The organism is Prevotella sp. HJM029, from assembly GCF_000599605.1.
In the GTDB taxonomy this organism is placed as follows: domain Bacteria; phylum Bacteroidota; class Bacteroidia; order Bacteroidales; family Bacteroidaceae; genus Prevotella.
On sequence record NZ_KK082667.1, the window covers coordinates 1 to 57,671 of the forward strand.

Below are 57,671 nucleotides of genomic sequence, written 5' to 3' on the forward strand. Positions count from 1 at the left end.
TCAACATCCTCATCCTCAACGAATTCTTCCGTGAATCTTTGGATAATGTTTGTCTTTAGATAATACGGATGCCTATCACGCCCATGCCAGCCCTCGAAGTATTTCACGCAGCGCACAGCACGTTCGAAGCGTGAAAGCGGTTGTCGTGGCTGTGCAGGCAAGGAAAGAGCTGTGAGTACAAGCAGACGCAAGCAAAATATTCGCCTAACGCCTGCCGCCAAAATGCCTCTCATCCTCTTTTGACGAAATACCCTGCCCGCCACTCTCGTCCTTTTTCGTGTCGTTGTTGAAACTAAGTTCCAGCTCCTGTGCCTGTCCGTCGGAACTCTCCACCGTTACCGTGAGTTTCTGCGCATCGGTAGTAGCGGAGGTGTAATAGAGGCGGAACACCTCGCGTTTAAGCGGATAACGGTCATTAGGCTTGAACACCGTGCCGTCATCCATGCACAGCACACCTGTACCATCATATTGGAAATACCTGATACTGTAGCGCGTGTCGGCAAACCGCCCCTGCCGCACGAGTATGCAGCGTATCTCCACGGTCTGCCCTTTTGTTATCCTGCCCGGTATGGGCATCGTCTCTAACTTGAATGGATATGCCGTTTGAATATCTAACTCGTTATCACAAGCAGATAGACAAAACCCTGCAAGGGTAAGCACTCCCATTACCCAAATCATATTAAAAATTTTCTTTCTCATTTGTTCGTTATTTTTTATCGTTATACATTCATTCCTGCCCGCCAAGAGAGCAGGTACTCATTCAAATCCTTATGGTCGGCATACAGAGAGGAACAGTCAACGACTTTATCCCCGAAGTTTACTCTCAACCTATCAAAAGTCCTTCGTCCCGCTTCGTCATTGTCGAGATAGCATTCAATCCTCTGATAATCGCTCAGCACTTGCAAAGCTTTCTCCAGGTTGGAAACGGAATTAAGCACAAGCCAATCCGAAGCGATAATACCGAGTTGTATGGCAGAGAGATAATCCATAAAGCCCTCAAAGATGGCACATGCGTCCGAGCCACCAGTTTTCAGTGAAATGTCCTTCGGCGGTATGCACCCCTTGAAGAAGCGGTTACGCAGTTCCATCCCTCCGCTCCTGTTGCGGAAACCGACAGCATAATATCGTTTGCCATGTACACGGTACCTCACCTCCTCGCAGTTGGGGATGGCAACATGAGCATCGATGCCCCGTTCTTCTATATAGTCCAGCAATTTGCTGTCCTGCAAGGAACACACCCAAATATCCTCAAAAGCGGGTTCTCTTTCTTTGTTCCTTTGTGGTCGCTCCATAACGGGAAGCGGACACGCACCGCTCTTTGCGATAAAAGCCGCCCGCAAAAGAAAATCCTCACTCCCGATGAATACTCCTGCCAAGTCGAAGATGTCGCCACCTTTGCCCGTTCCAAAGTCGAACCATACATTCTTGGTGGTGTCGACCTTGAAGGAGGGCGTCCGCTCCGTGCGGTACGGAGCGGAATACCACAAGACCTGTCCTCGCTGTTTAGCCGGACGAACCCCCATCGCGTTCAGGAAGTCCGCAATAGGGATTTCTCTCATTCGTCGTACGTCCATCGTCAGTCCATCATGATTTTCAGTCCGACACCGTACTGCGCATGGAAATGCCCCGTAGCACCTCCCCACAGACAGCGTTCCCTGCCGTAGAGCAGCAGCACCAATCTGTCCGTCAGATAGGTCTCCGCCTGTAAAGTAACGGCACCACCGTAAACAAAACCGTCTTTATTGCGTATCATAGAGCCGTCGAAGAGCAGTTTATTGCCGCCATTGACCGTCTCATAGCCTGCCAAGGCGGAAACACCCGCCGACAGGAAAAAGGTCTTGCTGCCGTCCGAAAGCACGTCACAGAAGAAACCGCCCTCTGCTATGAACTGCTCCACGGGAATGCGGCTCTCGCGATAGGGATGGTATCTGCGGAGATACTCCGCCCCGAACACCCATTGATTGCCGCCTTTGGTGTAAGTGGCAAGCGAAGCCCCGAACGAATAGCCCGCATTATTACTTGTAGAGTTGGCATAAAAACCATCCACCATGCCAGCCGTGAGGCGTATGCCTTTCATTCCGGGCAGACAGCGCTGGGCGTGCGCCTGCCCTGCAAAGAGGGCAAGCGACACGACAAAGAGGAAAAATGCAAGCTTTCTCATGTCATTTCACTTCAAGTTCGCTGATTTCCCTTGCACGCACAAGGTCTTCATTCTCGATGGTGAACGATTGATGCCTGCCGCCGTTCTTCTCGCACAGCTCCACGACAAGTTGCTTACCGTCGGGGATGGTGAACTTCGTCATGGCAAAGACCGTGCGCTCACTCTTGCCACCCGGCACGCAGGTAACATAGTTCTGTGCCCGCAGCGGAAGCACGACCTGCTCCTGCACGGCCGTGCGCTTGGCCACCTTCTTATCCACGATTTTCCACGTAATGTAATCCACGTCGAAAGGAATGTGGCTTTGGTTCCTGATTTCGGTATGGAAGTAAATCAGTCCGCCGTGCGTATAGATGCCCTTGAGCAGGTATTGCACGCCGAAACGCTTGCAGCCGATGTGCTTGACTGTTCGTCTGTCCTGCCTGTAAATGGACTTCATGATGAGCCGCACGAGCATCGGGCTCTCGCTGCCCAGTTCGTTAAGGTACACCTCCTGCGCATTGTTCGGACGGTTCGCACTCTCCCCGTCGTGAATGATGTCCGTCATCTCCACATTGAGCAGCAGCGGCTCGTCGGCATAGCGTACATTAAAAGTGTAGAAGCAGCCATCTTCGGTGATGACGCTCATGTTCGTCTCCCCCTGAAAACCCTTGACAGTGGATTTTACGCGGATGACATTCTCCGCTCCGTCCGCCTTACCGGCGATGAGGTCGGGCGAGCCGAGGTCTACGTAGCGCACTTCTGCGGGGAAGAGGATGTGCACCGTCTTTCCATAGGTCACTTCCAATCCGTGAGGCGGTATCATCCGCTCGAAGGTCAGCTGTCGCGTTAGTCCGTCATACGGTGCAGCGGCAGCAACGCTCACCGGTTTTACCTGTTTGATACCCTGTTGCTGTGCATTCGCACATGTTACGCCCATAAAGAGGGCGAGGACAAATAACATTTTCTTCATTTTACTGTTGGATTTAGTTGGTAATAAAAACATTGTCGATTAATCTTTCTTTTGAAAAAGCAACACGCGGTAGCCCGCCTTGAGATGCACCTTGACGGCACGCACCTTTTTGGCGAAGTACTGCGACGTGCCTTGCAGCAGCCCCTTGCCCACGTCAGCGGCGAGCTGCGCCCCCGCATCGGTGGAGATGTTCATGCTGCTACCCGCGGCGGTGCCCATGTTGGCGGCAATCTCCTTGGCGGCACTGCGCTCCATCGAATTGGGAATGAAGATGCCCTCCTGTCCATCGGTATCATAGACCGAGAGAGCGGTGGGGATGAGCGTACCGCCGTATTCGAGCGTCTCGATGACGATGGTGAGCCGTTCGCCCTGTATCTTGGCCGCGCCCGTTATAAGGGTGTTCTTCGGCAGGATACGTTCGCCCGTCGCCATCGGTTCAGAGAGCCGCAGGCGCACCGCCTGTCCGTCGCTGACGGTCTGGTTGCCATAGACGGTGGCGGCGATGGTGTTCTTCTCCGCCGCAGCCTGCACACCCACCGCCGTCTGAAAGCCGTAGTTACGCGCTTGGGAGTGGGCGGCGATGAAGGCTTCGTCCGTCATAGGCTGCCCGAGCGCAGAGACCACCTGCCGCACCACCCGCTTGACGGGTGTCACCACGGCTTTCCTGTGTACGCCTGCCGAGGTAGCCGCTTGCAGCGTGTCGCCCGTGGCAGCCTTGCCGAAAGGTGCAGAGCTGCCCGAAGCGGGCATGTACTTCGCCGCCAGCCGGTAGGACTTTTCCAAGAGCGCCTCCTGCTCGTCCATCGCGGAGGAACGGCTGCTTTGCGTATTCAGACGTTCTTCCAGTTCGTGCAGGCGGACTTTGAGTTCTTCCTTTTCCGAGTCCGGCCTCGGTTGCTCGCGCTCGTAAAAGCCGCCCAGCGTGGTGTTGAGGTCGCGGTAGGCACCCAGTGATGAGCGTACGGAGGAAGTGCCGCCCTGTGCGTTGTCCTGCGGGGAGGGTTGCCCGCCCGTGCCGAAATCATCGATGGCGGCATGGGCTGTACTCGTATTATCCGAGGAAAAGAGCGAGCCGAGGTCTTGCAGGTCTCGGTTGCGCTGTTGCTGCCGCTGCTCCATCTCTGCCGCCTCGTAGGCTTTCCGCTTGTCGGCGATGATGCCCGTACTGTCGGCGGCGGGCATCTCTATGTTGAAGCCCTTGCCTGCGTCTTCCTTTGCCTTATCCGCGGACGAGGGCGCGAAGATGAGCCACATCGAGCCGGCGAAGAGCAGCACCATGAGCGGATAGACGAGCAGTTTCATCCTCCGCTGCCGCTCGGCTTCGGTGAGCGGTCGTTTCTGTTTTTCTTTACTTGTCTGTGTCATTATCGTTTTTGTTTGAACGTTTGAATATGTTTGATTTCCATGCGCTCGCCGCCACCATGCAGCAGACCATAGACTGATTTGCCGACGGTATAGAGCGAGAGCAGGGCGAAGAGGACGAGCATCGTCAGGACGATGCGCCGCCGCGTCCGCTCGGACAGGTTGTCGTGGTAAGCCCGCAACCGCCGTAAAGCGCGTTTGCGGAAGTCGTAGACTTTCCACAATGCCCGCCATAGTGCCTTGCTGGTCTTTTTCCTTTTCATCGTTTCACGGTTTGAAGGTCCTTGTTTTCGAGAATATTAAAACCCTCGATAGTAAAGCCATTGGGATTGTCGTCCGAACGGGCAGCGTTCAGGAGGCGGCACTCCGTCTTGAGACTCCGTCGGGTGACGTTGCTCTGCCGGATGATGAGCTGTGTGGCATAGGTCACGGCGCGGTAGGGATAGATGTCGAAGCTGCACACCACGCTGTCCACCCGGAGCGTCTGGTTGATGCCGCCCGCGATGATGCGGTTGTAATAGCCCTTTTCAGCAAAGTCGGCATAGCAGTCGTAGGCACTCTTGTCTGCCAAGAGCAGGGCGCGGCGGACATTGTGTTCGATGGCGCTCTTGTCCGGCGAGAGGGTGAAGAAGAGTTCGTGGAAACGCCGCACATGCTCCCGCGCCTCGGCGGGGCGGTTCTGCGACAAGTCCTGCGAGAGGGCGAGCATCAGGCTCTTGCCCCCGTCCAATACGTAAATCTTCTCGCGCTGCCGCTCGGCAAACCGGTAGGAGCTCCACAGCGTGTAGCCCACGATGGCCGTGCACAGGCAGAGGAAGATGATGCCGAACAGGCGTATCTGCCTGAACGAGCTTTCGATGTTCTTTAGAGATTTGAATTCCATTGTTCTATTCGTTTCTTTCTTTTCTGTTTTACGATTTCATGCGCTGGTAAGCGGACTTGATGAGGTGTCCCGCACGCCCGGCGGCGTTGCCCGCCACGGCTCCCGCTGCACCTGCCGCCCGCTTGCCGGCAAGGCTCGCCATGTTGTTGATGCTGCGGTTGTAGCTGCCCATGCCGCCCGCCTGAATGATCCAGCCCGAGACGGTGGGGATGGTGAAGTAGCCCACGATGCCGATGACGAGGAAGACGATGTACACCCCGTTGCTCGCATCGATGGAGAAGGCAGGATTATTCTGCAACTCGGTGATGTCGTTCTGCAGCATCAGTATCTGTATTCTTGCCAGTATGGTGCTGAACAGATCCGATACGGGCAGCCAGAGGTACACCTGCACATAGCGGCAGACCCACTGCGTGAGCGTAGACTGAAAGCCGTCCCACACGGAGATGGCGAAGGCAATCGGCCCGAGTATCGCCAGCACGACGAGGAAGAACGTACGCAGGGTGTCGATGATGAGGGCGGCGGCCTCGAAGAGCAGCTCCATGATGCTGCGGAAGAAGTCGCGCACTTTCTTTTCGAGGTTGTAGGCACCGCGTTCGAGATACATCCCTGTCATCGTCGCCAAGTCGGCTGGCGAGAACCCCAGCTCCTCGATCTGCTTGTCGAACGCCTCATCGCTCACCAAGTAGGCGGTCTCGGGGTTGCGCGCCATCGCCTCGTATTCCAACTTGTCTTTCTGCTCGCGGTACTTCTTCATGTCGAAGGTCTGCTCCTGCAACATCCCGTTGGTGCCCTTGACGATGGGACTCATCACGCCGTTAAGCGTGCCGAGCACCACCGTAGGGAAGAACATGATGCACAGCCCGATGACAAAGGGGCGCAGCATCGGAAAGACGTCGATGGGCTCGGCACGGGCGAGCGACTGCCACACGCGGTAAGCCACGTAGAAGAGCGCACCCAGACCGGCGATGCCCTTCGCCACGCCCGCCATGTCGGCACACAACGGCATCATCTCCTCGTAGAGCGAACGGAGGATTTCGTGAAGGTTGTCGAAGTTCATGGCCTACCAGTATCTTTGGTTCGCATTGCCGTAGAGCGCCATCACACGGTCGAGGTCGTTCCTCTTCTTGGCGCGCAGGTAGCTCACGGAGATGTTCTTATTGGTGTAGTAATTCACGAGGTTGCGGTAGTTCTTCATCCGCATGTAACAGCGGTCTACCACGTCCATTCTGTCCTTGTCGGTCATCGAGAGCGTGGTGATGTTCACCACCTGCTTGAGTTCCTTGAGCACGTCGTTGCTCTCTTCGAGGAGCTTGGTGTAGCCGAAGGCGATGGCACTGAGCTCGGCGGGCGAAAAATTGCTGTCGTGCAGCATCCGGCGGTAGCTGTTCACGTAGACGTCGGTAATCTCGCCCACCATGAGAATGGTCTTGCGCACCTTCTGAGCGTCCTTGATAAGGTTGTTCACCGATTTGAGGGCGTCGTAGTATTTCTTACCCTGCTCGTAAATCTTCACGGTCTCCCGAAAGTTCTTGACCATGTTCTGCGCCGTGGTCGTGGTCTGTGCGATGTTCTTCCCGGCGTTGATGATGCTCTGCGCGATGTTGGAGGGGTCGATGACCGCCCACTGCGCGCTTGCCCTGCCCGCAAAGAGCAGGCAAAGGGCGATGATGGTAAATACTCTTGTTTTCATTTCTTTGTTGATGTTGATGTGAATACTAAATGTGCTGTCTCTTGACTAAGATAAGGATGTGTCAGTCTCGCATACGTGGACAAAGCAGCTTATACGCGTTTGTATAACCGGTTATACAGGCTTGTATAATTACTTATACAGACTTGTACAGCTCATTATACAGGTTTGTCTAATTATTTTTCCACGTTTGGCTAAACCGATATATCCAATGATATGTCCGACGGGATTAGCCGCTCCATGCCGCCCGCCTTCGCTCGGCCAGCTCCCGGATAGCTTTCTCGATATCGCCGCCGTACTGCTCCGCCAGTGCGCGCACTTCCACTTTCTCGGTCTCCTCGGTGGTGTAGGCGAGGTATTCCTCGGGACTTACCTCCGTGGCATAGACGGCACTCTGCACGCCGCCCAGCCCGATCCACACCTCCTTGTAGAGCCGCCCCGGGTGGTTGGCCATGTTGATGGAGAGAATCTGACCGCGTTCCTTGTCGGTGAGCCCCAAGAGCGCCTGTATCTGGTCGAACTTGTTCATGTACTTGCGCTGGTCGAGCAGTATCTTGCAGTCGGAGTTGTTGATGATGCTCTCCTTGACCACGGGCGAGGAGATGATGTCGTCCACCTCCTGCGTCACCACGATGGCCTCGCCGAAGTATTTTCTCACCGTCTTGTACATGTAGCGCAGGTATTCGGCCATGTTCGCCGAGGAGAGCGCTTTCCACGCCTCTTCTACGATGAGCTGCTTGCGCACGCCTTTGAGTCGCCGCATCTTGTTGATGAAAGCCTCCATGATGATGATGGTCACCACGGGGAAGAGTTCGCGGTTCTCCTTGATGCTGTCAATCTCGAAGACGATGAAACGCTTGGAGAGCAGGTCGATGTTCTCCGCCGAATTGAGCAGGAAGTCGTAACGTCCGCCGCGGTAGTACTGCCGGAGCGTGGTGAGGAAGTTGTCGATGTTGAAGTCGGACTTCTCCACCTTGATATCGCGTGCCTCCAGCTCCTGCCGGTAGGTACCTTTCATATACTCGTAAAAGGTGTTGAAGCAGGGCGTGACGCTCCTGTCGGCGCGTATCAGCTCCACATAGGCGGACACGGCGCTGCCCAGCTCGGCGGACTCGGTCTTGGAGACTTCCTGACTTTCGCTCTTCCACAGCGTAAGCAGCAGCGTCTTGATGCTGTCCTTCTTCTCCACGTCGAAGACGTAGTCGTCGGTGTAGAAGGGGTTGAACGAGATGGGCTTCTCTTCCGTGTAGGTGAAGTAGATGCCGTCCGTGCCGCCTGTCTTCCGCCGTATCATCTCGCAGAGCCCCTGATAGGAGTTGCCCGTGTCCACGAGCACCACGTGCGTGCCCTGCTCGTAGTACTGGCGCACGAGGTGGTTCATGAAGAATGACTTGCCGCTGCCCGAGGGACCGAGCACGAACTTGTTGCGGTTGGTGATGACGCCGCGCTTCATGGGCAGGTCGGAGATGTCCAGATGCAGGGGCTTGCCCGTGAGGCGGTCGACCATCTTGATTCCGAAGGGTGAGGGCGAGCTGCGGTAGTTGGTCTCCTCGGTGAAGAGGCACACCGCCTGTTCGGTGAACGTGTAAAAACTCTCCTCGGCGGGGAAGTCGGCGCCGTTGCCGGGCATGGCCGCCCAGAAGAGCGTCGGGCAGTCCACGGTGTTGTGGCGCGGCATGCACTCCATGCTCGCCAGCTGGCTGCCCGTGTCGTTCTTGATGTGCCTGAGCTCCTCCTCGTCGTCGCTCCACGCCATGACGTTGAAGTGCGCCCTGACGGAGGTCAGCCCGAAGGAGCGTGCCTCGTTGAGGTACTCCTCTATCCAATCCTGATTGATGGCGTTGCTGCGGCTGTAGCGCGAGAGCGACTGCATGTTCTTGGCGGATTTCTCGAACTTCTGCAAGTTCTCCTCGCTGTTGTCGAGGAAGAGGTACTGGTTGTAGATGTGGTTGCAGGGCAGCAGCAGTCCCACAGGTGCGGCGAACGACAGGCGGCAGTCGGAGCGGTCGGTGGAGAGCCGTTCGTAGCGGATGTCGGTGCCCACCTTGGCGGGCAGGTCGCCCGGCTCGGAGAGGGTGAAGAGGCACAGGCGGTTGTCGCCCACCCGCATCTCGCGCGGCGAGAGGTCGATGTCCTGCAGGCAGGTGTCGCCCTCGGGCAGCAGGGAGAGATACCGCTCGATGATGCCCGCCGTGTCGTCGGTGCCGACCAGCTCCTCGTCGGAGAGTCTCTTCAGCGTGATGAAGCCCGAGTCGTTCATGATGCGCTCGAACTGCTCCGTAGCTTCCAAGAACTTGCCTGCCGTCTCTTTGTCGACTTCTTTGGGCACGATGTGTCCGCGGCAGAGCGTGGAGAAGTTGCTCTCGCGGCGGTTGCGCTCCTTGGTCGTCTTGGTGAGATAGAGGTAGCAGCTGTGCTTGAGGTACGGACGTTCGTTGAAGTGCCGCTCGAAGCTGCGGGAAAGAAAACTCATGTCCTCCTTTTGCAGGTCGGGGCGGTAGCTTTCCTTAATGAACCAGTCCTGCTTGTGCACCACACAGAAGTCGGGCAGCACCTTGACGGCCTTACACCACGCGGCGTGTATCGCCTCGTACTCCTGTGCCGTGACGGTGTAGAGTTCGGGCAACATCACCGCGAAGCAGACCGTCAGGTCGGCATCTTTGGAGATGATGCATCCGCTCTCCACGGCAAGCAGGGGCAGCTTGTTTTCCACCGTGGTGGCTTTAAGAATGTTCCTCATTTTCGTCTTTCTTTTTAAGTTTCTTGTGTCTGATGATACGGGGAAGGGATTTGCGATGGAGCAGGTAGCGCGGACGCTGGCGGGCGGCACCGAGCTTCATGAGCCCGTGCGCACCGTACTTGCGGTTCAGGACGAACGTTCCCCACACCAAGACGGAGGCGGAGACGACCCCGAAGCCGATGCAGAACCACTGGTCGATGCCCGTCATGTAGAGGATGACGAACAGGACGAACAGCGTGAGCAGTCCCGCCGCGAAGATGAAAAGGTACTGTGCCTTCAGCCCCTTGAACTCGACCGATGCCCCGATCCCCTTGTTGATTGAAAACTCAGCCATCGTTCCTATTCCTTTCGTCGTTTAGAGGAAGAAGGAACGCAGGATGGTGGCAGCCACGATGAGGAAGATGCAGGCACCGAACCAAGAGGCGGCGGTCTTCGAGGTGTCCGGATCGCCGGACGAGAACTTCGAATAGACTTTCATTCCTCCGATAAGCCCCACGACGGCGCCGATGGCGTAGATAAGTTTCGTGGCGGGATCGAAGTACGAGGTCACCATGTTCGTGGCTTGGTTGATGCCCGAAAGGCCGTTGCCCTGCGCAAGGGCGGAAGCGGCAGTAAAAAGCAATACTGCCGAGAGAAATAGTTTTTGCTTGTTGTTCATAAAGCTTTGTTTGGTGACGGGCGTGCATGAAAAACGGTCATACGCTGCCCGTCGGGGTTGAATTGAAATTGTCTTACTTAACTTTCTTGTGGATATAGTGGCAACAGGTGCGCCTTATCCGTAGTCTTTTTCTTTCATTGTCGTTTCTTGTTAACGGGTTATACAAAATCGCGGATATCGAAGTCTTCGATGCGCGCGGGCAGGACGAGCGGTTTTGCCTCTGCGGCACGGGCAGTATAGAGGTCGATGACCTCGTTGACCCTGTCGGAGATGCCGGCGAAGCTATCGGTGAGCTTTTGAAAGAGTTCCGTCTCGGCGATGTCCTTGAAGGTCTTGCCGGCGTGGAGCTTTTCTGCTTCGTCCGCTTCGGACTTCCTCACGGACTTCACCGCCCTGTCGATGTCCTCGAAGCTCGTTCCCCTTGCCGCGGGCATTTCGGGCTCTCCGTCCTCTGCGTCTTCGTTTTCGTCTGCAACGTCATTTATCCTGATGTCGGTAAAGGTCTCGTCAAGGCGGTCGGCGGGGACTTGCCGGAAAGGCTTCTCGTCCGTTTCGTCGGCAAAGATAGTGTCTTCGATATCTACCGCCTCCGTTTTTTCCTGCGTGGCAGCTTGTGGCGCCGTAGTGGCAGCGAGTGGCGTCGTCCTTTCCTGTTGTGCGGGTACGGAGGCCTCCATTTTGAAACGGCTCTTACCCACGACATCAGCAACCTCGTCCTGCGCTTCGCGTTTCTTTTTTGTTTCTTCCTCTGAAGCCGTTTGCCCTTTGGAGGCAGACGGCCTGCTCAAAAGGTGATAGGCCAGCCAAGCGTTGTATGCCAGCAGGGCAATGATGAGAAAGGTCATCATAGCTCCATGTTCTTAAGCAGGGCTTCCTCATAGAGGGCTTTGAGTTCCTCGCCGTGTGTTCTGAAATGTTCTTCGAGCATATTGCACAGCAAATCAGAGATATTAACCCTGTTGCTGCATATAAGCTGTACGATTTTGAGCATCTTCTCATGATAGACGACCGGAATGTATACCTGTTTGCCGTCTCTTGCTGTGTAATGCGTCTTCTTCAAGAATGTTTCCCTGTAAAGGGAGAGGTTGTCTTTCTTTTCCATTGTCTTTTGTTTTTAGAATATTGAACTGTTGTTTTCATATAACTTTTTGATTTCTTCGCCGAAATGCTCGAAGTGGTAGGTCAGCACATTGTCTATATAGCTGAACAGTGACACCTCGTCCTTGGCGATGATGCGCAGGATACGCTGTATCCGTTCGTGGTACTCCTTGCGGATGTACACGGTCTTACCGATACGGGCAGGGATGTCCACTTCCTTGTGAAAGGCGGCAAGGTATTCCTGCTCCCTGTCTTTCGACCGTCTGCGGCGTGTCGGCATTTCCTCCGTCTTCTGTTCTTCTTCCTTGTCTGCTTCTTTTCCCATAGGCGCCTCATCTTCCGACTCTTCCTGCTTTTCACTTTCCACTCCGTTCGTCCTTGCTTCGGGTGGGATGCTCATGTCGTCCCGACGGAACGAGTTGATGATGAAATTGCTGTCGATGTCTTCCACTCTTGTCTTCTTTGCCATTGTCTTTATCTTTTGAGGTTTATAATGTCAAGTATTTCGTCTGCGAGCCTGTCCACATTGCTTCCCCGCAGCAGGCTCTTGTCCGTGGGGAATGTCGTGGAGCGGAACACCGCCTTTCGCTCGGATGCCATCTCCTTGCGGAACCGCTTGCTGTCGGGAAGTCGGGTGGAAAGGATGGGCAGGGCGAACTCCGCGCACACTTTTTCGTAGGCTTCATAGAGTTCCGTCTTTTCGCGCCCGTCCACCATGTTCCATATCAGGTAAATCCCCTTGATGGCGGATTTGCCCGTGACGACCATCTGCTCGTTGATGACGGTGGCAAATTTGATAGAGCTTTCCATCACCACACGGTCGGCGATGATGGGCGTGAAGATATAGTCCATCCGAGATACGGTATTGACGATCTCGGCATTGTTGATGGTACCGGGCAGGTCGAAGAAGATGACGTCCGGCATCTTGCCTCCCCTGCAAAGGCTCTCTGCGGAGGTGATGGCGTCCTCGGCGCGGCTGCAGACGATGGGATAGTATTTCTTTCCCAGCTGTCTGAGCAGGTCATACGCCTGTACCTTGTAATAGTCGTCCTTCATAATGGTGTCCATGTCGCGTTTGCGCATGTCATGGATGCTGTACTGGGGGAAGTCGCAGTCGATGACGGCGACGTCATATCCCTTTACGTAATGCAGGTAGCTCGCCACGAGTACCGTGAGCGTCGTCTTGCCTGCTCCGCCTTTCTGGGTGGAGAAAGCAACATACAGTGGTTTGTCTTTTTGTTTGTCCATTGTCTTCTTGGTTTTATGGATGATACATATATTGATACATTTGTTTATCGGTTTCTTCCGCTGGACGTTCCAACCACATTCTCGCCGTCCGTCGGTTGCGATCGCCTATTCTCCTTGCAGAGATACTGCCGGAGAAACGGACAATCAAGTGTCGGTTGCAACCAACCTATGGCCATTGGGGCATGAGTCTCTCTCAACCGACCAACCGGCAGATTGTCTGACGTCTTTTGGTTTGTCGGTGCAAATAAACAATAAAATGTCGGTACTTGTATCGTTTTTCAGCCACGTGGCAGCTTGTGGCGTCGTTGTGGCAGCTTTTGGCGTCATTCCTATCGGTTTTCGGGTGGATATTCTGCCTAATTTTGCACCCGAGCGACGAGCTCTGTCGGTCGGTGTTCTCCCTGACGGCTCTTGAAGGTAACTCTCTCATCCGTCCGAAGGCGGATGTTTGTGTCCTCAAAGACACAGCAAGATGTCCTTTGAGTAACTCAAAGGCTTTCGGGTAACTCCCGAAAGGTGCCCTCTCAACATAAGGAGAGGGAGGCATTTTCTCCGAAGTCGGAAATCCTTTGAAAGGCAGTTCTGCCCATATAGGGGAACAACCGGCACGGCGGCCGAGTCGCAAAACCACTTAATCCACAGAAATATGAAAAAAGAAAATGAAAACAGGGGCAGCTATGACAGCCCCAAGTGGGGCAAACACCCCAAGGAGACAAGGAAGACGCATTGCGTCATGGTGCGTTTCGATGACGAGGAATGGCTTAAATTTCTCTCCATGTACGACCAATCGGGTGTCTACGCCCGCGCGGTTTTCATCAAGGCCCGCGTCTTCTCGCAGCCTTTTCGCGTGATAAAAACAGACAAGACGCTGCTCGATTATTACACCAAGCTCTCGTCTTTTCATGCGCAATACCGCGCCGTGGGCAACAACTACAACCAAGTCGTCAAGGAACTGCGCGTACACTTTTCCGAGAAAAAGGCGATGGCACTGCTCTATAAATTGGAGAAATGTACGCAGGAATTGGTGCTCATCACGCAGCAAATCATTCGTCTCACCCAAACCTTCGAGCAGCAATGGTCGCAAAGATAAGCATCGGCAGCTCGCTCTACGGCGCACTTGCCTACAATGCGCAGAAGGTGAATGCGGACGAGGGAAAACTCCTTGCCACCAACAGAGTGTTCGATGGTGGGGACGGACAGATGGACTGCGCCCGGCTGCTGCGTGACTTTTGTAACTGCATGCCCGAAAACGTCAGGACACGCAACACGGTGATTCACGTCTCGCTCAATCCGCATCCCGACGATCGACTCACGGATATGGAGATGGCAAATATCGCGCAGGCGTATATGGAAAGGCTCGGCTACGGCAACCAGCCCTATGTAATTGTCAAGCACGAGGACATCAACCGCCACCATGTACACATCGTTTCGGTCAATGTCGATGAGAAAGGTAAACGCATCGACAAGGACTTTCTTTTCCGCAGGAGCGAACGCATACGCAAGGAACTCGAAAAGGAATTTAACCTGCATCCTGCCGAACGCAAACGGAATGAGATACGCGAAGCTGCCCATACGGTAAACATCGATAAAGGCGATGTAAAAAAGCAAATCGCAAGCGTGCTTCTTTCTCTCACCGCCCGTTACCGCTTTCAGTCGATGGGTGAATACCGTGCCCTGCTTTCGCTCTACAATATCCACGTGGAAGAGACGCGAGGAAAGGTAGGAAGACGGGAGTATCACGGGCTGGTCTACTCGGCAACGGACGATAAAGGCAACAAGGTGGGCAATCCTTTCAAGGCATCGCTCTTCGGCAAGTCCGCAGGCTATGCCGCCATCGAGAAACGTTTTTCTTTATCGAAGAAGCAGATAGCCGAAAAGAAATTCACAGAGCCTACCAAGCGGACGGTGCTCCAAGCACTTGGAAAGACTTATCACAAGGACAAATTTGTTAGCCTGCTCAAAGCCAAAGGTATTGACACGGTATTACGTCTTACCGACGAGGGTCGCATCTACGGAGCCACCTTCATCAACCACCGCACGGGTTGTGTGCTCAACGGCTCGCGTATGGGCAAGGAACTCTCCGCCAATGCCCTCCAAGAACACTTTACGCTGCCCTACACAAATGAAAAGCCGGTACCGTTTACCCTTCCTCCCGAAGAGACTGTGCAGGAACATTCTGTTGTCCAAGACGACAACGATTTCTCTTCCTCTGGTCTTGGACTTTTCAATCTTTCCGGGCAGGCTGTAAACGCCGAAGAGGAAGATTTTATCCGAAAGATGAAACGGCGCAAGAAACGAAAGGGCAAAGGGCGGACAATATAGGGAGACTGAACAAACGATGTAAGCAACGACATAATAAAAAACAATTAACAACGAAAATAGATTATGCAACAGGAAGACGATTTGAGGGCATTGGCGAAGATCATGGATTTTCTGCGTGCCGTGAGTATTATCTTGGTAGTTATCCACGTGTATTGGTATGGTTACGGAGCCATCCGCACGTGGGGGATTGGCATCGGTGTGGTAGACCGCATCCTGATGAACTTCCAACGGACAGTGGGACTCTTCTCCTCCATGCTTTATACAAAACTCTTTGCCGTGGTGCTCTTGGGGCTTTCGTGTTTAGGTACGAAAGGCGTGAAGGGCGAGAAGATAACATGGGAAAAGATATATGCCGCACTCGGCATGGGCGGTGTGCTGTTCTTTCTTAACGGATGGCTGCTCCATCTGCCGTTGCCTTTTACCATCGATGTGGGGCTTTATGTCGTTATGATTTCAGCGGGTTATGCCTGCCTGTTGATGGCAGGATTGTGGATGAGCCGGCTGTTGAAGCACAACCTGATAGACGATGTATTCAACACCGAGAACGAGAGTTTTATGCAGGAAACGCGGTATCTGGAGAATGAATATTCCGTTAATCTGCCCACACGCTTCTACTACAAGAAGAAATGGAACAACGGGTGGATCAATGTGGTGAACCCGTTCCGTGCCACCATCGTGCTGGGTACACCGGGCAGTGGAAAGTCTTATGCCGTGGTCAACTCGTTCATCAAGCAACAAATAGAAAAGGGGTATTCGATGTATGTCTATGACTTCAAGTTTCCCGACCTGTCGATGATAGCCTACAATCACCTCATCAACCACTTGGACGGGTATAAGGTGAAGCCTAAGTTCTATGTCATCAACTTCGACGACCCTCGACGGTCGCACCGCTGTAATCCCATCCATCCCGACTTCATGACGGACATTTCGGATGCCTACGAGAGTGCCTATACGATTATGCTCAACTTGAACAAGACGTGGGTACAGAAGCAGGGTGACTTCTTCGTGGAAAGCCCGATTATCCTCTTTGCCGCCATCATCTGGTATCTGCGCATTTATCAGGACGGGAAATACTGCACGTTCCCACATGCCATCGAACTGCTCAACCGGAAGTACGAGGATGTGTTTCCTATCCTCACGTCGTATCCCGAGTTGGAGAACTATCTTTCTCCCTTCATGGACGCGTGGCAGGGTGGAGCGATGGAGCAGCTAGCGGGACAGATTGCTTCGGCGAAGATACCGCTGTCGAGGATGATATCGCCGCAGTTGTATTGGGTGATGACGGGCGATGAGTTCACGCTCGACATTAATAATCCCGAAGAGCCGAAGATACTCTGCGTGGGCAACAATCCTGATCGACAGAACATCTATGGGGCTGCACTGGGTTTGTATAACTCGCGCATCGTGAAGCTTATCAACAAGAAAGGGATGCTCAAATCGTCGGTCATCATCGACGAGCTGCCCACGATTTATTTTAAGGGACTTGACAACCTCATTGCCACGGCGCGCAGCAACAAGGTAGCGGTGTGTCTAGGCTTTCAGGATTTTTCGCAGCTCACGCGCGACTACGGCGATAAGGAGGCGAAAGTCGTGATGAACACGGTAGGAAACATCTTTTCTGGACAGGTGGTGGGAGAGACGGCGAAGACGCTTTCGGAACGTTTCGGAAAAGTGTTGCAGAAGCGGCAGTCTATCTCCATCAACCGGCAAGACGTCTCGACCTCCATCAATACGCAGATGGATGCCCTCATACCACCGAGTAAGATTTCGGGACTGACGCAGGGAATGTTCGTCGGCTCGGTATCGGATAATTTCGACGAGCGTATCGAACAGAAGATTTTCCATGCCGAGATCGTCATCGATAACGCCCAAGTGGCTGCCGAGACGAAACGGTATAAGCCTATTCCCATCATCACCGACTTCACCGATGCCGAGGGTAACGACCGCATGCGGGAGAAGATACAGGAGAACTACAATCGTATCAAGGCGGAGGTGAAGCAGATTGTGAAAGATGAGCTGGAACGGATTAAGAATGACCCGGAGCTTGCGCATCTGGTGCAAAAAAAAGAATGAAGAAATAACTTGTCAAGTTCTCTTATACGTTAGCCAACAAGATTATGCAACATAATCTTGTTGGCTAACTTATATAAATCTATATATGGATAATGCGTTCTCTAAAAGCAAGTAAACCTTTTTCTGCTAATGATCCTATTATTTTACGCGAGTTCGGGATAAGGTCAGTATGCAAACAGTTCTAACTGCCTTGATTTTTCAACATAAATAGGTAGTGCCTCAGGTTTATTGTCAAAAAAAGCAATAGACTGTTAGGGCAGAACATAGGATCATAATGAAGTTGTGTATCGAGCGATGTCGCGAGTGTACGAGGTTAGCTTTATTCTTCAAGAGTTCATTGATGCACTCGATGATATAGCGTTTTCTTAACATTATCTTATCCCACATGGGCATCAACTTGTTCTTCATTTTAGCCTTTAGCCCATGAACGAGCCCAGAATACCTTGACTGAATAGGCTTTCGAAGAGTTCTTGCTTAATATATCCTCTGTCTGCAAAGATCTTTCCATAGAGCACCTTTGTAAATATATTCCACACCCTGCTATCCCTGTCATCCACGTTGGCTCTAGTAAGACAGAATGTGATTACTTCGCCTGAATCATTGCAAAGCAGATGAAGTTTAAAGCCATGACACCAGCCCATCGTTCCTTTTCCGTTCTTGGCGAACCCCGAAAAGACTTTATTGAAATACCTTCTTACGTTGTGGCATACGGGGATCATTGTGCTATCAACGAACGTTATCCCCGTGCACTCGCCGAAAGCATAGAGCTTCATGAAGAGCATCATTTTGCAGAATACACGAGTCATGAGCTCTACAAAGCGATTATAGGATACCGCATGAGGGAGAACTCTTTGTGGAAGCAGCCGCGGATACAATTCTGACGTGGGTTCGAATAAGAAATTCTCTTATAAAGATGTAGGGGTGAAATATTTTTTGTTGCGACCCATTCCTTTCCCTTTTCTTGCAGCAGTGTATAAGCTTTTTCTTAAAATTCTATTTAACACTGAGATAGAGTTTTACAAAGGTTATATGCCGCTTTTCGCCATAAAAGAATTCTCAAACATTTCCGTTTATAGAAAGTTAGCTCAAAAAGAAGGCTAAAATAAATACAAGAGGCAATATAATCCAAAATAAGATCACACTTTTTTTTTCTCTAATAAATTCTTTTCTATACTCATATATATCACTAAGAAAGTTTAACAAGCATAGCAAGACCAGAAGCAAAATAGCCAATATCCCATATTTTTTCATTTTTATAGGTATAAATATTATTGTAAAAAACCAAAATATCCCAGAAAATCCTTTTATATTCCCCATATTGTCGAATATTATTTTTTTTTCACAAAAAAGCAAATAAAAAAATGCTGAGGCTCTCTTTTTTATTCCCTTTCCTTTTTTTTTAAGGGGAAACACACAGATATAAGATAATATTTTACAAAGGATATATTCAATACCCAAAAAAAAGTATGAAATTATCTTCATAATTTAAAGCTACAATAGTATCAGTATATTTTAATTCTTCGTAAATCTCTTACAAAGCCCCCTTACACAAAAATTCTTCATAATTAGCAACTGAAAAAATATATAAGTAGGCTTTGCAGAGATTTTAATTACGCAAACTTTTATTTATTTTTTTTATTGTAAAGTTTTTTATAAGAATCCATAAATAAATAGCTTGAATAATTTGGAACTCCATAAATTGGGTCAGGTATTCCAAAATCAGGAGGGAGTCCTTTAGAAATATTCTCCACGGATTGTTTAGCTCTATTTTTAGATTCGTTCCAGCTTAATGAAATGTAAGTATCAACAAGACCATATTCCCAAGAGGCCATTCCTATAATATTTCGTGTTAATGAAAAACCATTGGAAAAGGATGGCTCTTCATACATTTGATAAGCAGACCAAGAGACATTGATAGCTCCTAACAAAGCACCAGCTTTACTTGCAAATTTTACTGATTCCTTTGCATAAGAAGCACCTATTCTTAAGCCTTGGACTCCCCTTACAAATTTACCATTTGCTTGTTTCTCTAAAACATTTAAACTATATACTTTATTACTAGAAGTCCGAAAATATCCTGTTCTAAATATTGATGATTCTGTATATCGTAGTCCCGCTATTGATGAAGTTATAGTTCCAGCTAAAGAAACACCATCAGAATAATGACTAAATTCCCCAAAACCTTTTACTTTCCAGTTATCTACACTTCCAAATTCTCTTGTCATTGTTCCACCTGTAGTATATGCTTTTGTCCCAGTTTCGTCTAAAGCAACAAACCATAAACCACTTTTTTTATCTTGATGGGCTTCTGCTCCATATGTTGCTGCTATATTTTTAGCTGTTTCTTCATCATACATCCCATTGGGATCTATAAGACTAACAGGATTATTATGACAGTAAACAAATCCTCCTATATTTGGATATTTTTCTGTTAGTGCATCCACTCCATACCAAATACTTGCAATAGGGTTCATATACCTTGCCCCATAATAGTATAGTCCAGTTTCTTGGTCAAGTTCCTTGCCGTTGAATTTATACGGCATATCCTCTGAGGATGTGTGCTCATCCACAAGCAGTTCACCGTATGGCAGGTAAGCATCGAACTGGGTGATGTTGGCTTTGGCGTCGGTAATATAAGATGTTGAGCCAAGGTGGTCGGAGTGATAGAAGAAGATGTCCTCGATGTTGGTAGTGTCCGTGGGGATATAGCCATAACCCGGTTGCGCATTGTCGGGGTCTTCGGGTGCTCCCCACTGGATGGGCGGCCCCGGAGGCGTACCTGGCGTAGTGTTGCGTTTCGGATGCTGCACCCAACCCTCGGGCACGGAGTGGTCACCCAACTCGCCGATAATGGTGTTGTAGCCCACGCCCGTATTCTCCGGGTCGGCATAGTTACCTTTCATCGTGGGCACCCCCGGCGGTGTGCCGAGCTTATTGTAATCATCAGTATTATTCATTTCATATGAATAACAGATTTTTGTCTGTCATACTTTTCTATGCCAGGTTGAATCCCGAAAAGCCCCAGCCATGTTTTTTCAAGCAATAACTTATTACCATTGTTATCACTTTGAAGAACATAGTAGTTAGGTATTATCTTTAATTTGAATCGTTCCACAGTTCTGTGTTTATTGTATCTTCCCTTTTCGGATAGCAAACCATGCAGATTATAATTATATAAAGAAACCATCTTACGCATATCCGAGATAAGATGTGCAGGGCTGATAAAATCAATATCTTCTATCAAAGTCAATCTATCACATCCGTATGCCGTTTTTATATAAAAATCCTTATACTTATATTCTCCATAATAGCAGCATCTGTACTCCAGAATCGTATCATTAAAGATAATCCTATCATAACTTCTTGCCGGGTTTTCTTCTCCACTTTTAGTAATAGGATTATTCTTTTTCCATAAATCCATGTCCTCATGGTTATACCATACACCGTCTCGCCTTATATATCGAAAGACATGTGACGTATCATCAGAAACCACAACTTCGAATTTATCCTTTGAAGACCTGACATAAACGAAGGGAGAATGGACGGGAACACCTTCGCCTCTCATCTTGAATTCGTTGAATGTCTGATAACGCTTGAAAGAGCTTAATTGTATATCTGCTCTTTTTTCCTCAAGAACTTCTTTTCTTTCCATTGAAGAATTTATTATATCTTTTTTATTCGTATTGCATAAACAAACTGATAGCAATGCAGGAATAAGCAATAAAGTCTTTATTTTCATCATCTAGCCATAACCATTTTGTTTTATACTTATAACTTTACCCGTTGTTATATTTATAATCATTTCCCAATAAGAGCTACCTCCGTCTACTATCATTATCAGATCTTCGGATAATTCTTTTATTGATGTAATAGTATCTTTACTGATAAAATTGATATGAACCAATATTTGTTTATTCCCATCTATGTAGCCGACATATTGTCTGTAGTATTTATGTAATCTAACCTTTCTTAGTTTAACTTTATGAGAACTACAAGGCGTTATCAAATAAGGAATATTCTTAAGCAAGATTTCTTCTGCACGATAGATATCCGTATCACTTAATGTATAACGGTTAGATGCAGGAGGAAAACCTTCAAGATAAAACTCCTTTGGAAAAGAATACCCTTCGTATTTTCTTCCTTTTATATGCGTTACATTTTGTGAGTATACTCCGTAAGTAAGCAATAAGCATAGAATTGATAAAACGAATTTCATAATGAAAATTGGAAATATACATAACTAAAAATATACAGAATAAACCATTCTATGGATAATTTATGGGCGTATTTTGAGGAGATAATAATCTTGGACCAATAGGTTTTGGGGTTCCTGTTGATATATCATAGCCGTAATAAGCCCGTAATGGAATATTAGCCTGACTTCTAATCAGATTCTCTCGGTATACTGCACGCCATTCCGATTTATTTAATCCATTATAAGTTGCAGAATATACTGCTCCTGTTTGTTCATTAGTATAATTACTAGAATAATGAAGAAGTCCTCGGTTTGCATCACTTCCATGTGCCATTTCATGCCCTAATCCAATGAATGAAGGACGACTAATTTGCCCATTTATATTTAATCCACTGGTTCTATTACGGGTATTCCAATAAATAATTCCTCCTGAGCCATTAGACCCTAAAGTATTACCTGTTATCGCTTGAACTTCAGCCAAATTTGCACCTGCTTTTACTGGAGAATTCGCTTTGAATTGATTAGAACTACCACTCCTAATAGTAAACATGTTGTTTGAATTCTGTAATTCCGTAATGATAGAGGCTCCCTCTTCCGTCTCATTGAGTTCGCCTAATGCATTTACTACGGATGCTAAATAACCTTTCACTTTTCCTGTATATGAACTACCATCTGGATTATACAATTTGCCATCTTCATATGTTAACCTTTTAGTTCCACCTAAACCTAAAAAACCAGTTTTATATGCAATAGTGATACTATCACCTTGTAAATCAACTGCAATGATTGGGTTATTTGCACAGTAAGAATATGGACTGATTTCTGGATATTTCTCCATTAACGGGTCTACACCCAACCACATGGAGATTTTGGGGTCCATGTATCTGGCTCCGTAATAATACAGTCCCGTTTCTTCGTCCAACTCCTTGCCATTAAACTTATACGGCATATCTTCTGATGAAGAGTGCTCGTCTACCAATAGTTCGCCGTAAGGCAGGTAGGCATCGAACTGGGTGATGTTGGCCTTGGCATCAGTGATGTAAGACGTACTGCCGAGGTGGTCACTATGATAGAAGAAGATTTCCTCGGTGTTGGTGGTGTCTGTGGGGATATAACCATAGCCCGGCTGCGCATTATCCGGGTCTTCGGGTGCTCCCCACTGGATGGGCGGTCCGGGAGGCGTACCTGGCGTAGTGTTGCGCTTCGGATGCTGCACCCAACCCTCGGGCACGGAGTGGTCGCCCAAATCACCGATAATCTCGTTATAACCACGACCGGTGTTGTCGGGATCTGCCGTGGCTCCTTTCATTGTTGGTACACCAGGCGGTGTACCGAGCGACTTGTAATACTCCTCACGTTGTTTCTCTATCTGCATCATGCGAGCAGCATAGTCTTTCTGACCTGCCGTAACGTTGTTGCCGCTGATGCCATAGACATTGCTGAACTTGCCTACACCGAGTTTACTTGCTACACGTTTATCGCCAATGAAGTAATGCTTGGTGAAGCGGTTCTTTGTCACAGTGATCATCGGAGCAGGATAAATCGTGTAATCCTCCGTCTCGTGGAACGTGATTCCCTGTGGCGCACCATTGATATATACCCCTTCCAAATCGCCGTGGCTCTTGATGATACGCTCGCCGGCAGCATTGTAGGTGTATCGGCAAGTCTTGCCATTATCTGACAATACCATCAGTCGGTTATCCTCATCCCAATACATTCTCCGTTCGGTACCAAGACTGTCATTCTCCACGAGTGTGGGATTACCGTTGGCATCATAGGTGTAATGCTCATGCCCTATCTGTGTAGGAGCGGTGGGATGATTGCTGTCTTCGTACTTATACGTGAAGTCGTAAGACTGCGCCGTCTTTGTAGAGTCCACTTTCTGCACCTTGGTAAGTGGCTCGCTCATGCGCCCAAAAGTCATCTGCATGCTGTAACTTGCCTGCTTGGCCTTACCACTGGCATATACCAAACGGTTTAAATCGTCGTAAGCATAGCTGTGCTTGAATGTGCCGCCAAGCTTTTTATCGCCATTAGTATTGCCCCGTGTAGGGTCTACGGCATTGGTGATTCCCAAGATATTATCCACCGCATCATACTGATATTTGTTGTGCATGATGGATGTTCCCGCCGCCGTGAGGTTCATCTCTTGCAAGCGTTCACGGCGTTTGTCGTAGGTGTAGGTAGTCTCTGTGCCGTTTCCTAACTTGGTGTAGACGGTGTGCCCATCTTTGTCATAGCCCACCTTTTCAACGATGGTTTCTTCTTTTCCCTGTTTATTGGATTTGACGCTCTCTATCTGTCCTGCGGCATTATAGGCATAGGTCACGACTTCTCCGTCGGGATAAGTCATGGTGCGCACGCGGTTCCAACTGTCGTAGGTGGCACCATAGACATAGGTGCGTACATCGGCGGTGCTGACCATCACCGACCGAACCGTCTTCACCACTTCGCCTTGGTTGCCGTAGTAATAGGCTTCACCACCCGAAGCGTCTTCCACGAGCACAAGTCTTCCAGCACGGTTATACTTCTCGCCCGGTTTGCCATAGGTGTAGGTAACGCGGTTGAAAAGGTTCTTGGGGTAGAGCACTTCGCTTAACCGTTCGTAGTCATAGGTGTAAGTGATGGGTGCATCCGCTGAAATCCTCTTTTTAAGTTCCGCGGTTAGCTTCGTTAAGAGATTTCCTGCCGCATCGTAAGTGTAGCTCACTTCGCCTGCATCGGGATGGTTTACCTTGAGCTTGTGTCCCAAGAGGTCATATTCATACGTGGTGGTCTTGTCATTGGGATGATGCACTGTGGTTATCTGTCCCACGGCATCGTAATCGTACTTCACTATGATATTGTCGCCCGATATGTGCTGAATCGTCTCACGATTACGGCCTTTTGAGTCAGTAATTTGCACCATATTTCTGCCCAAGGCATCGGTGATAGTTGTTTCGAGCATGTCCTCCCCCTCGTGCATTGCGATTTGATAGGCCTTCGTTGTAGTTGCGCCATCGGGCAAAGTCACCTTGGTCGTGCGGTCGTAGGCATCATATTCGGTGGTTGCCTGTGGGTCGCCAGTAGTAGAACTATATGAAGTGATGCTACCATAAGGCTCCGTGGTGGGATAGAACGCCTTGATGGTACGCCCGAAGGCATCGACAACGGCGCGTCCGCTGACAATAGACACTTTTTGATTGCTGCCGCCTGTCCATACAACACCTGTCTGTTTAGTCTGCACGGCGCGCATGAGACTGTCGGCGAAAGTATAAGTTTCGATGTCGCCCTCGGGGGAGTAATGCAGAGTTCGGGCGTAACGCTCTGCCGGATGATATTCGAATTTCAGCGTATAGGGTCTGCCCGACTCCAATTCCTTGGGGGCAAGGATGGTTGATGGGCGCCCCATGCCGTCATAGGCATAGCGCATCTTGTTGCCGTTAAGGTCGGAAGTCTCCACGGGCACTGCCCACTTGTAGTCGTAGACGGTGGAAGAGGTGTAACCATAGGCGTCTTTTACGTTCGTAACGAGCATGTGTAGCACATTGTCATAAGTGTAGTCATAGCGCATGCGCTGTCCCTTATGGTTCTCAGGCTTGGTGAGACTTGCAAGATTACCATAGGCATCGTAGGTCATATCGTAGACCGACGGCTTTGTGCTGTTATGCATCGTGATGCAGGTGATGTCGCCATTGCCGTCCACCTTGGTACTGCGTTCGCGATAAGTAGTGCTTGCCGCATCTTTAACGGTGATGTGTTTGGGGACGGCAACGATATACTTATCCGTTAATTGATGATATTCGATGTCTGCATCGAGCTCGTAGCCTGTGGCATTCTCTTTATATGCAGAGAGATTGCCGTAAGCATCATATGTGTTTTCCACACGCGTGCTCAGACTGTCTCCGCTTTGCTCATCATAGTTGCTTTGCACCAAAGCGGCAAGAGCCGGGAAGATAACGCTTGGGTCGGCTTGTTTCTTTAAGTCATATTTATAGATGGAACCCTGTAATTTCTTGCCGTCCGCATCATACAGATACTCATCGGTAACGAGGTTGTGCGTGTAATAGCCTCGGTTCAGCGCAAAGGTCTGAACGGAATAGCGGTAGAGCTTATCGCCGTCTTCCGTGTTCAGTTGGTTGGTACGGACAGTTCGGAAACCGTAGAAATCACGTTCTTTTCTATCGCGATAGCCTCCTGTATATTCAAAAGTATTCTTGATTCTTGTAGCACCGTTTTCCTTGTAACCTCCTGTTGTTTCCACACTCGACATCACCCATTTGCGACCGGGCAGGTTAAAACTCGGCTTAGTCTGTTCATATTCGATATGGATATTTCCACCGAAAGGCAGGGTAACGGACTTTAACAAATTGGTTCGTCCGGTGATATTACGTCTAACTTTGACTTTATTCTCTCCATCGCTGTAAACAAGATCAGGCAACCCATCGCCATCCATATCCAATAAGGCAGTGGTCGTACGGCTGATACTTTCGCTGTGAGCACCTTGAGAACTTGGCGTAATATTGATAACGAAGCCGAATGGAAGCGGAATTCTGATGGTATATGCCGTGCTGGCATAGAGTGCTACCGAAGACCCGAAAGTACTTAATATCTCTGAGTGTTTTTGCAAATTTTGTTGTTCGAAGAAACCATTACCCATATTTAAGGTAACCTTCAAATCTCCTAACATATTCTGTTCTATAAGATCGGGTAATCCGTCGCCATTGATATCCTTAAATGTCGTCTTGGAAGAAGTTAAGCTTGCCGTTCCGTTCTGTCCGCCTGAGATGCTGAATGTACCAAGTACGGGTATACAGATACCTAATCCGCTACCGTAGTTATTATTCCAGCTTTCTTCCATTTTTTCTGTACCGGAAGCTATTGCTTCTGTAAAGCCATAACCGAGGTTATAACGTACCTGTCCCTTCATAAGCATGTCGGGCAATCCGTCTCCATTGAGGTCCTCCCAGTTACGGACAGCTCCTGACGCTCCACTGGAAAAGTTGCCACTGGCACCACAGGATTTTTCGGAAACATTTCCACTGAAGCTGGCATTACCAGCATCAATCTTTGTCCGAGGATTTATTGCTAATGCTTCTCGTGCTTTTGTTACGGCATTTTTGGCAGTTCTTAATTCTTCATTAAACTTATCGAGTTTGTATGCCTTGGGGTCCATACTAAGACCTGCATTACTCCCTTCATTGCTTGCTTCTCCATAAAATTTATTGTTTTCTACATGGTATCGGATATTTTCACCCAATGTGCCGATAGGTTTGGTTAACTGTACCTTTACCTTACCATTGTTTTCATTGAGCCAGTCGGGATAGCTGTCTCCGTTCATATCCATTGCGGAAACGATGGTATAAGAATCTTGAGTAGAGTTGCTTTTATTGACGCCGAGGCTAATTCCCCATGAGAAGCCGGCACTAAAGGTTTTACCCCAACCTTTCGACTTAGAGACCAAGACAGGGGCAGGTAGTCCGTCGCCATCTGTATTGTACTTGATGGAGTCAATAACAATCTCATCTACCCCAAGGCGGGACGGACGAAGCATTGAGGCACCGACATAAGTACTGTCCGTTGCACTGCGGTACCACTTATAAAGCGGCAAGTATCCCATCGTAAAGAACTTTTGCTTGCTGATGTCAAGCGTATTCTTTTCAACGGCTTCTGTATTTATTTTTCCATTTTTGATGTATTCATTACCCTCTGAGACTTTCATGTCTTCGACATGAATGGCTTCGTCCTTCTTATTACCGTTCCATCCGAATTGTCCCCAGCCTTTATAAAGAAGTCCGTAATCGAGCCGGTTGAAACTCGAATAAACAGAAGCCGGCAGGGTAGCGAGTTTTACCCGAATGGTATCGCTCGGGTGCATCTTGCCATCTGCACCGAGTGTCATGACGATAGAATCACGATATAGGTGAAGTCGGGCAACAGTGGCATCTTTCAATTCGTTGATGACGGAATAAGTAACTTGTAATTTTCCGTTGAGCAGTTTCGATATAAGCTGCGGCTTTTTAACGGGAATCGTATCGGTCTGTATCTTATTGCTGTTTGCTAACTTGAGTGTTCGTTTGTAAATGAGCGAGCCATCATCTCCTTTTACAGTCAGATAAACGGAGGCTTCTCCCGTATCTTTATCGGACATACGATTAACTTGAAAATCGGGAACAAGGAATAGCTCCTTGCTCCATATCGAATCGGGAGTGGTGGTGATATGAACAAGTGTATCGGCTTTCGCTACGATATTCTTATTATACATCAGATGCTTCGGTGCAAGGGTATAATTAACCGTATCTCTATGGAAAACGGGTGCCCAGCTGATGTGCTTCCAATTGATCGGACTGGTGGTCTTAATCACAAAATCTACCGTTGCACTATCTGCAACGACAGAGTTATAGCTTCCACTAAAATTACCATTGGAGATGATTGTATCCGCAGGCAGGAATAAGCTGTCTATCTGTGTTTCTCTACCTGTTTTATCTGTCTTTATGACTGCAAGAAGCACATCGTCGCTTGTCTTTTGCTTGTTATAAATTCCATCGTAGGTAACAGTTCCATTGATATCCAATGCTGCCGTGGATGATTCACCGCCGATATAGTCTTGTGAACTTTTATAATGTTTTAAGTCTTCACCTGCATAGGTGTCGGCAGCTATCGAGGTATAGACGATCGCAGGGTCCCATTTGACGGCATCGCCGATACCCGAATAAATGGCATTGACACGGAAAAGCAGGTAATCACCCTGATTGACTGTAACTGTTTGAGTCGGAACAGCAAGCGTTCCCGACTGTAAATGGTCATGGTGCCATAAGACGGTATTATTATGTTGTATCGACAAGCCTACACCATCACCGGCAGAAGACAGTTTTTGGGTAGTGCCTGTTACTTGTACTGTACCGGAATAAGGTGCACGCCATAGACGAACGGCATCGTTCATCGGGAATGCCCTTTCCAACGAATCCCGTATGGCATCGTAGTCCGGAATAAAGGTTTCGTCGATGGCTGCGGCATGTCCGACAATCGGATTACCGGTATTGGTACTTTTATTGTCAAACACGACATTCAGCCCATCACTATGATTAAAGAATACAGTTCCGTTTTGAGCAATATCTATGAGTCCGTCGGCATTAAAATCTTGGAAATATATTTTTGTCTTGCTTTCGTCTATCGTTCTGCTTACTGCAAAGCCGGCGCTGATAGGTCCGAACCCCGTACCGATATTGGCATCAAAGCTATGACTGACTGTCGAACCTTTGGAAAAACTGTTTACACCTTTCAATTCCCGTGCTTCACCGAAATAAGGATGCAATAGATCCTTATTCATATTAAGACGATAGTGAAGTTTGCCATCTCGTCCTTTCCATACCTTATCGGGCATGGCATCACCGTTTATATCGATCATGGCAATACGCCCCTCATTGCTGCTTTCACTGTGTGTATAAGATGAACCGGCGTTTGCCGATGCTGGCCCCCAACCACCACCGACCATACAACCTGCACCGACGGTAAAACCTTTGGCAGAACCGCCACCCAGCAGAGAGAGTGTTTCGTCAAAATGCCCGATCTTGGCTTTGACTAATTTACCATAATCGTCTTGTTGGGCAGTATAAGTAATAAGACTGTCGGCAAAGATACCCTTGGCAACATCATTATAATAGCTGAAGCTCTGAGAGGCTACGAGTAAGTCTTTACTATCCTTTTGGTCAACACTTTTTAATAATGTTTTTCCGAAAATACCTTCCTCATAATTCAAATCATAGGCGCGTAATAGTTCATTATTATTTTTTACGCTTACTTTCTTTAATAGGGATTCATCGGTTTGAAGAACACCGAGACGACCATTACGTACAACATCTTTTCTTCCGGTCGAATCGATGTCGAATTCGATGCTGTAAAGGCCTTCCTCGTTGCCAAAACCCGTATAGGTATACTTTTGAGGATAAAGGTTATTACCACTTTTGGTATAGTGATAGGCAGCAAAGTTGCCATGCACATCGGTTATACGTTTCAGCGCCCATTTGATGCGATTGCCATTGCCGTCGGTCAGGGAAGTCTCATCGTCCACCTGCCCGTTGTAACCGCCATAGCTATAAATAGTACCATCTCTGAGTGTAACTTCCCACCAATAGTTCTTCGGTGAGTCGCCGTGACGGATAATCTTATTAAAACTGCCTTCGACCATCGGGTAGAAGCGTTTTTCAGAAGTACGGGCAAGATCTTCTGTTCGTCTATGAATTCGGTCATTGAGCTGTTGTCCCATCAGCAGATACGACTCACTTTCGTTATTGGTATCAAAGCGAGGCACGCCCCAGCGGGTTTCTATATCGATACTCTGCACGGGCAGACTCCACCCGTAACCGACATAGCTCGAACTACCGTCGCTGCTGTATTGCAGTCCGGCGGAAGCGGCAATGCCTGCTCTGCCCTTGGGGGCTTCGAAAGGATAAGACAGGGCTGCCGTGCCGTTTTGGTTGGCGGTGGGCGCTTCTATCTGCTGAATACCTGCGCCCGGGTCGGCAGCTTTAAGCTCGCTGATACCCGTGGGGACATAGCTCTGTGTTTCGGGACTTTCGGGAACCTTGATGATACCATTGATGACATCGGTAAAGTGCGAGGTCTCGGCCATGACAAGTTCTTTATCTTTGTCCAAAGCCTTATGCCGCAGCATCACCCACTGGGCTTTTAATTCGTCGTAGTAGTAGGTGTGTATATCTTCGGCGGTATAGCCTTGTGGAATGAGGGTGCTATCGTAAGGCACAGTGATGCTTGCGGGCGAATGGACGAAGTGCTCGCCGTGCGGCAGGAAACGGTAGCCGGCGATGCTGTCTTTCGAGTGGGCTGCAACGGTAGGATTACTCCTGTCTGCCGTTACGTTGACCATGCCTGCGGGCAAATGGGCCAGCTCGCCCTTGCAAAGCGGTGTAATGCTCAAAATCTTGGCACGCTCCATACTGCCACGCGGCACTTTGAGTTCTGCACGACCTACAGACAAAGAATCGGCAAGGGTACCGGCGAAGTATTTGCTCACCGTGCGTTTGCGAAAATCTTGTAAACGCTTGGATACATGGTTTCTTTTATTTGTTCTTGTTCCCTTTTCTCTTCCTATTTCTTTTGTGTCCGTTGCCGCATGGGCATACTTCTTAGCAGGTAAAGACACACTATCTTTGCCAGTCTTCTGACCAATGGAGTCTGAAACAGGAAGTTCCTTGTTTTCTTGCCTATTGCTGATATACGAAGTTCTTCTGTTGTCCTTACAAGAAACAAACAACAGAAACGTACTTAAAATGACTGCTGAAAAACATACCGACTTGTTCATAACCTCATTTTTATGTCTATTCCGTTTGATGGAAACCATTTACTTTATTGTTCTTATAAAAATCCTCTATCCCTCTTAGTTTCTAATGAGTTTGATGGTCTTTCTGCTGTTACCACTATTCATTTCAAGTACATATACCCCGCTCATCGGGAGATAGCAGCGGGTGGCATGATAAGTGTCTGAAAGATGTGTCTCCTTTTGCAGCAATGCACCGTCGGGTGAATAAAGCCGTAGTTCAAGAGGGAGGGATTTGGACATTTCCACACGTACATCGACATTACCATCTATCGTGGGATTGGGAGAAACACTGTGGCGAGCAAAACCGTCACCTGCCATTGTCGATACATTTAGCGTGCGAGTGGTGGAGCAACCATCATTGTTGGTTAGTTCGAGGATGTACTGTCCGTCCTCGTCAAGTGTCACGCTCTCACCACTCAGGTATCTGCCCTTAGGACTTTTCCATCGGCAGATGTAATCGCTTTTGGTGTCGATACGGTAATCGCGTGATGCACCTTGGGAGAAGTGTACGTCCTGCAGTTCGGGCACGTCGGCCATGTCAGCGTTGGAAATCATGATTTCATTCAAAAGTGTCTTACCGGTATAGTCTTTGGCGGCAATGACGTATTTGCCTTGTTGCAGGTTGGAGATGGTGAGGATGCTGTCACTTGTGGATTGGCTGTAGCATGCTTTTCCATCAAGACTTATCGTAACATTATATGGAGCAGTGCCGCCTGTGAAAAGCACTTTGAGTTGTCCTTTTTCTGCCGTGGCACAGCGGGGTTGTGCAATTTCAACGGTTGCAAAGAAATCTTTGGCAATGCGGAAGGTAAAAATGCTTTCGCCGGCATCAGCAGAGATGTTTGCAAAGACGATACTGTCGGCGTGGCTATCTTGTGCCTTGTAATAATGAATTTGGCCGATGGGGAATTTTCCTGTGCCGCTGTTGTCTACGGCGAGATAGTAATGCTCGTCTTTGTCAAGCGGTTGCAGTTGATGGATGCTCCGGGTATCGAAAGTCAGGGTGAGCTGTTCTGCGGGCTGTCCCGTCGTTGTAGCTGCCCATTGGCGTTGCATCCATTTCCCGTTGCCTTTGTCATTGGAAAAAGAGATTTGTTTGGCGTTGTCGCCCCAGAGGAAACTTGCGCCTTCATTGATTGATTTTGCGGATACTTTGATGACAGCTTCGCTCTCGCTACTCTCGCCGGTGGTGCGGTCGAGTTTAGATGTGGCGTCGCTGATGATACCTGCCACACGATGGTTGTATGTTTTGAGCCGATAATAGTTGCGGATAGTTTCACCTTTGGAGTTAAGGTAGGAATGGGCAAGCGTGATGCCATGGCGAAGGGCAAGGGCACTTTCCACGCGCATGCGTTCGGCGGCAGTGAGGGCGCGGTCGTAGACAACGTATTCCATCATGCCGTTTTTGAGCGCCTTTACAGGCAGTTTTTCCTTGGTCATTCCACCCACATTGAACATCCCGCGTGTACCATTTGCCGAGGAAGTACTATAAGCGTACAGGCGTAGTTGCGGCAAGGTGTCGCGCCCTGCATAGTTCATAAAAGTGCCCTTGGTAAGGTTGGCGGTGCGTGCCGTGGTCTGTACACGTTCAGTCTTGCCGGTTTGTGTGCTGACATTCCAAAGCAGCTGTTCGCCTTCTTTCTGTATTTTGCCTACACCGATAAAGGTCAAGCCGCCAGCGCCAGCTAGTTGTACGGGTCTGTTGTCGTTGCCATTCACCCATTTAACAAAACCTACTACTCCGCCGGGGGCTTGGGATTCAGATTTTGGTTGTGTTGCTACTTGGGGCTGCGCTTGTGCTCGACTTGTCGTTATAGACAAGACGCATAAGAGAGGAATGAGTATGCCTGTAAGATGGAGTGTAGAATGTTTCATCGTTATTTCTGTTTAGTTAAGGGAATGGTATAACCCACCGTCAGCAAAAGCAGGTGGCTGTTGTTCGTGGCTTTGTGATAGCCGTAAGGGTTCTCGTTTGTCTTGATAAGATCCATAAAACCGTAACCGTATTGCAGGCTGGCTTCGATACCGTTCTTAAACGACGAGTAGCCTATTTTAAGCAAGGGCATCACGTGTAGGCGTGCCCGAAGCGTTTCTCTTAAATGTTCCTGTGTGAGTTCGTCTACCGAAGCAAACATGGCTGTGCGGTTGCTCGAAAAGTCGATACCGCCGAGATTGAGCGGAATGCTCATGCCCACACCGACCCCCATATAGAGGTCGCTCATCAGATAGAGTCGCGCGGCTACCTGTGGCATGATGACATGATAGCGAAAGACCGTCTTCTCGTCGATGTTGCCGATTTGCTTGTGTTCTTTCAATGTGGAAGATAGCCACGTGTAGTCTGCGGCCAGTTCCACACCGAGTCGGTCGTGCCGCCAAAGGGCGAAAACGCCTATCGAGGGAACCAATGCGCCTTTTTCTTCCATCGTATAGCGCGGGCGAATGGCACCATCTTCGACCAAAGCACCCAAATTGCCGATAACACTATAACCCATACCGGCACGAATGCCGATACGGGTTTGGTAATAATGCTTATGTGAGAAAACACGTTTGGGTTTGGGTTCGCGAATAGTTTCCGCCGTATCTGTGACGATATCGTCAGGTTCCGGTTCTATAATGGCTTGTTGCTTGGGTTGCTCTTGGGGTGTTTCTTTCTTTTCCGGTACAGCTACTTCTTTTGCAGGTTGAAGAACAGAGACGGCAATCACCTTTCTTTTCTTCTTCGGTTTTGAAACCTTCTGCCACGCTTTTGTTGAAACCGGCGAAATCGTTGTCGTATCTTGTTTGATAGTATCTTGTGGGGTAGAAGCCGACGGGGTTGGTTGAGGTGTCGGCACTTCTTCCTTGTCATGCTTGCAAAGCCGTAAACACAACAAGATAATGAGGATAATGATTAACGCAACAATGCCGCGAATGACATTGCGGCGGGTATTTGAAGTAGAATTGCCCATAGGCACTTACCTATTTATTATATATAATTGTTGTACTAAAAATCTATCCTAAATGTTATACCAATTTTGGCAAAGAGGAGAAAGAGAGTAAAGATAAGTCCTTGGTTAGAACTTATCGGATATTAATCCTATAACCCACCGTCAGTTCAATCTGCTGATTGTGGTTATCATGTTCCACCCAATTATAGGTGTTCGTTTCGGTCTTGATGCTATTGGTCAGACTGTAATGGTATCGCAAGTCGAGCGTCATACCGAATGGAAAGTCATAACCGATACCGCCGCCTAATGCTGCATCGGGACGACCTTTGAGTTTGTCTTTGAGCATCCGCTCGGTCTCCTTTACGCTGGGATAACCTAACGCCGAGAACTTCGCATCTTCCTGATTACCCGTATAGGTTAGATTGCTTGGAGAGAGGTTTGCACCTATCCGTCCGCCCAGCGATACGTGCAGAGAGTTCTTTGCTTTAAAAGGATAGAGATTAAAATAAGCGGCAAGTCCCAAATGGTGATAACGGGTGGATAGCGTGTAGTTCAATTCGTTCTTGTCCTCGTAACGAACTCGCGCCGTTTTGTTATAATAGGCGATACCCGCTTCCACGCCCCATAGGCTTGTAGGCTGCCGATAAAGAAAAAACAGCTCGGCACTTGGCACGAACTGTCCTTTGTTGTCGAACGAATAATTAGAGTAATAATTCTCGCTCACTAATATCTTATCTACATGGTTATTCACGCTGTAACCGCCACCCAAGCGGACACCAGCATTGAAAGCACTTTCCTGAGCACTTAGCGAAAGGCAGAAGGCGAAAAAAAGAATAAGTAAATGAGACCTTATATACATAACGGAATGATTTTTTGTTATTGTTCTTAAGGGACTGAAGTTCCTCATTCTTCTGCAAAAATAATAATTCTTTTGGAAGAAACAATGTTTTTGGCAAAAAATATTTTATAAAGTAGGACTACTTCGCATTTATACCTTATCCTAAAGCAAAAAGCGGTGAGAATATGACTTCTTACCGCTTCATTATGCTGTCTATTTATACCTTAATACCCCTTAATCAGATTGATTAAAATCCAAGACACTTAGAGCGACGGTCTGTAAGCCGTCCTCTGCGAGTTGTCCTTATATCCATCCTTATTCTTCTCGTATTGTGTATTCGTCTCCTTCTGCTCGGCAGAATCAGGTGCTGGCGGAGCCAAATCCAACTGTATCTTCCTATCCAAGGCAGCCAATTCGGATTTGAGTCCTTTGAGTTCGTCCTCCTTCTTCCACTCCTTCGACACGATAGGCTGCATCTGCGCAACCTTTTGTTCCTGTTCTTCAATACGAGCGTTGTACTGGGCAATCGTCTGCGGAATATGCTCCAATGCGCGTAAAAAGTTCTTTGCCGCCGCTTCCTTGTCCGCCTTGGCTATTTGCCCGTGATTGTGCGTGTACTTGTAGTTGCCCTTGATGGAAAAGCGGTTCTGCGTCAACTCTAGCCCTTCGCTCAATACTCGCTCCGTAGTCACACTCACCTCAAAGCCGTAGAGTTCGCCGATACGCTGCGGCGCACCGCCCGTATTGACGTTCTTGTCAATGTCCTGCAACTTCGCACCGAGTGCTTTCTCATCCCGTGAGGGAAAACTATCGAGCACGAGGGCATTGAGATAGTTGCCGTCCTTGTCTTTCCCTGCCGCAGCCTCGAACTTCTTCCAGTCCTCCGAAATCTTTTCCTTTGCCGCCCTGTCGAAAGCCAGCTGGTTGGTCATTTCCAAGAGCCTGTTCCCAGTTTCGTGCTTGGCGCGGTTGAACGACTTGCGTTCGCTCTCCAAAGCGGCGACCTTCTTTTCTAACCGTGCCTTGTCGAGCAGGTCGGTGTTGCCCGAAAGAATCGCCATATATTCTGAAAAGTTCATGCCCGACTTCTCGTCCATACTCCCCTCATCGATGGTACGTGCCCCCATCGCCCCGCTTTTGAGCTGAGAGATAAAAGTCTGCTTGCAATGCAGCAGGTTGAACTTGTAACTGTCGAGCGACTTTTCCACCGCATAGATAATCACGTCCACCTTGTTGTCAGCATAGCGCCGCGCAATCTCATTGCCCTTTCTCACCGCCCGCCCGTCGCGCTGTGCAAGGTCGGACGGTCGCCACGGCGTGTCGAGATGATGCACCGCCACGGCACGCTGCTGGGCGTTCACACCCGTGCCGAGCATGGAGGTGGAACCGAAGAGCACGCGCACCCGCCCATCATTCATCGCCTCGATGACTGCTTTCTTGCTCTTTTCGTTCTTGAACTCCTGTATAAAACGTATCTCATGGGCAGGGATGCCGTAATCCTCCACGAGCTTGCGCTTGATTTCCGAATAAACGCTCCATTGTCCGGGCTGATAGGTGCCCAAGTCGGAGAAAACGAACTGCGTACCTTTCTGTGCATCGTATCTTTGGTAATACTCGGCAATCATCCGGGCGCAGTGGGACGCCTTGTTATCGGGATGGTCGCCGTAGGCGGGATCGATCATGCGCATATCGAGCGCCATTTTCCTCGCGTAGTCTGTTGCGATGAGCATCTTTGCCTTCTCTTCCGTTTCCGATAGCTTTTCACGTCCCAGTATCGTGGCATCGCCCGACTTGGCAAACTCCATGAGTTTTTTGATAAAGACTTCTTGGTCGGGTGTGGGCGGGATGTTGTGCAGTATCTCGTGCTTGTCGGGACGAACAACGCCCACGTCCTCCGCCGTGCGGTAGTCGGTGATTTCGTTGTAAAATGCCGCCAGCTCCGGCACCTTGATGAAATACCGGAAACGCTCTTTCTGGATGATGTTGTTCGTTACGGAGAACTCGAAGTCCGTGGTCTTCTTCGCAAAAATGGCCGCCCACGCGTCGAAGCATCGGATGTCCTGCCGTTCGAGCTCCTTGGGACGCAGATACTTGAAGAGCAGATAGAGTTCTGTGAGCGAGTTGGAGATGGTCGTGCCCGAAAGGAACGTCGCCCCCAAGTCCTTGCCTGACCTCTCTTGAATGGTACGGATGGCAAAGAGCAGGTTGAGTGCTTTTTGGCTACCCTCGCTGTTGCCAAGTCCCGCCACGCGGTCATGTCGGGTGTTGAACATCAGGTTCTTGAATTGGTGGCTCTCATCAACGAAGATGTGGTCGATGCCCATCTGCGCGAAGTCCGCCACGTCGTCCTTGCGGCTGTCGATTTCATACGCTATCTTTTCGAGCCTCGCCAGCAGGTTGTGCTTGCGTTTTTCCAAACCTTTGAGCATGGAAACGGAAATATTTCGTCCCTGCCCGCGCAACACATCGAGGTTTTCCTCCACCGTGTCGAGTTCTTCTTGCAGGATGTTCTGCCGTATCTCCACCGACTGCGGTATCTTGCCGAACTGGTCGTGGCTCATGATGATGCAGTCGTAGTCGTTGTTGCGGATATTATTGAAAAAGCGCACGCGGTTCTGCGTTGAAAAATCCTTTTCGGAGGCGTAGAGGATACGGGCTTGGGGATAGGCAGTCCGGTACGTTGCGGCTATCTCTGCCACGTTCGCCTTCAGTCCGATAATCATCGGCTTGTGGGCGAGCGAGAGGCGTTTCATCTCATGGGCTGCAATGCACATGATGAGCGTTTTTCCTGTTCCGACCTCGTGGTCGGCGATGCCGCCTCCGTTCTGCTTGATCATCCAGATGCAGTCCTTCTGACTGGGATAGACGGCAGAGATGCCGTACTTGCCGCCGAGTGCCTTGAGGTCGAGGTCGGGGAAGGTCTGGTGCGATCCGTCGTACTTCGGCCGTACAAAACAGTTGAACTTGCGGTTGTAGAGGTCGGTGAGCTTGTCCTTGAATTCTTTCGACTGCGCTTCGAGCCAGTCGGTAAAACCGTTTCTTATCTCGTCAATCTTGGCATTGGCCAGCTGTATCTTCTCGGCATCGCGCACCTTGATATCGTTGCCGTTCTCGTCCTTGCCGACACACTTCATCATGTTGGGTACGGTGTTGTGTAGGGCATGCTTTAAGAGCGACATGCCGTCGTAGCTGCGATAGTAGCCCTTGACACAGAATTCTTCGTAGATTTTCACGTTCGTGCGGGTGTTGCTTACCGAGAACTCGTCGAGCGAGGGCGAGTAGGCGATCTTAACCTCCGTCTCATACAGGTGGGACATATAGGCGGCAAACACGCCCGTGGGTATCCACCGTTCCCCGAAGTTGAAGTCGAGGTCGGCAAAGGGTATCTGTTCGGGAACGGCGTTTTCCAATGCGGAGAGGGCTTCGTCCACGCGGCTGTCCGCTTCCGTGTGTACCTGCTGCCACTGCCGGATATCCTCTATCTTGGCAATGACATTACCCGCCACAAAGCGATCCTTGATTTCATAGCCGCCTACGAGCGGATTGAAGAAGATACGCCCTTTGAGTGTAGTGAGCAGTTCCTCCTCGCTACTGCCCGTCAGCTCCTGCATATAGCCCAGTTCTACACTGCCGTAGCGGTTGAGTGAAAGGGAGAGGGCTTCCTCCGGGCTATCGGTATGCTCCGTCTGCAGCACAGAGAACGACACGGGATGCTCAAAGATGTCCGACTTGACAAGTCGCCCCTTTTCCTCGCGCTCGATGGCAAGAAGGTTGCGCCCGCCTGCATCCATGAGCACCAGCCCCACGTTCTGTGGGGCGTTGAGGACACCGTAACGCATGACGAACTCGTCGTAGTAAGTGTTCAGGTTCGAGCGAAGCGTGGCATTTTCTTCTTGCCGTTCGGCTTCGTAGGCATACAGCTTTTCGTAGGTGTCGCGGACGTGGATATAGGCCTGCGCCTTTTCTTTGAGCAGAAGAGGTAGATCGAGCGGAGAGAAGACTGCACCGTAGGACGTGAGGTTTTTGAGCACGCCGATCTGATTGCCATAGTCCAAGGAATACTCCTCCACAAGCGTACCCTCCTTGTAATGGGGTTGCAGCTTTTGTGTCAGCACACGGGGCACGAGCATTTCTTCTTTTGAAGGTGCCAGAGTAGGAATGTCCTCCGCACGCTCCCTTGATACAATGGCATCCTTATCCATCTGCACTTCCTGCCTGCCTACCTGTAAGGCTTTTGCCCGCTGTTCGGGTGTCATGTCCATCATCACCTCATAAAAACCGTTGATGGGCGGGTTGGTCTCCCAGTCCAACTCGGCATAGAGGTCGTTTGCTTCCGACTTTTTTGGTGCGGCATCGAACAGGCTTCTTTCCTTGGGTTTGCTTTTTGCAGTTTTCTCTTTTGCCTTTGGCTTTGTCTTCGTTTTCTCTGCCTTCTCCCTTTTCTGTTTCTTGCCCGTTGTGGTCTGCTTTTTCTCCGCTACGGTAAACTCCCAAAGGTCGAACAAGGTCAGCATGGGGCTGGGGGAACCTGCCTGCTGTGATTGACTTTCTCTGACGGTTTCAGAAGAAGCCTTCTCTTTTTCACTGGTTTGTGTTTGAACGGGAGAAACAGAAGTCTTCTGTACAGAAGCCCCCTGCAAAGATATATTCTGCGTCTTCTCTTCAATCTTCACTTCCTGCCCATATCGCTGCAAGTCCAATCGCATTTGGATATCCTGCGACAGTATTCCGCGCAGGTCACGGGCGATACCCTCCACGCCGCCCTCGTGCAGGTAGACCATCGCAGGTTTTCCGTAAAGGTCGGTGGAGCGCTTTTCTTCGGTACGGACGATACGGTCGGGATAGCGGAGGAAATACGCATTCGTCGGGATGCCATTTTGGTTGTCTCTCGCAGGCTCAGCCAGCAGCTTTTCGTCATCCGAGAGTTCCTCCTTGCCGACACGTTTTTGTAAGACGAGCAGATCGCAGCCAGCCTCCGTTCCTGCATTCTCAGTAAAAAGGTTGTTGGGCATGCGCACGGCGGAGAGCAGGTCGGCTTGGTCCAGCATCAACCGGCGCACGGCACTGTTACCGTCCGCATTCAGCACGCCCTGCGGAACGAGAAGCGCGACGATACCACCGTCTCTCACCGTGTCCAGTGTTTTCAGACAGAAATAATTGTGTATCTTCTTGGCTGCCGCCCTATGCACCGCCGAACCTTTCTCGAACTGCGCATCGAACACGGCAACATCGCCGAAGGGAACGTTTGAGACAGCCACATCGAAGTATTCCTCGAAAGGCTTTTCTATCCGCTCAAAACCTTCGATGCGCACCCGCTGTCCGGGATAAAGATGCGAAAGTATCTTGCCCGTCAGCAGGTCTTTCTCGAATGCCATGACCTCCGCCTTCGGATTGTCCCTTAAAAAGGCATCCACGAAAGCACCGCGACCGGCTGAGGGTTCCAACACACGAAGAGGGGCGATACCGTTTTCTTTAAGTACGCCACTGATGGTCTCCGTTATCTCGGTAGGCGTATAGAACGCTGTAAGTACGGAGGACTTCAGGCTATCCATGTATCGCTTGTATGTCCGTTCATCGGCACTGTTCTCGCGGATCAGCCGGTGCAGTTCCGCCGTGGGCGCAAAGAGGTCGAGGTCGGATTTTGTCCACTGCGCGGCATCCGCCAGACTGCCGGCGGGATTGAGGATGCACTTCAATCCGCCGAAACCGCAATAACGCTCCAACGCCTGTCGTTCTTCGGCGGTGGGCACGCGATGTTCTCTGTCCAAAGTAAAGGCGGTGCGTATCGCCTCAATGTTGCCCGAGAGTCTTGCTTTCCTGTTAAATGCCATGACGTTCGAGATAAAGTACGACCATTCCCGTGATTTCGGTATATAGGCTCTCCTCCGTGCGTTCGCTCTGCGCGCACAGCTGCCTTACCTGTGGCAGCAACGTCTCGGCGGTTGCCTCACGGGCTTCCAAAGGCACTTCGCCCTCGAACTCGTTTTCGAGCACGTCCGTAAGCAACGCGAAAGCCGAGCGGTGCAGCCCGTCAAGCAGTGTTCCCATCGCCAGCTCCTGTGCACCGTCAACGGAATAGCCCTCGCACCGTGCCCGTCCGAACGTTTCAGCGGCAAGGGCGGCACGACTGTTGATAAAGTCGGCGTCCGATGCCTGTTCAAACCTGTTCTCTTGAAGATAGTGTCGCAGGTAGAGCCCGTAATAGGACAGCTCCTGCCGATTGTCTGATTGTTTCATGATGCTGTTTGTTTAGTTGGTTCCCGTTTGCTTCCCTATAGATAAAGCTGTTGCTTCCCTATCGCACTTCTCATAGCTCTTCTACTGATGCTTCCAAATTATCTTCGTGATGAGAAATATTTCTCTACACGATGAGACGAAATTATCTTCACGATGATAAATATTTCTCATCACGAGGATAATTTGATAGACTCGATAGCTCTTGCATCGCACTCCTTATCCGAACATCTTTGCAGATATTATATAAGGGAAAGAGAAGTAAAAAGGGAAGAAAACGGGATATGTACAAAAGGCACCCGGTGTCCCCACCGAGTGCCAACCACTAAATCCACAGTAAAGTAATAAAACAGTCATCTAAAGAAAGAAAACGCTTTATGAACTGTGAACAGTGGCAAAAGTACGCATTATTTTCCGTTTTTCCTACCCTTTGACTTGTTTTTTGTATCATCGAAGATGAACTTTACTCTAAACTCCTCGTCAAAGGCAAGGGCAGCATCGAAGGATTTGCCCTGTTTGCTCTTGAAACCGTGCAGCACGGCGGTACGTCCCTCGGTGAGCAGGTCGGTGATCTCCTTGTCGGAGAGCAGCTTGCCCGCCACCTGTCGGAAGAGGGGCAGGGCGCAGGCCTCGTTGTCGCACTTGACCACCTTGGCATAGAACCGCATACTGCCTTTGCCGCACTTGGGACAGGCAAAAGTGGTCTCTCGGGCGCGGAAAAGCTTTTCGGAGGCGAGCAGGTCGGCGGTTATCCGGCGCGTATAGGCTTCTATCTCGGTATTGAAGTCGGCGGCAGCTTTCTCGCCCCGTTCTATCCGTGCGAGCTCGGCCTCCCACCTGCCCGTCATCTCCACGTTGGCGATGTCCATGTCCTTGACGATGGAATAGAGTGCAAGCCCTTTTTCGGTGGGCACGAGCGTCTTTTTCACACGTACCATGTATTCGCGTTTGAGCAGCGTCTCGATGATGGCGGCACGGGTGGCAGGCGTACCGATGCCACAGTCCTTGATGGCTTGTCGCAGGGTATCGTCTTCTATCTCCTTACCCGCAGTCTCCATTGCGGCCAACAGCGTTGCCTCGGTGTGGAGCGGTTTGGGCTTGGTCTTTCCCTCTGTGATGGAGCAGGCGGAAAGGGACAGCACATCGCCCTCCTTCCAGTCGGGCAGGATTGTGTCGCCGTCCGTATCGCCACAGACATCGCGCCAGCCCGACTGTCGGATAACACCGCCCTTTACCGTGAACGCCGTGTCGCAGCATTTCTCGCCATCGCATGTCAATACGTCCGCCCTGACGGTGGTGACTTCCTTGACGCAGGGTGCAGAGAAAGCTTCGACCATTCGCGTGGCAATCATGCGGTAGACGGTCAGCTCGTCCTTGTAGATGCCGATGGGGTGCAGTCCCGTAGTGAGCAGGGCGTGGTGGTCGGTCACCTTGCCCGCGTCCACGCTGCGATGGGCGAGCGTATCTATATGGCTGACATGACTTCCCAACTGTTCGTCGCGTTGCAGCTTTTCGAGCAGCTTGGGGATGGTCTCGAAAACATCGTCGGGAATATAGCGGCTGCTCGTGCGTGGGTAGGTGATGAGCTTGGCCTCGTAGAGCTTCTGGGCAATGGCGAGCGTCTGCTCCGCCGTGAGTCCGTAGCGACTGTTGGCTTCCTTTTGCAGGGTGGTAAGGTCGTAGAGCAGGGGTGGCTCTTCGGTTTTCTGCTTATGCTCTACCTGCGTGATACGGACTTCTTTGCATGTTTCCTTGATACGCTTGTAAAGGCCGTTTGCCGCTTCGCCGTCTTTCCACTTTTCCTCGGAGGTGAACTTCACCACCTCTTCCCCTTCGCCTTTCACGGCAAGATGGAGCTGCCAGAAGGCTTCGGGCGTAAAGCGTCTGTTCTCCCAATAGCGGGCGCAGACCATCGCCAGCGTGGGCGTCTGCACACGACCGACGGAGTAGGTGCCCCGACCGGCGGCAAGGCTGAGCGCCTGCGTGCCGTTGATGCCCACAAGCCAGTCAGCTTCACTGCGGGCGCGGGCAGCAAGGTAGAGGTTGTCGTAGTCTGCCCCATTGCGCAGGTTATTGAGTCCCTCGCGGATGGCCTTGTCGGTCAGCGAGCTGATCCACAGACGGTTGAAAGGTGTGTGGCAGTCGATGTATTGGTAGAGATAGCGGAAGATGAGTTCGCCCTCTCGTCCGGCATCGGTCGCCACGATGATGCGTTCGCTCTCTTCAAAGAGCCGCCTGATGATATCGATTTGTTTGAGCACACCGCTGTCGGGCTTGCAGCCTTTCTCTGTCTTTTCTGCTCTGGCGACAAGCTTGAACGCCTCGGGGATAACAGGCAGGGCGTCGCGGTTAAAGCCTTTTATGCCGTAGGCTTCGGGCAGGGCGAGCTGCACGAGGTGTCCGAATGCCCACGTCACGGCATAGCCGTTACCCGTGAAATAACCTTCTTCCCGTTTGCGGGCGTCCACCACGCGGGCTATCTCGCGGGCGACGCTCGGCTTTTCTGCAATGATTGTCTTCATTTTGTTTTCTTTTTATTGTTGATGTTGTTTCTTGATGATGGATACTGTATTGGATATTAGTGGTCGGCACCGGGGCTACATGCGGATGCCCTTGGCTTTCTTGGGTTCATTCTTCTGCTGCTGTGCCTGCTGTTCGTTTTTCGGGGCGACCTGTCCTTTCTCGATGGGCTGCTGTATGTGCTTGGTCGCCTCGTTGGTCTTGCCCTCGTTGTTGACGGCGACCTGCACGCGGCTTTCATTGGATGGGGCAACGCTTTGGGCGAGGTCTGGATTTTGGTTGTGGGTAAAGGGACGGCCTTTATCGTAGTTGAACTTGAGGTACATCGTGCAGGGCTGCCCTTTCTTGTCGAGTACGTTCTCCAACTTGACGGCTTTGCCTTGGCAGTAATCCTTCTTCTGTTCGTCGCTGAACTGAATGTTCTTCCACTTGCCGATGGGACGTATCTTGCCGTCGTCGGTTGTCCAGCGGTTCTCGCGCTGCTTGGGACTTTCGCTTTTCTGTCCCTGTGTGGTGTTGCCGTCCTGCCGTTGCTGTTTTCTCGGGCTGCGCCCGCTGCCGGGAACGAACTCGATGCCGCGTTGTTCGACATTCACTTGCAGGGTGACGGTAAACTTGCGACCGTTCTCCAGCTCTATTTCTTTGCCTTTGAGCGGCGCACCTGTCAGCAGCAGGGCTTTCTCTGTTTCAGAGAGCACCGTCTTGCCGATGGTGTCGCGCATGCGCACCCGGTTGGCGGCGATATCGATCAGCTCATGGGTCTGGCGGTCGATACTCACGAACGATGGTTTGAGTTCACCTGTTTCGGTGTTCGCAAGGTCTACGATACGTCCGAGGTTGCCAGTTTCTTTCAGGTTGCGCTTATCCTCCTCGGTGAAACGGTGCCCCTTGTATTCGAGGTCGAGGTTGGGGGCAGTCTGCACCAGATGCGGAACTAGGCGCACCGTGCCGTCTTCCTGTACCTTGAAGGCGAGGCGGGCGGCGGTCTCGAAGGTCTGCCCGTCGAACTTCGGGGCGACACTCACTAAGTTGGACTTGCCATAGTTGAGCATCCGTTTCAAATCGCCAGACTTCTCCAGCTCGTCGCGTTTGATGCCCCATTTCTCTTCCAGCTCCTGCCAGTTGATTTTGCTCTCGTCGATGGGCTTGTAGGTACTTTCCTTTTTCTGACCGTTGCCGTCATTCGTTTTCTCTTGACCGGCGGCACCTTGTGCCTTCTGCGGCTGTTCCTGTTTCTCTTTCATTTCTTCTGTGGGATTTGTGGGTTGTTGATTTTGCTGTTGACTTTGTGGTTGTTCTTCCTGTACTGCCTTATGATAAGGCGTCATGTCTATTTTGTGCGGGGCGAGCAGTTCGCGGTTGCCTTCGGGATTCTTGAGCAAATCTTTCATCACTTCGATGAGTTTGTCCGCCTGCTCGGCCGCCACACGGTAGAAGCCGAAGCGGGAGGGCTCCTTGCACTGCCGCATGAAGTTGAGGAAGAAGTTGTCCAAGATGTCGCCCCCGCGATCGAACTTCAGGAAGTCCTGAGCGTGCTCTGCTTTCGGGGGCACACGCTTGGGTGTTCCGTCACTGCCGAGGCCGGCGATGACACCGATCTCTCCCGTCTTCTCGTCGCGGACGAGCAAGACGTCCTGTTCTTTTGTTTTCTTTGCCATTTTTACTTACGTTTATTTTGTTGTTTATTCATTGATTGTTTGTTTATTTATTCAATCATTCATCATAAGCCCTTATCATATTTTGAATTGTTCCATTGTGTCCGGTAGCTTCCTACCTGACGGTTTTATATACTTTTCGATAAAGTCATGCACATCGTGGAGCTTATAATAGATCTTATGCTTCAGCTGAAAATAGGGAATCATTTTCGAAGTGCGGTAACGCTGCAAGGTCCGTTTGCTGACGTGAAGGAGGTCACATAGGTCTTGGTTGTCCAACAGATGCTCACACTCTTCTTGATGCGAAGCATGCAGTTCCTCATCAATCTTATGCACGATCAACTCCAATTCTTTGTCCTGTCTGTTGAGGTGTTCCGAGATGTCTCGCATCATTTCTAAAAGCCTCGTGTCATAGTCTCTGTTCCTCATATACAATCATTTAGGTGAGACTTTACCTGTACGCAGGTTGAAATGATGCCGTAGTTCCTCGATGGTGGCAGGATCGCCCTTGAGACGTCCCTCATCGATGATGCGCCCGACTTCGCTGGCGGAATAGAGATACTTGCCGCGCAGGATGACGAAGTCGATACGCTTCTCGCTGCGCAGGCGTTGCAGGGTTCGGGTACTGATATGCAGGATTTCCGCTGCTTCACGGGTGTTAAGCAGGGTATCGGGAATCCCTTGCACACTTCGGGTTGCCTCCAGTCTTTCAATATGAGAGGCAATGCTTTCGATGCGGCCCATCAGCTGCTGATAGGCGACGCTTTCTATTGTGATTACTTCCATATTCATCATTTTAGTGAACTTATACCTAAATTGTCGGATAGACTGTGGCAACGTCTCCCAAGCATTTTTTGCAGGTCACTTTCCCTGTAAAGGATTTTCCCGCCTAAACGGAAAAAGGGAAGGTTGCCGCTGTGCCGGTACTCCTGCAGGGTTCTGCGACTGACCCGCAGCAGTGCCGATACGTCCCTGTCGGTGAGATACCGCTCGCCGTTGAGTGGTGGGCGGCAATTCCCCAAAAGAGATGATAGTCCCTTATGAATATTCTCGAAAGAGTGGAGCAGGGAGAATATCGGTTCGTCTTGTTCGGTCAATACATTTTCTTTCATTTGTCTGTGGATATAGCGGTGTCATATTTTTTCTTGTTTATGGGTCTCTTCTTTGCAGCTTAGCAGAAAGTCCTCGATATCCTTTGCCTTATAATAGAACTTACGCCCTATTTGGGCATAGTTCAGACGCCTACTGTTTCTGAGTGTCTGCAGGCGACGGGGAGAGATGTGCAACCGACGGCAGACGTCTTCACCGTCCAGCCAAGCATTCGCTGGTTTTCCTTCGTTCATCGCACAGAGCGCGTAGACCTGTTTTTCCAAAGCAAGAGCATCCGATACGATCTTCTCAAATGTCTTTTTCTCAATGATAATTACTTCCATTTCTGTTTTGTTTAATGAATACATTACAAAATTATAGTATTATCAGCATTCTCGGTCTGTTTTGGTAGTATGTGGCAGCTTGTGGCGTCGTTACGGAGACAAAAGAGACAACAAAATGACAGAAAATAACTCGGGCGGACAGTTTTTCTGGTGAAAACCGTCCGCCCGTTGCCGTTCTTTTTCGTTTCTCGGATTTTGTTTCTTGAATAGCGTATTCAGATGATATGTTGCTATGCTTGTCGATTCAGCATTCCAATCCGCTACTGATGCAAAGCATGAGAGAGGCTGCCTGTTTGTTATCCCTCGTTATCCTTTTCGTTATCCATCTGCGAAACTTTGCCGCAAATCCCGTATGAAGATAAAAGGATATGACGATGATGGTCTCCAAGGAATACACCTCGGCAGCATGACCGTTTTTAAGAGGCATATATCTCGTGCTGTGGCAGGTTGGTATTGCGCTGTCTTTCAGTACGCGGTTGATGGCTGCCCGTATTTCACCTCGTGTGGCGTAGAAGAGTTCCGCCAATTCCCACTCGCTCATCCAAATGGCGGCACCCGTGATGAAAAATTCATTCTCTTTCAAATAAATAATGTCTCGTTGTCTCATCGTTCGTTCCTCCTTATAATATTATAGGTGTTGTATTCGGATATATCTATAAAAGGTATTGACATCATTACACGAAAGCCTCAGAGGTGACAAATTCACCAATATCAGCAAGTTTTTCAGATAGTACATTCATTTCCTTGTTCAGCTTCTCGTTGGTAATCTTGGCGTATATCTGTGTGCTGGAGATACATTTGTGCCCCAGTACGCTGCTGACAGACTCGATAGGCATGCCGTTGGAAAGGCATACCACCGTTGCCATCGTATGGCGCGCCATGTGCCAAGTAATGTGTTTGTGGATGCAGCATTTCTTCATGACGGTACGTAGTATCATTTTGCAGGAATTATAGGACAGAACGGGAAAGACACGCCCGTCGTCGCACAGGCCTTTATATTTCTTCATGATTTGAAGGGGAATGTCGAGCAGGCGGACGTTTGTTTCCACACCTGTCTTCTGTCGATGGGTATGTATCCACACGCTGCCGTCGAGCGGGTTGGACACGATATTTTCCTCCCGAAGGTTCTTCAGGTCTATGTAAGCTAATCCCGTGAAAGCACAGAAGAGGAACAGATCGCGGATGAATGTCCGCTTGAAGTTCATCTTCGGGGCGTTGATAAGCTGTCCGAGTTCCTCCTTGGTAAGGAATCCTTTTTCTGTTTCCTCTTTCGGCACACTGCAGTCAGGGAACGGATAACGCATCAACCAGCCGTTTTCCACCGCCCTGTGCAGCAGCATACGGACAGGACAGGAATATACCCAGACAGAGTTGCAATGCAGGTGTTTTTCTGCAAGCAGATAAGTCTCAAAATCGGTGATGAATGTTGGTTGAATTTCTTTTAGGGCGATGTCACTCACATGATAGCGTGATTGCAGGAAGTCCTTTAGGTGACTGTATACGGCATGGTATTTTGTCAACGTGCTCTTTGCTTTCATGCCACAGTCGACTTTCTTGGCATAATCTTCCATGAAGTGGTCATAAATCTTTATGAGTGTCTGGCAGCGGTATTCCAAGCCAAGGAAAGCATTCCTGACTTTCTCGGCCGTGACAAAGCTGTCGCGCTCCATGATTTCCTGATAATGCCTCGTGATACCTGCACGGAGTTTGTCGAGCATCCGGTTGACTTCCCGTGCCGTTACACTCTTACCAACCGCACGCCCACCCTTGACACCCCAGAGGTTCGGTTCGATGGATACCTTGCAGCTGAACTGTGCCTGCGTGCCGTCCACGGTGATGCGTCCCATGATAGGTGACGTACCGTCTTTCTTTACCTTGTCCTTCTTCAAATAGAAGATGACTGAAAATGTACTTCTCATTGCTTTTGTTCCTTTCGTTTGCAAAATTATTTACTGTGGAGCAGTTGTCCACTAAGCAAATCGAGGGGAACGCGGAATAAGAAACCGAAGGGTAGGAATTTTCAGCCTAACAGCCTATCTCAGAGCGAATTTCCTTGATTTTCCACCTTCTATCATCCCCCTTGCAGGGGTTACGAATAGGAGACGGAACGCTGTCACAGTTTGGCACAAAGACCGTACACGGTTGGCATTACGCTACTTCCAAAAGCCCTTTTAAGACTTTGATTGATAACGTTATCGCTACATTTTTCCGTTTTTCATATTTTATATGTACTTTTACGAAGCGAATAACCTGTTTTTCTTGCTAAGATGAAGCATTTTTTTCTGTTGTGGTTGATGTGTGGTTTAGGTTTGGGACAGTCAGTTTCAGCACAAACCAAGTTGCAAACACAGTTGTCGTTGCTCGATAACAAGGTATTTGGCGTGTACCAAAACCCTGCGTTGGCTGTTGGCCGATACGACAGTTCTTATGCCGAAGTGAAGACATCGCTCACTCATTTGCATGCCGACAAGGCTCTTGTGGCGCAGATGGGACATGCTTTCAGAGCCTTTCAATTTGATGCTTCGTCTTACCAATGGCTCGGTAGGAACGCTGTGGTGTGGGGAAATGCGAGTTATGACCATCGCCGCACACAAGATGTTCGCTGGAACGAGACGGCCGATTTCATGCAAGTCTATCCTTATGTCATCGCTGACACTTTGGGTGGGAAGATAGAACGAGAAGCCTATCAGTTCCATATGGGTTATGCACAGCAATTAAAATACTGGCGTTATGGCGTTGAGGCGGCCTATGAATCGGCGTTGAGCTATCGTGATACCGATCCGCGTCCACGCAATAACAGTCTGTTTGTCAATTTAAAAATAGGTGTGGCTCATCCGCTTGGCACACGCTATGATTTAGGTGCTTATGCCCTTTGGCAACGCTATTCACAAGAGCAGTCTATAGCTTTTATGAATCCTTTGGGTGCCATTACACTCTATCAGATGCAAGGACTCGGCATGCACTATTATCGGTTTGCTGGTGCTTTAAAAACAGCCTATTACACGGGGCACACTTTAGGCGTTGGATTGACGTTACAACCTCGTGGTGATGGGCTTTTGGCACAGGTGGAACTGTCACGACGTGTGCTACAAAAGCAGATGGATGATTTGCAAGATGCGCCCATCAACGACCTTACGGTGTGGACCATTTCGGGCGAGACGGCCTGGCGGTGGCAACATAGGTATGTGGCAATCTCAACTTCTTACAGCCGTCGTGATGGTGCCGAACGCATTTATGACAATGGGCTAACGGGCTACAAGCAATTGGCAATCAACTATCCTTTCCTCAGCCAAACGTTGCATTTGCGTGTCGAAGGGGCACAACAATGGCAGCTGCCGCAGTGCGAAGTGAATGTTGTGCCATCGGTTGGGCTGTTGGCTTTTCAGGAAACCTATGCTAATCCACAACGTGAAATGCAATTTGTCAATCTTTGCTTGGGTATGAAAGGACAGGCCATTAAGCGGTTTCGTCAAGGGTTTTTGACAGCGCAAGTTGGGTTGCAACGGCTGCAAAACATGCAAAAACGTTTGGTGTTGAACGATCGTCACCTCTTTGTTTATCCGCTATCCATGCTCCACGATAACTACAATGAACTCTCAGCGCACGCTTGGATGGGCGAAATCAGTGCACGCTACGACCTCTTTCTTCATAGCTCCTCGCTCAAAACATTATTCTTGCAAATGGTCTTGCAGCAGCAAAATCGCTCTACCTACCATCATGCAACTCATTTTCAGGTCGCAGTGGGAGTCACACTTTGACATCTTTTCCCAAGATAAGGTAAAGAAACTTGAGTGTGGGTGCTTGCATAGCTTATGCAAATTGCAAAACGAACGAAGTGGCGTTTGCATAGCTTATGCAAATGATAAATCGTGGAAAACAGCGTTTGCATAGCCTATGCAAATCGTAAATCGTGAAAAATAACGCTTGCATAGCCTATGCAAATGATAAAACGTAGAAAATAACGCTTGCATAACCTATGCAAATGATAAAATCCTTTTCTCTACACAAAACATCGATGGTTGTTCATAAGTGGTGTTGTTTAAGGAACAAAATAGTGTTGTGTGGTCATGCGTTTCGGTCGGCTAAAGGTGCTTTTGCTATTTAATTTGCACATCGTATTTCCTTAAATAGCCTTAATGGGTTTTAGAAAAATGGGGCAATGCGTGGCCACTTGCAGATTTATTGCTATATTTGCACGCAATAAATTTTTTTATACTTTTTCCTATGTCATCATTTGTTGCAGACAAAATTGCTATGGACGGTCTCACTTTCGACGACGTCCTTTTAATTCCAGCCTATTCAGAAGTGTTACCTAAAGAGGTAACGTTGCAAACGAAATTCACTCGCCACATCACACTCAATGTTCCCTTTGTGACAGCTGCTATGGATACTGTTACTGAGGCATCGATGGCTATTGCTATTGCACGCGAGGGCGGTATTGGTGTGATTCACAAAAATATGAGTATTGAAGAGCAGGCACACGAAGTGGCAATTGTGAAGCGTGCCGAGAATGGTATGATTTATGATCCTGTGACCATTCGTCGTGGAAAGCGTGTGAAGGACGCACTGGCCATCATGCACGAATACCACATTGGCGGTATTCCTGTGGTTGATGATGATAACCATTTGGTGGGCATTGTGACCAATCGTGATTTGCGTTTCGAGCGTCATATGGATAAGCTTATCGACGAAGTGATGACTCATGAAAATCTTGTCACAACGCATCAAACCACCGATTTGGCAGCCGCTGCACAGATATTGCAAGAAAATAAGATTGAAAAATTGCCAGTGGTAGATAAAAATAATCGGTTGGTGGGCTTGATTACTTATAAAGATATTACGAAGGCCAAAGATAAACCCATTGCTTGCAAAGACGAGAAAGGACGATTGCGTGTGGCTGCCGGAGTGGGTGTTACAGCCGATACGCTGGAACGTGCACAGGCATTAGTCGATGCAGGCGCCGATGCTATCGTCATTGATACGGCTCATGGGCACTCGAAAGGGGTTGTAGAGAAATTGCAACAAGTGAAAGCTGCCTTCCCCAACGTGGATGTTGTGGTGGGTAATGTGGCTACAGGCGCAGCTGCAAAATATCTGGTTGAGCATGGTGCTGACGCCATCAAGGTGGGTATTGGCCCTGGTTCTATTTGCACCACACGTGTGGTTGCAGGTGTGGGGGTGCCTCAGCTGAGCGCCGTTTATGATGTTTATTCGGTGTTGAAAGGTACGGGTGTTCCATTGATTGCCGATGGCGGATTGCGCTATTCGGGCGACATTGTGAAGGCTTTAGCTGCTGGTGGTAGCTGTGTGATGATTGGTTCACTCGTTGCTGGCACCGAAGAAAGTCCTGGTGAAACGATTATTTTCAATGGCCGTAAATTCAAAAGCTATCGCGGAATGGGCTCACTTGAGGCCATGGAACAAAAGAATGGCTCGCGCGATCGCTATTTCCAGGGCGATGTGAACGACGCTAAGAAGCTCGTACCAGAGGGTATTGCTGGCCGTGTGCCTTATAAAGGCACTGTGCAAGAGGTGATTTATCAGCTCATTGGAGGTTTGCGTTCGGGTATGGGCTATTGTGGAGCAGCCTCGATTGAGGCGCTCAATCAAGCACGTTTTGTGCGCATCACCAATGCGGGTGTGTTAGAAAGCCATCCCCATGATATTGCCATCACAAGTGAAGCGCCCAACTATTCGCGCCCAGAGTAACGAGCTTATGTTGATTGAAAAGTCCATCATCCTTTTCGTGGCCATGCTTCTTTCGGGGAGCATGGCTTTTGGTCAATCGGCCGATGCAGTGGTGATGACTATCAATGAACAGCCGGTTCGGGTGACCACCTGGCAGCGCTATTGCCAAAAGCAACGGCAGCAGGCGCAGCTTGAACAGCCCTCGTTGAAGACTTTGCGTCAACGGTTTATTGATTTTCAATTGATGTTAGCGGCAGCACGTGAGGCACGGTTAGACACCTTGCCCACCATTCGTGAACCGATGGCATCTGCTGAAGAATTGTCTTGTGTGGGCACACAGCCAGTTGATGCGTCGATAGAGACCGAAGCTTTACAGCTTTATCAACGGCGAAAGCAGCGTGTGGATGCTGCAGGTGGTATGACACAGGTGCAGGCCTTGCTTGTAAAATTGCCACAACAAGCCTCCAAGCGCGAAGAGCAGCAAGCCAAATTGTTGGCTGATTCCATTGCTACAGCGCTGAAACAAGGAGCTGATGCCACTCTTTTCTTAGCGCGCTATGCCGACGATATCGATGCTACGAAGCACCAAGAACAGGGTGTTTGGCTTTCTTTGGGCGAGGCCTTGTCTGAGTTTGAAACCCAGATGCAGCAGCAACCGATTGGCACATGGGGCGATGTTTTCGTTTCTCCAGCGGGCTATCATATTTTAAAGGTTATGGCACGCCAGCCTTATTTTGCCTACGAAGAAGTGCGCAATGGACTGGTGAAGCTCGTTTCTCAACGCCGTTTACGCCGACAATTGCGCGCTATGCAACAGGACTCACAGGCTACATTGAAAAAAGATAGCACAGCCAATGTTGCTGCTTCCACGATAATACCCGCTGCTACATTGCAAGATTTTCGCGATGAACTCATGGTGTTGGCTGTGTTGCAACGTGAGGTTTGGCAGAAACATCCTGGCACCACAGCCGAATGGGAGCACTTCTTTGCGCAAAACAAAAAGCGCTATCGGTGGACTTCACCACGCTTCCAAGGTGTGGTTTGCTATGCCGCAACAGCAAAAGACTTGGTACAAGCGAAGAAAAGCATTCGCAAACAGCCTATTACAGACTGGAAAAAGAGCATCGAAGCTACGCTAAACACCGACAGTACGAAGCGTGTGCAAGTGACAGATGGTTGGTTTATGCAGGGTAAGAATGCGGCTGTCGACCATGCCATTTTCAAACAAGGTCGTGATGACAAGGCACCAACCAACTATCCCTTTGTGGGTGTTTGGGGCAAGAAATTTAAGGCTCCCCCCTCATTCCTTGACGCATTGATGTGGGTGCAGATGGATTATAAGGAACAACAGCAACAAACCTGGCTGATGCAATTGCGCCAGAAATATGTCGTTAAAGTCAACGATGCCCTATTAGAAGAAACAGGTAAATAACGAAATAATAAAAATAAGCATATCGAAAAAGCAATGAAGAATAAAGGAGCAAAATATATGGTTGGCTTCATGGGCACTCTATTGTTAATAGGTGTTTCGGCTAATGCACAGCAACAAGCACAACAAAATCGCTCGAAGGCTGATAGCGTGGTAACCAAAAAGGTTGATATCCCCGAACATAGCATTGTCGATGAAGTGATTTGGGTGGTGGGAGATGAGCCTATCTTGAAGTCTGATGTAGAGCAAATGCGCCTGCAAGGCGAAATGGAAGGCATAAAATGGAGTGGTAATCCCGATTGTGCTATTCCTGAACAGATTGCTGTTCAGAAACTCTTTTTGCATCAAGCAGCCATTGACTCTCTTGATGTTACGGAGTCAGAAATAGCACAAACCGTAGAGAGGCAGATTAATTTATGGATTAATTCAGCTGGCTCACGTGAGAAATTAGAAGAATATCAGGGCAAGAGCATCTCGCAGATTCGTAGCGATTTGCACGACGATGTGAAGAATAACCGCCTTATTCAGAAGATGAAACAAAAGCTTATGGCCAATGTTTCGGTCACACCAGCTGATGTACGCCAATACTTTCAAAATCTTCCTGAAGACAGTATCCCATTTATTCCGACAGAAGTTGAAGTGGAAATATTGGTGCGCAAACCTCGTATTCCACAAACCGAGATAAACCGTGTCAAGGATCAATTGCGCAGTTTTACTGATCGTGTGAATAAAGGTGAAACTTCATTCAGCACGTTAGCACGTCTCTATTCCGAAGATCCAGGTTCGGCTCGACAAGGAGGTGAGATGGATTATATTGGGCGTGGCTCCTTGGATCCTGCCTTTGCGAGCGTAGCTTTCAATCTCACTGACCCTAAGAAAATCTCAAAGATTGTAGAATCTGAGTTTGGCTATCACATCATCCAATTGGTAGATAAGCGGGGAGACCGCATCAAAGTGCGTCATATTTTACTGAAACCCAAAGTCACCGATGATGAAATCAAGCAGGCTATGGGGCGTCTTGATTCCATCACAACAGATATTAAAGCAGGAAAATTCTCATTCGAAGATGCTTGTTCCGTGCTCTCTGAGGATAAAGATACGCGCAATAACCATGGACTTATGGCCTATTATGACCCACAAAGTGAAAAAGTTACATCGCGCATTCAAATGAAGAACCTGCCTTCAGAAGTAGCTGCTGAAGTTGAAAAAATGAAGGTTGGCGAAATTTCTACTCCCTTTAAAATGGTTGATAGCAGGGGGAAAACAGTGGTTGCAGTTGTGAAATTAGTCAATAGAGTTCTTGGCCATCGCGCTAAGATTACCGAAGATTTCCAAGCGATGCAAGCCATTGTGCAGCAAAAAGCCAGTGAGAAAAAATTACACGACTGGGTGGTGAAGAAGATTAAAGACACCTATATCCGTATGGATGATCGCTATAAGAATTGTGATTTTGAATACGAAGGTTGGGTGAAATAGTGATGAATAGCCGGCGGTTGATGATACAAAATAATAAGTGTAGCATGATTCTTGGGATGATGCTATGCTTATTATGGTGCTTTCTCCCTTTAAAGAGCTATGCGGATGGCACTAAGAAGCCTACCGAAAAGCCTGGCGATCGTGTGTTTTTAATACATGCCGACGAACTGAGGTACGACCAGTTTGGTCCCGTTCCTGATGCTCAAATCGTGAAAGGGCGTGTGCAATTTCAACACAATGGTGCCACATTATGGTGTGACAGTGCCTATTTTTATCAGCAATCCAATTCAGTAAAAGCCTTTGGCCATGTGCGTTATGTACAAGGAAAAGGACTCTCCATGACAGCAGAGCGTGCAGCTTATGATGGTATGCGACAGTTGTTACAGGCACGAAAGAATGTTGTTTTGCGACATGGGCGTCAAACACTCTATACAGACAGTTTAGATTACGACCGTTTTAACGATTATGCCTACTTCTTTGAAGGTGGAAGATTGGTGGATGGCAAAGACCGTTTGGTGTCAGATTGGGGCGATTATAATACCAAAACACGTGAAGCCACCTTTTGGTATAACGTGAAAATGCATAATGGTAAGAGTTTTGTCACAACCGATGAACTGCATTATGACACGAAGACTTCATTGGCACATGTCGTTGGACCAAGTAAAATTGTGCAGGAAGGTAGTGTGGTGACCACTCAAGATGGCTATTTCAACAACAAAACCGATAAAACCGAGCTCTTCGGGCGCTCAACAGTGTCGGATAAAGAAAAAGATATTACGGGTGATAGCCTCTATTATAGCAAGAAAACTGGGTTGGCACGAGGTATAGGAAATGTGATTTATGTGGATAAACGACATAAAAATCAACTCTTAGCTCATCGTCTTTCTTACAACGAAAAAACGGGTTATGGTTTTGCCACAGGGCGTGCATTGGCTAAGGATTATTCGCAAGGTGATACCCTTTTTCTGCATGCCGACTCAATGAAAATCTATACTTTCCACATTAATACCGATTCAGTGTATCGAAAGGTGCACTGCTTCCACCATGTAAAAGCCTATCGAAGCGATGTCCAAGCCATTTGCGATTCGTTGGTCATGAATAGTAAAGACTCGTGTATGACGATGTATCGCGACCCAATAGTGTGGAATGCCAATCGTCAAATTCTAGGTGAAGTGATTAAAGTTTATTTCCAGGATAGCACTATTCGCGAAGCACAGGTCATCCATCAAGCATTGAGTGTGGAGCGAGTTCCCGATAAACAGCATTACAACCAGCTGTCTGCTCGACAAATAAACACTTATTTCGTAGAAGGAAAAGTGCGCCGGATGATAGCCTTTGGCAATGTGAAAACCATTTTTTATCCTGTCGATGAGAAAGATTCTACGCTGCAAGGCCATCTCTATATGGAAACCGACACACTTAAAATGTTTCTTTCTGCCGACCGAAAGTTAGAGAAAATGTGGACACCGAAGAACACAGGTGTGATGTATCCGATGACACAAATTCCTCCAACGAAGCTTAAGTTGTCAGAATTTGCCTGGTTCGAGCAGTTGCGCCCCACCAATCCTCAGGATGTTTTTGTGTGGAGAGGCAAAGCGGCCAACGCCGTTTTAAAAGCTGTTCCACGCCGCGCGGCTCCCTTACAACAGTTTAAAGACACGCCATAATGGGATTTTTTCGTCAGCCCACACCGCGTCGTTTCCACCATCCATATATCTATGTGGATGAACGGAAGGAACGCTTGAAGCAATTGGTAGAGCAGGCTCGCAAAAAGCAGGCGGTGAATCCCTCTGAAGAAGCATGCAAAGAGACCTTGAGAGAAGCCTTTCGACAAGCTACACCCCACACCACACGTCATCAAAAATCACCTGTAAGAGGATTTTTTTTCGTGCAGATTGCAGCGGTATTGTTGCTGATAGCGGTGTTTTATTATTTAGTATTTGTACGCGCATGAGTGATATAATCCAACTTTTACCCGACTCCGTCGCCAACCAAATTGCTGCAGGAGAGGTGATACAACGCCCTGCATCGGTCATCAAAGAACTTGTAGAGAACGCCGTAGATGCTGGTGCCGAGTCAATAGATGTGTTGGTTGTTGATGCCGGAAAGACAAAGATTCAGGTCATTGACGACGGGAAAGGTATGTCGGACACTGATGCCCGGTTAGCTTTTGAGCGCCATGCCACCTCTAAAATTCGTCAGGCCGACGATCTCTTTGCCTTACAAACGATGGGCTTTCGTGGTGAGGCATTGGCCTCTATTGCTGCTGTAGCGCAGGTAGAACTTAGGACGAAGTTGGAGCATGAAGAAATAGGTACACATCTTTCTATTGCTGGTGGAAAGGTTATAGCGCAAGAACCTTGTTCGGGTGTGCGTGGGAGTAACTTCTCGGTTGAGAATCTCTTCTATAACGTCCCTGCACGAAGAAAATTCTTAAAGTCAAATACAACCGAACTCAATAATATCATCACAGCCTTTGAGCGCATAGCATTGGTTTATCCCGACATCAACTTCACACTGCGCAATGGCACCACACTTTTGTTTGATTTGCGAGCAGGTGTTCCGCGCCAGCGCATCATCGACATCTTCGGTAAACGGCTTAACCAAGACCTTTTGCCTCTAAACATTGATACGGTGATGTGTAAAGTTACAGGTTTTGTGGGTAAGCCACAGGCAGCACGCAAGAAAGGGGCACACCAATATTTCTTTGTTAATGGGCGCTATATGAAGCATCCCTACTTTAATAGAGCGGTGATGGAGGCTTATCAACGGCTTA

General features: G+C 49.2%; 44 protein-coding genes and 3 pseudogenes (1 of these 47 running past the window's edge). 11 read left to right on the top strand and 36 right to left on the bottom strand.

The genetic code is table 11. The features are described 5' to 3' along the window. The 17 genes and pseudogenes from X919_RS17260 to X919_RS0108530 all read right to left on the bottom strand — a co-directional run. A pseudogene (locus tag X919_RS17260) lies at window positions 1-191 on the bottom strand (glycoside hydrolase); the annotation flags it as partial. Window positions 192-204: 13 nt separating this feature from the next. Next, window positions 205-699, bottom strand: coding sequence for a DUF3872 domain-containing protein (locus X919_RS0108455; protein WP_028899738.1), 495 nt, complete (start codon window positions 697-699; stop codon window positions 205-207). 20 nt (window positions 700-719) lie between these two features. Then, window positions 720-1,574: a toprim domain-containing protein gene (locus X919_RS0108460; protein WP_028899739.1), complete on the bottom strand. Its 855-nt coding sequence runs from the start codon at window positions 1,572-1,574 to the stop codon at window positions 720-722. Window positions 1,575-1,576: 2 nt separating this feature from the next. Beyond that, a complete protein-coding gene (locus tag X919_RS0108465) occupies window positions 1,577-2,161 on the bottom strand; it encodes a conjugal transfer protein TraO (RefSeq protein ID WP_028899740.1) in 585 nt (194 codons plus the stop codon). Between the two features lies 1 nt (window position 2,162). After that, window positions 2,163-3,110, bottom strand: coding sequence for a conjugative transposon protein TraN (traN, locus tag X919_RS0108470; protein WP_028899741.1), 948 nt, complete (start codon window positions 3,108-3,110; stop codon window positions 2,163-2,165). Between the two features lie 39 nt (window positions 3,111-3,149). Beyond that, entirely contained in the window at window positions 3,150-4,475 is a 1,326-nt protein-coding gene (traM, locus tag X919_RS0108475; RefSeq protein WP_028899742.1) for a conjugative transposon protein TraM, read from the bottom strand. Next, window positions 4,475-4,735: a TraL conjugative transposon family protein gene (locus tag X919_RS0108480; RefSeq protein ID WP_028899743.1), complete on the bottom strand. Its 261-nt coding sequence runs from the start codon at window positions 4,733-4,735 to the stop codon at window positions 4,475-4,477. The genes traM and X919_RS0108480 overlap by 1 nt, the downstream gene beginning before the upstream one ends. Further along, window positions 4,732-5,355: a conjugative transposon protein TraK gene (gene traK, locus X919_RS0108485; protein WP_028899744.1), complete on the bottom strand. Its 624-nt coding sequence runs from the start codon at window positions 5,353-5,355 to the stop codon at window positions 4,732-4,734. Before traK ends, X919_RS0108480 begins: the two co-directional genes overlap by 4 nt. A gap of 28 nt (window positions 5,356-5,383) precedes the next feature. Beyond that, the gene (gene traJ, locus X919_RS0108490) at window positions 5,384-6,412 is read right to left on the bottom strand and encodes a conjugative transposon protein TraJ (RefSeq protein ID WP_004351926.1); all 1,029 of its coding nucleotides are present in this window, start codon (window positions 6,410-6,412) and stop codon (window positions 5,384-5,386) included. A 3-nt stretch (window positions 6,413-6,415) separates the two neighbouring features. Continuing rightward, window positions 6,416-7,045 (bottom strand): DUF4141 domain-containing protein, encoded by a 630-nt coding sequence (locus tag X919_RS0108495; RefSeq protein WP_004351905.1) that lies wholly within the window; start codon window positions 7,043-7,045, stop codon window positions 6,416-6,418. 226 nt (window positions 7,046-7,271) lie between these two features. Then, entirely contained in the window at window positions 7,272-9,782 is a 2,511-nt protein-coding gene (locus X919_RS0108500; RefSeq protein WP_028899745.1) for a TraG family conjugative transposon ATPase, read from the bottom strand. Beyond that, a complete protein-coding gene (locus tag X919_RS16150) occupies window positions 9,766-10,116 on the bottom strand; it encodes a DUF4133 domain-containing protein (RefSeq protein ID WP_081759447.1) in 351 nt (116 codons plus the stop codon). The genes X919_RS0108500 and X919_RS16150 overlap by 17 nt, the downstream gene beginning before the upstream one ends. Window positions 10,117-10,137: 21 nt before the next feature. Then, a complete protein-coding gene (locus X919_RS0108510; protein WP_009162067.1) occupies window positions 10,138-10,440 on the bottom strand; it encodes a DUF4134 domain-containing protein in 303 nt (100 codons plus the stop codon). Window positions 10,441-10,598: 158 nt separating this feature from the next. After that, complete coding sequence (locus X919_RS0108515; RefSeq protein ID WP_028899747.1) at window positions 10,599-11,288, bottom strand: hypothetical protein; 690 nt, start codon at window positions 11,286-11,288, stop codon at window positions 10,599-10,601. Continuing rightward, entirely contained in the window at window positions 11,285-11,542 is a 258-nt protein-coding gene (locus X919_RS0108520) for a DUF3408 domain-containing protein (RefSeq protein ID WP_004351993.1), read from the bottom strand. The genes X919_RS0108515 and X919_RS0108520 overlap by 4 nt, the downstream gene beginning before the upstream one ends. Before the next feature lie 12 nt (window positions 11,543-11,554). After that, window positions 11,555-12,007: a DUF3408 domain-containing protein gene (locus X919_RS0108525; protein WP_028899748.1), complete on the bottom strand. Its 453-nt coding sequence runs from the start codon at window positions 12,005-12,007 to the stop codon at window positions 11,555-11,557. A 5-nt stretch (window positions 12,008-12,012) separates the two neighbouring features. Next, window positions 12,013-12,786, bottom strand: coding sequence for a ParA family protein (locus X919_RS0108530; RefSeq protein ID WP_028899749.1), 774 nt, complete (start codon window positions 12,784-12,786; stop codon window positions 12,013-12,015). Window positions 12,787-12,805: 19 nt separating this feature from the next. On the opposite strand from X919_RS0108530, the gene X919_RS16610 reads away from it, so the two are divergent. The 4 genes from X919_RS16610 (at window position 12,806) to mobC (ending at window position 17,181) form a co-directional block, all read left to right on the top strand. Further along, window positions 12,806-13,201 carry a hypothetical protein gene (locus tag X919_RS16610; RefSeq protein ID WP_028899750.1) on the top strand — a complete coding sequence of 132 codons (396 nt, stop codon included), beginning with the start codon at window positions 12,806-12,808 and terminating at the stop codon, window positions 13,199-13,201. 231 nt (window positions 13,202-13,432) lie between these two features. Beyond that, the gene (mobA, locus tag X919_RS0108540) at window positions 13,433-13,876 is read left to right on the top strand and encodes a conjugal transfer protein MobA (protein WP_025800058.1); all 444 of its coding nucleotides are present in this window, start codon (window positions 13,433-13,435) and stop codon (window positions 13,874-13,876) included. Further along, window positions 13,861-15,108, top strand: coding sequence for a conjugal transfer protein MobB (gene mobB / locus X919_RS0108545; RefSeq protein WP_028899751.1), 1,248 nt, complete (start codon window positions 13,861-13,863; stop codon window positions 15,106-15,108). The genes mobA and mobB overlap by 16 nt, the downstream gene beginning before the upstream one ends. A 60-nt stretch (window positions 15,109-15,168) precedes the next feature. Next, a complete protein-coding gene (mobC, locus tag X919_RS0108550; protein WP_028899752.1) occupies window positions 15,169-17,181 on the top strand; it encodes a conjugal transfer protein MobC in 2,013 nt (670 codons plus the stop codon). A 164-nt stretch (window positions 17,182-17,345) separates the two neighbouring features. Here the strand turns inward: mobC and X919_RS16615 are convergent. The 19 genes and pseudogenes from X919_RS16615 to X919_RS0108645 all read right to left on the bottom strand — a co-directional run. Further along, window positions 17,346-18,023: pseudogene (locus X919_RS16615) on the bottom strand (IS982 family transposase); the annotation flags it as partial. A 238-nt stretch (window positions 18,024-18,261) separates the two neighbouring features. Beyond that, window positions 18,262-18,663 (bottom strand): hypothetical protein, encoded by a 402-nt coding sequence (locus X919_RS0108565; protein WP_028899754.1) that lies wholly within the window; start codon window positions 18,661-18,663, stop codon window positions 18,262-18,264. Window positions 18,664-19,538: 875 nt separating this feature from the next. Beyond that, window positions 19,539-20,120 (bottom strand): annotated as a pseudogene (locus X919_RS15170) (RHS repeat domain-containing protein); the annotation flags it as partial. Window positions 20,121-20,134: 14 nt separating this feature from the next. Next, window positions 20,135-20,833 carry a hypothetical protein gene (locus tag X919_RS0108575; RefSeq protein ID WP_019189166.1) on the bottom strand — a complete coding sequence of 233 codons (699 nt, stop codon included), beginning with the start codon at window positions 20,831-20,833 and terminating at the stop codon, window positions 20,135-20,137. A 90-nt stretch (window positions 20,834-20,923) separates the two neighbouring features. After that, window positions 20,924-21,397, bottom strand: a complete 474-nt coding sequence (locus X919_RS0108580; protein WP_019189167.1) for a hypothetical protein — start codon at window positions 21,395-21,397, stop codon at window positions 20,924-20,926. 49 nt (window positions 21,398-21,446) lie between these two features. Beyond that, window positions 21,447-30,677, bottom strand: a complete 9,231-nt coding sequence (locus X919_RS15175) for an RHS repeat-associated core domain-containing protein (protein WP_253270122.1) — start codon at window positions 30,675-30,677, stop codon at window positions 21,447-21,449. 75 nt (window positions 30,678-30,752) lie between these two features. Further along, entirely contained in the window at window positions 30,753-32,570 is a 1,818-nt protein-coding gene (locus X919_RS0108590) for a T9SS type A sorting domain-containing protein (RefSeq protein WP_051502479.1), read from the bottom strand. 2 nt (window positions 32,571-32,572) lie between these two features. Next, window positions 32,573-33,643 carry a hypothetical protein gene (locus X919_RS0108595; protein WP_028899757.1) on the bottom strand — a complete coding sequence of 357 codons (1,071 nt, stop codon included), beginning with the start codon at window positions 33,641-33,643 and terminating at the stop codon, window positions 32,573-32,575. A 112-nt stretch (window positions 33,644-33,755) separates the two neighbouring features. Beyond that, on the bottom strand, window positions 33,756-34,481 hold the full coding sequence (locus X919_RS0108600) for a porin family protein (protein ID WP_051502487.1): 726 nt from the start codon (window positions 34,479-34,481) through the stop codon (window positions 33,756-33,758). Between the two features lie 242 nt (window positions 34,482-34,723). Beyond that, complete coding sequence (locus tag X919_RS0108605) at window positions 34,724-40,291, bottom strand: N-6 DNA methylase (RefSeq protein ID WP_028899759.1); 5,568 nt, start codon at window positions 40,289-40,291, stop codon at window positions 34,724-34,726. Beyond that, the gene (locus tag X919_RS0108610) at window positions 40,281-40,697 is read right to left on the bottom strand and encodes a DUF1896 family protein (RefSeq protein WP_028899760.1); all 417 of its coding nucleotides are present in this window, start codon (window positions 40,695-40,697) and stop codon (window positions 40,281-40,283) included. The genes X919_RS0108605 and X919_RS0108610 overlap by 11 nt, the downstream gene beginning before the upstream one ends. 404 nt (window positions 40,698-41,101) lie before the next feature. After that, on the bottom strand, window positions 41,102-43,216 hold the full coding sequence (locus tag X919_RS0108615) for a type IA DNA topoisomerase (protein ID WP_028899761.1): 2,115 nt from the start codon (window positions 43,214-43,216) through the stop codon (window positions 41,102-41,104). Between the two features lie 75 nt (window positions 43,217-43,291). After that, the gene (locus X919_RS0108620; protein WP_028899762.1) at window positions 43,292-44,872 is read right to left on the bottom strand and encodes a DUF4099 domain-containing protein; all 1,581 of its coding nucleotides are present in this window, start codon (window positions 44,870-44,872) and stop codon (window positions 43,292-43,294) included. A 75-nt stretch (window positions 44,873-44,947) separates the two neighbouring features. Further along, window positions 44,948-45,262 (bottom strand): helix-turn-helix domain-containing protein, encoded by a 315-nt coding sequence (locus tag X919_RS0108625; protein WP_036917736.1) that lies wholly within the window; start codon window positions 45,260-45,262, stop codon window positions 44,948-44,950. Between the two features lie 42 nt (window positions 45,263-45,304). Further along, a complete protein-coding gene (locus X919_RS0108630; protein ID WP_028899764.1) occupies window positions 45,305-45,655 on the bottom strand; it encodes a helix-turn-helix domain-containing protein in 351 nt (116 codons plus the stop codon). Window positions 45,656-45,660: 5 nt separating this feature from the next. After that, window positions 45,661-45,981, bottom strand: a complete 321-nt coding sequence (locus X919_RS16170) for a helix-turn-helix domain-containing protein (protein ID WP_081759450.1) — start codon at window positions 45,979-45,981, stop codon at window positions 45,661-45,663. Window positions 45,982-46,002: 21 nt separating this feature from the next. Next, entirely contained in the window at window positions 46,003-46,302 is a 300-nt protein-coding gene (locus tag X919_RS0108635; RefSeq protein WP_028899765.1) for a helix-turn-helix domain-containing protein, read from the bottom strand. 244 nt (window positions 46,303-46,546) lie between these two features. Further along, window positions 46,547-46,909: a hypothetical protein gene (locus X919_RS0108640; protein ID WP_028899766.1), complete on the bottom strand. Its 363-nt coding sequence runs from the start codon at window positions 46,907-46,909 to the stop codon at window positions 46,547-46,549. 67 nt (window positions 46,910-46,976) lie between these two features. Next, window positions 46,977-48,221, bottom strand: coding sequence for a site-specific integrase (locus X919_RS0108645; protein WP_028899767.1), 1,245 nt, complete (start codon window positions 48,219-48,221; stop codon window positions 46,977-46,979). Between the two features lie 348 nt (window positions 48,222-48,569). Here X919_RS0108645 and X919_RS0108650 point away from each other — a divergent pair, with 348 nt between their 5' ends. The 7 genes from X919_RS0108650 to mutL all read left to right on the top strand — a co-directional run. Next, a complete protein-coding gene (locus X919_RS0108650) occupies window positions 48,570-50,060 on the top strand; it encodes a DUF6850 family outer membrane beta-barrel protein (protein ID WP_028899768.1) in 1,491 nt (496 codons plus the stop codon). A gap of 466 nt (window positions 50,061-50,526) precedes the next feature. Beyond that, window positions 50,527-52,011, top strand: a complete 1,485-nt coding sequence (gene guaB, locus X919_RS0108655) for an IMP dehydrogenase (protein WP_028899769.1) — start codon at window positions 50,527-50,529, stop codon at window positions 52,009-52,011. After that, the gene (locus X919_RS0108660) at window positions 51,962-53,422 is read left to right on the top strand and encodes a peptidylprolyl isomerase (protein WP_081759451.1); all 1,461 of its coding nucleotides are present in this window, start codon (window positions 51,962-51,964) and stop codon (window positions 53,420-53,422) included. The genes guaB and X919_RS0108660 overlap by 50 nt, the downstream gene beginning before the upstream one ends. 33 nt (window positions 53,423-53,455) lie before the next feature. Beyond that, window positions 53,456-54,895 (top strand): peptidylprolyl isomerase, encoded by a 1,440-nt coding sequence (locus X919_RS0108665; protein ID WP_036917706.1) that lies wholly within the window; start codon window positions 53,456-53,458, stop codon window positions 54,893-54,895. 20 nt (window positions 54,896-54,915) lie between these two features. Further along, window positions 54,916-56,562, top strand: a complete 1,647-nt coding sequence (locus X919_RS0108670) for an OstA-like protein (protein WP_028899772.1) — start codon at window positions 54,916-54,918, stop codon at window positions 56,560-56,562. After that, window positions 56,562-56,849 (top strand): CCDC12/cwf18 family protein, encoded by a 288-nt coding sequence (locus X919_RS0108675; RefSeq protein WP_028899773.1) that lies wholly within the window; start codon window positions 56,562-56,564, stop codon window positions 56,847-56,849. Before X919_RS0108670 ends, X919_RS0108675 begins: the two co-directional genes overlap by 1 nt. Then, window positions 56,846-57,671, top strand: the start of a protein-coding gene (gene mutL / locus X919_RS0108680) for a DNA mismatch repair endonuclease MutL (RefSeq protein ID WP_028899774.1). 1,007 nt of this gene lie beyond the right edge of the window; 826 of the gene's 1,833 nt are visible here — the first part of the coding sequence; it begins with the start codon at window positions 56,846-56,848; its stop codon lies beyond the right edge, outside the window. The genes X919_RS0108675 and mutL overlap by 4 nt, the downstream gene beginning before the upstream one ends.

Bases quoted from the DNA above. Each gene is read 5' to 3' on its own strand.
- X919_RS0108650 (WP_028899768.1), top strand. From the start codon at position 48,570: ATGAAGCATTTTTTTCTGTTGTGGTTGATGTGTGGTTTAGGTTTGGGA.
- X919_RS0108515 (WP_028899747.1), bottom strand. From the start codon at position 11,288: ATGATGACCTTTCTCATCATTGCCCTGCTGGCATACAACGCTTGGCTG.
- X919_RS0108590 (WP_051502479.1), bottom strand. From the start codon at position 32,570: ATGAAACATTCTACACTCCATCTTACAGGCATACTCATTCCTCTCTTA.
- X919_RS0108500 (WP_028899745.1), bottom strand. From the start codon at position 9,782: ATGAGGAACATTCTTAAAGCCACCACGGTGGAAAACAAGCTGCCCCTG.
- X919_RS16610 (WP_028899750.1), top strand. From the start codon at position 12,806: ATGATACATATATTGATACATTTGTTTATCGGTTTCTTCCGCTGGACG.
- X919_RS16150 (WP_081759447.1), bottom strand. From the start codon at position 10,116: ATGGCTGAGTTTTCAATCAACAAGGGGATCGGGGCATCGGTCGAGTTC.
- X919_RS0108645 (WP_028899767.1), bottom strand. From the start codon at position 48,221: ATGAGAAGTACATTTTCAGTCATCTTCTATTTGAAGAAGGACAAGGTA.
- mobB (WP_028899751.1), top strand. From the start codon at position 13,861: ATGGTCGCAAAGATAAGCATCGGCAGCTCGCTCTACGGCGCACTTGCC.
- X919_RS0108670 (WP_028899772.1), top strand. From the start codon at position 54,916: ATGATACAAAATAATAAGTGTAGCATGATTCTTGGGATGATGCTATGC.
- X919_RS0108520 (WP_004351993.1), bottom strand. From the start codon at position 11,542: ATGGAAAAGAAAGACAACCTCTCCCTTTACAGGGAAACATTCTTGAAG.
- traK (WP_028899744.1), bottom strand. From the start codon at position 5,355: ATGGAATTCAAATCTCTAAAGAACATCGAAAGCTCGTTCAGGCAGATA.
- mobA (WP_025800058.1), top strand. From the start codon at position 13,433: ATGAAAAAAGAAAATGAAAACAGGGGCAGCTATGACAGCCCCAAGTGG.
- X919_RS15175 (WP_253270122.1), bottom strand. From the start codon at position 30,677: ATGAACAAGTCGGTATGTTTTTCAGCAGTCATTTTAAGTACGTTTCTG.
- X919_RS0108675 (WP_028899773.1), top strand. From the start codon at position 56,562: ATGGGATTTTTTCGTCAGCCCACACCGCGTCGTTTCCACCATCCATAT.
- X919_RS0108625 (WP_036917736.1), bottom strand. From the start codon at position 45,262: ATGATGCGAGACATCTCGGAACACCTCAACAGACAGGACAAAGAATTG.
- X919_RS0108600 (WP_051502487.1), bottom strand. From the start codon at position 34,481: ATGTATATAAGGTCTCATTTACTTATTCTTTTTTTCGCCTTCTGCCTT.
- X919_RS0108665 (WP_036917706.1), top strand. From the start codon at position 53,456: ATGAAGAATAAAGGAGCAAAATATATGGTTGGCTTCATGGGCACTCTA.
- X919_RS0108460 (WP_028899739.1), bottom strand. From the start codon at position 1,574: ATGGACGTACGACGAATGAGAGAAATCCCTATTGCGGACTTCCTGAAC.
- X919_RS0108635 (WP_028899765.1), bottom strand. From the start codon at position 46,302: ATGGAAGTAATTATCATTGAGAAAAAGACATTTGAGAAGATCGTATCG.
- X919_RS0108620 (WP_028899762.1), bottom strand. From the start codon at position 44,872: ATGGCAAAGAAAACAAAAGAACAGGACGTCTTGCTCGTCCGCGACGAG.
- X919_RS0108610 (WP_028899760.1), bottom strand. From the start codon at position 40,697: ATGAAACAATCAGACAATCGGCAGGAGCTGTCCTATTACGGGCTCTAC.
- X919_RS0108510 (WP_009162067.1), bottom strand. From the start codon at position 10,440: ATGAACAACAAGCAAAAACTATTTCTCTCGGCAGTATTGCTTTTTACT.
- X919_RS0108455 (WP_028899738.1), bottom strand. From the start codon at position 699: ATGAGAAAGAAAATTTTTAATATGATTTGGGTAATGGGAGTGCTTACC.
- X919_RS0108530 (WP_028899749.1), bottom strand. From the start codon at position 12,786: ATGGACAAACAAAAAGACAAACCACTGTATGTTGCTTTCTCCACCCAG.
- traM (WP_028899742.1), bottom strand. From the start codon at position 4,475: ATGACACAGACAAGTAAAGAAAAACAGAAACGACCGCTCACCGAAGCC.
- X919_RS0108525 (WP_028899748.1), bottom strand. From the start codon at position 12,007: ATGGCAAAGAAGACAAGAGTGGAAGACATCGACAGCAATTTCATCATC.
- X919_RS0108480 (WP_028899743.1), bottom strand. From the start codon at position 4,735: ATGAAAAGGAAAAAGACCAGCAAGGCACTATGGCGGGCATTGTGGAAA.
- traJ (WP_004351926.1), bottom strand. From the start codon at position 6,412: ATGAACTTCGACAACCTTCACGAAATCCTCCGTTCGCTCTACGAGGAG.
- X919_RS0108595 (WP_028899757.1), bottom strand. From the start codon at position 33,643: ATGGGCAATTCTACTTCAAATACCCGCCGCAATGTCATTCGCGGCATT.
- X919_RS0108580 (WP_019189167.1), bottom strand. From the start codon at position 21,397: ATGAAATTCGTTTTATCAATTCTATGCTTATTGCTTACTTACGGAGTA.
- X919_RS0108465 (WP_028899740.1), bottom strand. From the start codon at position 2,161: ATGAGAAAGCTTGCATTTTTCCTCTTTGTCGTGTCGCTTGCCCTCTTT.
- X919_RS0108575 (WP_019189166.1), bottom strand. From the start codon at position 20,833: ATGGAAAGAAAAGAAGTTCTTGAGGAAAAAAGAGCAGATATACAATTA.
- guaB (WP_028899769.1), top strand. From the start codon at position 50,527: ATGTCATCATTTGTTGCAGACAAAATTGCTATGGACGGTCTCACTTTC.
- traN (WP_028899741.1), bottom strand. From the start codon at position 3,110: ATGAAGAAAATGTTATTTGTCCTCGCCCTCTTTATGGGCGTAACATGT.
- X919_RS0108605 (WP_028899759.1), bottom strand. From the start codon at position 40,291: ATGGCATTTAACAGGAAAGCAAGACTCTCGGGCAACATTGAGGCGATA.
- X919_RS0108630 (WP_028899764.1), bottom strand. From the start codon at position 45,655: ATGGAAGTAATCACAATAGAAAGCGTCGCCTATCAGCAGCTGATGGGC.
- X919_RS0108565 (WP_028899754.1), bottom strand. From the start codon at position 18,663: ATGAAGATAATTTCATACTTTTTTTTGGGTATTGAATATATCCTTTGT.
- X919_RS0108640 (WP_028899766.1), bottom strand. From the start codon at position 46,909: ATGAGACAACGAGACATTATTTATTTGAAAGAGAATGAATTTTTCATC.
- X919_RS16170 (WP_081759450.1), bottom strand. From the start codon at position 45,981: ATGAAAGAAAATGTATTGACCGAACAAGACGAACCGATATTCTCCCTG.
- X919_RS0108615 (WP_028899761.1), bottom strand. From the start codon at position 43,216: ATGAAGACAATCATTGCAGAAAAGCCGAGCGTCGCCCGCGAGATAGCC.
- X919_RS0108495 (WP_004351905.1), bottom strand. From the start codon at position 7,045: ATGAAAACAAGAGTATTTACCATCATCGCCCTTTGCCTGCTCTTTGCG.
- X919_RS0108660 (WP_081759451.1), top strand. From the start codon at position 51,962: ATGATATTGCCATCACAAGTGAAGCGCCCAACTATTCGCGCCCAGAGT.